The sequence below is a fragment of the Leptolyngbya sp. FACHB-8 genome, assembly GCF_014695575.1.
Lineage (GTDB): Bacteria > Cyanobacteriota > Cyanobacteriia > Elainellales > Elainellaceae > Vacuolonema.
In genome coordinates this window covers 57,672-115,175 of sequence record NZ_JACJOO010000071.1, presented here as the reverse complement: position 1 = coordinate 115,175, position 57,504 = coordinate 57,672, and the positions used below count along the sequence as shown (strand labels likewise).

Annotated in this window: 51 protein-coding genes, 1 tRNA gene and 3 pseudogenes (2 of these 55 running past the window's edge); 25 read left to right on the top strand and 30 right to left on the bottom strand. The window is 52.0% G+C overall.

Going from position 1 to position 57,504, the window contains the following annotated elements:
- On the top strand, window positions 1-185 hold the 3' portion of the coding sequence (locus H6F91_RS19545; RefSeq protein WP_190772608.1) for an ABC transporter substrate-binding protein. 1,099 nt of this gene lie to the left of the window's left edge; only the last 185 of its 1,284 coding nucleotides appear in the window; the start codon falls outside the window, past its left edge; it ends in the stop codon at window positions 183-185.
- A 122-nt stretch (window positions 186-307) separates the two neighbouring features.
- On the opposite strand, the gene H6F91_RS19540 is transcribed toward H6F91_RS19545, so the two are convergent.
- The 5 genes from H6F91_RS19540 to H6F91_RS19520 all read right to left on the bottom strand — a co-directional run bounded on the left by H6F91_RS19540 (window position 308) and on the right by H6F91_RS19520 (window position 5,576).
- Entirely contained in the window at window positions 308-1,336 is a 1,029-nt protein-coding gene (locus H6F91_RS19540; protein WP_190772609.1) for an ABC transporter permease, read from the bottom strand.
- Window positions 1,336-2,988: an ABC transporter substrate-binding protein gene (locus tag H6F91_RS19535; protein ID WP_199307929.1), complete on the bottom strand. Its 1,653-nt coding sequence runs from the start codon at window positions 2,986-2,988 to the stop codon at window positions 1,336-1,338. Before H6F91_RS19535 ends, H6F91_RS19540 begins: the two co-directional genes overlap by 1 nt.
- Before the next feature lie 543 nt (window positions 2,989-3,531).
- Window positions 3,532-3,906 carry an urease subunit beta gene (locus H6F91_RS19530; RefSeq protein ID WP_190772610.1) on the bottom strand — a complete coding sequence of 125 codons (375 nt, stop codon included), beginning with the start codon at window positions 3,904-3,906 and terminating at the stop codon, window positions 3,532-3,534.
- 45 nt (window positions 3,907-3,951) lie between these two features.
- Window positions 3,952-4,254 (bottom strand): urease subunit gamma, encoded by a 303-nt coding sequence (ureA, locus tag H6F91_RS19525; RefSeq protein ID WP_190772611.1) that lies wholly within the window; start codon window positions 4,252-4,254, stop codon window positions 3,952-3,954.
- Window positions 4,245-5,576, bottom strand: a complete 1,332-nt coding sequence (locus tag H6F91_RS19520) for a Na+/H+ antiporter NhaC family protein (protein ID WP_190772612.1) — start codon at window positions 5,574-5,576, stop codon at window positions 4,245-4,247. Before H6F91_RS19520 ends, ureA begins: the two co-directional genes overlap by 10 nt.
- Before the next feature lie 189 nt (window positions 5,577-5,765).
- Here H6F91_RS19520 and H6F91_RS19515 point away from each other — a divergent pair, with 189 nt between their 5' ends.
- A complete protein-coding gene (locus tag H6F91_RS19515; RefSeq protein ID WP_190772613.1) occupies window positions 5,766-6,701 on the top strand; it encodes a LysR family transcriptional regulator in 936 nt (311 codons plus the stop codon).
- Between the two features lie 208 nt (window positions 6,702-6,909).
- Here H6F91_RS19515 and H6F91_RS19510 read toward each other — a convergent pair whose 3' ends face one another.
- From H6F91_RS19510 to H6F91_RS19500, 3 genes are all read right to left on the bottom strand, one after another.
- Window positions 6,910-8,601, bottom strand: coding sequence for a GMC family oxidoreductase (locus tag H6F91_RS19510; protein WP_242035878.1), 1,692 nt, complete (start codon window positions 8,599-8,601; stop codon window positions 6,910-6,912).
- Between the two features lie 83 nt (window positions 8,602-8,684).
- Window positions 8,685-9,341, bottom strand: a complete 657-nt coding sequence (locus H6F91_RS19505; protein ID WP_190772614.1) for a glutathione S-transferase family protein — start codon at window positions 9,339-9,341, stop codon at window positions 8,685-8,687.
- Window positions 9,342-9,566: 225 nt separating this feature from the next.
- Window positions 9,567-10,139 (bottom strand): hypothetical protein, encoded by a 573-nt coding sequence (locus tag H6F91_RS19500; protein WP_190772615.1) that lies wholly within the window; start codon window positions 10,137-10,139, stop codon window positions 9,567-9,569.
- Between the two features lie 608 nt (window positions 10,140-10,747).
- On the opposite strand from H6F91_RS19500, the gene H6F91_RS19495 reads away from it, so the two are divergent.
- From H6F91_RS19495 to H6F91_RS19475, 5 genes are all read left to right on the top strand, one after another.
- Complete coding sequence (locus tag H6F91_RS19495) at window positions 10,748-12,574, top strand: ABC transporter substrate-binding protein (protein ID WP_242035877.1); 1,827 nt, start codon at window positions 10,748-10,750, stop codon at window positions 12,572-12,574.
- 198 nt (window positions 12,575-12,772) lie between these two features.
- Complete coding sequence (pyrF, locus tag H6F91_RS19490) at window positions 12,773-13,498, top strand: orotidine-5'-phosphate decarboxylase (RefSeq protein WP_190771513.1); 726 nt, start codon at window positions 12,773-12,775, stop codon at window positions 13,496-13,498.
- 40 nt (window positions 13,499-13,538) lie between these two features.
- On the top strand, window positions 13,539-14,105 hold the full coding sequence (locus H6F91_RS19485) for a hypothetical protein (RefSeq protein WP_190771514.1): 567 nt from the start codon (window positions 13,539-13,541) through the stop codon (window positions 14,103-14,105).
- A gap of 547 nt (window positions 14,106-14,652) precedes the next feature.
- Window positions 14,653-16,209, top strand: a complete 1,557-nt coding sequence (locus H6F91_RS19480) for a BamA/TamA family outer membrane protein (RefSeq protein ID WP_190771515.1) — start codon at window positions 14,653-14,655, stop codon at window positions 16,207-16,209.
- A 176-nt stretch (window positions 16,210-16,385) separates the two neighbouring features.
- Window positions 16,386-16,458, top strand: a tRNA-Met gene (locus H6F91_RS19475).
- A 328-nt stretch (window positions 16,459-16,786) separates the two neighbouring features.
- Here H6F91_RS19475 and H6F91_RS19470 read toward each other — a convergent pair.
- From H6F91_RS19470 to H6F91_RS19450, 5 genes are all read right to left on the bottom strand, one after another.
- Window positions 16,787-17,221: a hypothetical protein gene (locus H6F91_RS19470; RefSeq protein ID WP_190771516.1), complete on the bottom strand. Its 435-nt coding sequence runs from the start codon at window positions 17,219-17,221 to the stop codon at window positions 16,787-16,789.
- Window positions 17,222-17,329: 108 nt separating this feature from the next.
- Window positions 17,330-18,181 carry an ABC transporter permease gene (locus H6F91_RS19465; RefSeq protein ID WP_190771517.1) on the bottom strand — a complete coding sequence of 284 codons (852 nt, stop codon included), beginning with the start codon at window positions 18,179-18,181 and terminating at the stop codon, window positions 17,330-17,332.
- 231 nt (window positions 18,182-18,412) lie between these two features.
- Window positions 18,413-18,832 (bottom strand): hypothetical protein, encoded by a 420-nt coding sequence (locus tag H6F91_RS19460; RefSeq protein ID WP_190771518.1) that lies wholly within the window; start codon window positions 18,830-18,832, stop codon window positions 18,413-18,415.
- Window positions 18,833-18,853: 21 nt separating this feature from the next.
- The gene (locus tag H6F91_RS19455) at window positions 18,854-20,155 is read right to left on the bottom strand and encodes a hypothetical protein (protein ID WP_190771519.1); all 1,302 of its coding nucleotides are present in this window, start codon (window positions 20,153-20,155) and stop codon (window positions 18,854-18,856) included.
- 261 nt (window positions 20,156-20,416) lie between these two features.
- Window positions 20,417-20,866: an ABA4-like family protein gene (locus tag H6F91_RS19450; protein WP_190771520.1), complete on the bottom strand. Its 450-nt coding sequence runs from the start codon at window positions 20,864-20,866 to the stop codon at window positions 20,417-20,419.
- Window positions 20,867-21,267: 401 nt separating this feature from the next.
- On the opposite strand from H6F91_RS19450, the gene H6F91_RS19445 reads away from it, so the two are divergent.
- Window positions 21,268-22,332: a cysteine peptidase family C39 domain-containing protein gene (locus H6F91_RS19445; RefSeq protein ID WP_190771521.1), complete on the top strand. Its 1,065-nt coding sequence runs from the start codon at window positions 21,268-21,270 to the stop codon at window positions 22,330-22,332.
- Window positions 22,333-22,680: 348 nt separating this feature from the next.
- Here the strand turns inward: H6F91_RS19445 and H6F91_RS19440 are convergent, their stop codons facing one another.
- Complete coding sequence (locus H6F91_RS19440) at window positions 22,681-23,784, bottom strand: metallophosphoesterase (RefSeq protein WP_190771522.1); 1,104 nt, start codon at window positions 23,782-23,784, stop codon at window positions 22,681-22,683.
- Window positions 23,785-24,213: 429 nt separating this feature from the next.
- Here H6F91_RS19440 and H6F91_RS19435 point away from each other — a divergent pair, with 429 nt between their 5' ends.
- From H6F91_RS19435 to H6F91_RS19405, 7 genes and pseudogenes are all read left to right on the top strand, one after another.
- Window positions 24,214-24,804 carry a TetR/AcrR family transcriptional regulator gene (locus H6F91_RS19435; RefSeq protein WP_190771523.1) on the top strand — a complete coding sequence of 197 codons (591 nt, stop codon included), beginning with the start codon at window positions 24,214-24,216 and terminating at the stop codon, window positions 24,802-24,804.
- A 10-nt stretch (window positions 24,805-24,814) separates the two neighbouring features.
- On the top strand, window positions 24,815-25,987 hold the full coding sequence (locus tag H6F91_RS19430; RefSeq protein WP_190771524.1) for an ABC exporter membrane fusion protein: 1,173 nt from the start codon (window positions 24,815-24,817) through the stop codon (window positions 25,985-25,987).
- Window positions 25,988-26,097: 110 nt separating this feature from the next.
- Window positions 26,098-26,283, top strand: a pseudogene (locus H6F91_RS19425) (response regulator transcription factor); the annotation flags it as partial.
- A gap of 17 nt (window positions 26,284-26,300) precedes the next feature.
- Window positions 26,301-27,467, top strand: coding sequence for an ABC transporter permease DevC (gene devC / locus H6F91_RS19420; RefSeq protein ID WP_190771526.1), 1,167 nt, complete (start codon window positions 26,301-26,303; stop codon window positions 27,465-27,467).
- Between the two features lie 20 nt (window positions 27,468-27,487).
- A complete protein-coding gene (locus H6F91_RS19415; RefSeq protein WP_190771527.1) occupies window positions 27,488-28,231 on the top strand; it encodes a DevA family ABC transporter ATP-binding protein in 744 nt (247 codons plus the stop codon).
- Window positions 28,232-28,328: 97 nt separating this feature from the next.
- Window positions 28,329-29,798, top strand: a complete 1,470-nt coding sequence (gene glcD / locus H6F91_RS19410; protein WP_190771528.1) for a glycolate oxidase subunit GlcD — start codon at window positions 28,329-28,331, stop codon at window positions 29,796-29,798.
- 116 nt (window positions 29,799-29,914) lie between these two features.
- Window positions 29,915-30,103: pseudogene (locus H6F91_RS19405) on the top strand (hypothetical protein); the annotation flags it as partial.
- A gap of 239 nt (window positions 30,104-30,342) precedes the next feature.
- Here H6F91_RS19405 and H6F91_RS19400 read toward each other — a convergent pair.
- Entirely contained in the window at window positions 30,343-30,510 is a 168-nt protein-coding gene (locus H6F91_RS19400) for a hypothetical protein (protein WP_190771529.1), read from the bottom strand.
- A gap of 320 nt (window positions 30,511-30,830) precedes the next feature.
- On the opposite strand from H6F91_RS19400, the gene H6F91_RS19395 reads away from it, so the two are divergent.
- The gene (locus tag H6F91_RS19395) at window positions 30,831-31,802 is read left to right on the top strand and encodes a PrsW family intramembrane metalloprotease (protein ID WP_190771530.1); all 972 of its coding nucleotides are present in this window, start codon (window positions 30,831-30,833) and stop codon (window positions 31,800-31,802) included.
- A 157-nt stretch (window positions 31,803-31,959) separates the two neighbouring features.
- On the opposite strand, the gene H6F91_RS19390 is transcribed toward H6F91_RS19395, so the two are convergent.
- Window positions 31,960-32,526: a hypothetical protein gene (locus H6F91_RS19390; protein WP_190771531.1), complete on the bottom strand. Its 567-nt coding sequence runs from the start codon at window positions 32,524-32,526 to the stop codon at window positions 31,960-31,962.
- Between the two features lie 270 nt (window positions 32,527-32,796).
- Between H6F91_RS19390 and H6F91_RS19385 the strand changes: the two genes are divergently transcribed.
- On the top strand, window positions 32,797-33,519 hold the full coding sequence (locus H6F91_RS19385; protein WP_190771532.1) for an NAD(P)H-dependent oxidoreductase: 723 nt from the start codon (window positions 32,797-32,799) through the stop codon (window positions 33,517-33,519).
- A 114-nt stretch (window positions 33,520-33,633) separates the two neighbouring features.
- Here the strand turns inward: H6F91_RS19385 and H6F91_RS19380 are convergent, their stop codons facing one another.
- The gene (locus tag H6F91_RS19380; protein WP_190771533.1) at window positions 33,634-34,344 is read right to left on the bottom strand and encodes a C40 family peptidase; all 711 of its coding nucleotides are present in this window, start codon (window positions 34,342-34,344) and stop codon (window positions 33,634-33,636) included.
- Between the two features lie 23 nt (window positions 34,345-34,367).
- Between H6F91_RS19380 and H6F91_RS19375 the strand changes: the two genes are divergently transcribed.
- From H6F91_RS19375 to H6F91_RS19355, 5 genes and pseudogenes are all read left to right on the top strand, one after another.
- Window positions 34,368-35,309 carry a serine hydrolase gene (locus H6F91_RS19375; RefSeq protein WP_190771534.1) on the top strand — a complete coding sequence of 314 codons (942 nt, stop codon included), beginning with the start codon at window positions 34,368-34,370 and terminating at the stop codon, window positions 35,307-35,309.
- A 62-nt stretch (window positions 35,310-35,371) separates the two neighbouring features.
- The gene (locus H6F91_RS19370; RefSeq protein ID WP_242035876.1) at window positions 35,372-36,571 is read left to right on the top strand and encodes an MFS transporter; all 1,200 of its coding nucleotides are present in this window, start codon (window positions 35,372-35,374) and stop codon (window positions 36,569-36,571) included.
- A gap of 104 nt (window positions 36,572-36,675) precedes the next feature.
- The gene (locus H6F91_RS19365; protein WP_190771535.1) at window positions 36,676-37,131 is read left to right on the top strand and encodes a transcriptional repressor; all 456 of its coding nucleotides are present in this window, start codon (window positions 36,676-36,678) and stop codon (window positions 37,129-37,131) included.
- A gap of 684 nt (window positions 37,132-37,815) precedes the next feature.
- Entirely contained in the window at window positions 37,816-40,230 is a 2,415-nt protein-coding gene (locus H6F91_RS19360) for a heavy metal translocating P-type ATPase (RefSeq protein WP_190771573.1), read from the top strand.
- 149 nt (window positions 40,231-40,379) lie between these two features.
- A pseudogene (locus tag H6F91_RS19355) lies at window positions 40,380-40,796 on the top strand (FHA domain-containing protein); the annotation flags it as partial.
- 178 nt (window positions 40,797-40,974) lie between these two features.
- Here H6F91_RS19355 and yidD read toward each other — a convergent pair.
- The 4 genes from yidD to H6F91_RS19335 all read right to left on the bottom strand — a co-directional run bounded on the left by yidD (window position 40,975) and on the right by H6F91_RS19335 (window position 42,668).
- Window positions 40,975-41,247, bottom strand: a complete 273-nt coding sequence (gene yidD, locus H6F91_RS19350) for a membrane protein insertion efficiency factor YidD (RefSeq protein WP_190771537.1) — start codon at window positions 41,245-41,247, stop codon at window positions 40,975-40,977.
- Window positions 41,244-41,552 (bottom strand): hypothetical protein, encoded by a 309-nt coding sequence (locus H6F91_RS19345; protein WP_199307928.1) that lies wholly within the window; start codon window positions 41,550-41,552, stop codon window positions 41,244-41,246. The genes yidD and H6F91_RS19345 overlap by 4 nt, the downstream gene beginning before the upstream one ends.
- A gap of 128 nt (window positions 41,553-41,680) precedes the next feature.
- Window positions 41,681-42,133: a VOC family protein gene (locus tag H6F91_RS19340; protein WP_190771539.1), complete on the bottom strand. Its 453-nt coding sequence runs from the start codon at window positions 42,131-42,133 to the stop codon at window positions 41,681-41,683.
- A gap of 25 nt (window positions 42,134-42,158) precedes the next feature.
- Window positions 42,159-42,668 carry a TIGR02652 family protein gene (locus tag H6F91_RS19335; RefSeq protein WP_190771574.1) on the bottom strand — a complete coding sequence of 170 codons (510 nt, stop codon included), beginning with the start codon at window positions 42,666-42,668 and terminating at the stop codon, window positions 42,159-42,161.
- Between the two features lie 431 nt (window positions 42,669-43,099).
- Here H6F91_RS19335 and H6F91_RS19330 point away from each other — a divergent pair, with 431 nt between their 5' ends.
- Complete coding sequence (locus tag H6F91_RS19330; RefSeq protein WP_190771540.1) at window positions 43,100-43,609, top strand: gamma carbonic anhydrase family protein; 510 nt, start codon at window positions 43,100-43,102, stop codon at window positions 43,607-43,609.
- Window positions 43,610-43,751: 142 nt separating this feature from the next.
- On the top strand, window positions 43,752-43,868 hold the full coding sequence (locus H6F91_RS19325; RefSeq protein WP_190771541.1) for a photosystem II protein Y: 117 nt from the start codon (window positions 43,752-43,754) through the stop codon (window positions 43,866-43,868).
- A gap of 136 nt (window positions 43,869-44,004) precedes the next feature.
- Here H6F91_RS19325 and H6F91_RS19320 read toward each other — a convergent pair whose 3' ends face one another.
- The 5 genes from H6F91_RS19320 to H6F91_RS19300 all read right to left on the bottom strand — a co-directional run bounded on the left by H6F91_RS19320 (window position 44,005) and on the right by H6F91_RS19300 (window position 48,461).
- Entirely contained in the window at window positions 44,005-45,447 is a 1,443-nt protein-coding gene (locus H6F91_RS19320) for a trypsin-like peptidase domain-containing protein (protein WP_190771542.1), read from the bottom strand.
- Window positions 45,448-45,788: 341 nt separating this feature from the next.
- Entirely contained in the window at window positions 45,789-46,307 is a 519-nt protein-coding gene (locus H6F91_RS19315) for a PD40 domain-containing protein (RefSeq protein ID WP_190771543.1), read from the bottom strand.
- 142 nt (window positions 46,308-46,449) lie between these two features.
- Entirely contained in the window at window positions 46,450-46,983 is a 534-nt protein-coding gene (locus H6F91_RS19310) for a PD40 domain-containing protein (RefSeq protein WP_190771544.1), read from the bottom strand.
- Between the two features lie 11 nt (window positions 46,984-46,994).
- Window positions 46,995-47,894, bottom strand: coding sequence for a Ycf66 family protein (locus H6F91_RS19305; protein ID WP_190771545.1), 900 nt, complete (start codon window positions 47,892-47,894; stop codon window positions 46,995-46,997).
- A gap of 444 nt (window positions 47,895-48,338) precedes the next feature.
- Window positions 48,339-48,461 carry a photosystem II reaction center X protein gene (locus H6F91_RS19300; protein WP_190771546.1) on the bottom strand — a complete coding sequence of 41 codons (123 nt, stop codon included), beginning with the start codon at window positions 48,459-48,461 and terminating at the stop codon, window positions 48,339-48,341.
- Between the two features lie 250 nt (window positions 48,462-48,711).
- Here H6F91_RS19300 and H6F91_RS19295 point away from each other — a divergent pair, with 250 nt between their 5' ends.
- Window positions 48,712-49,002 carry a YggT family protein gene (locus tag H6F91_RS19295; protein ID WP_190771547.1) on the top strand — a complete coding sequence of 97 codons (291 nt, stop codon included), beginning with the start codon at window positions 48,712-48,714 and terminating at the stop codon, window positions 49,000-49,002.
- 142 nt (window positions 49,003-49,144) lie between these two features.
- Here H6F91_RS19295 and accC read toward each other — a convergent pair whose 3' ends face one another.
- From accC to nblS, 4 genes are all read right to left on the bottom strand, one after another.
- Window positions 49,145-50,497, bottom strand: coding sequence for an acetyl-CoA carboxylase biotin carboxylase subunit (gene accC, locus H6F91_RS19290; RefSeq protein ID WP_190771548.1), 1,353 nt, complete (start codon window positions 50,495-50,497; stop codon window positions 49,145-49,147).
- A 142-nt stretch (window positions 50,498-50,639) separates the two neighbouring features.
- Window positions 50,640-53,174: a glycogen/starch/alpha-glucan phosphorylase gene (locus H6F91_RS19285; protein ID WP_190771549.1), complete on the bottom strand. Its 2,535-nt coding sequence runs from the start codon at window positions 53,172-53,174 to the stop codon at window positions 50,640-50,642.
- Between the two features lie 1,128 nt (window positions 53,175-54,302).
- Entirely contained in the window at window positions 54,303-55,487 is a 1,185-nt protein-coding gene (locus H6F91_RS19280; protein ID WP_190771550.1) for a citrate synthase, read from the bottom strand.
- A gap of 441 nt (window positions 55,488-55,928) precedes the next feature.
- A protein-coding gene (nblS, locus tag H6F91_RS19275) for a two-component system sensor histidine kinase NblS (protein ID WP_190771551.1) crosses the window boundary here: on the bottom strand, window positions 55,929-57,504 show its 3' portion. 404 nt of this gene lie beyond the right edge of the window; the window shows 1,576 of its 1,980 coding nt (coding positions 405-1,980); the start codon falls outside the window, past its right edge; it ends in the stop codon at window positions 55,929-55,931.

The following is a 57,504-nucleotide window of genomic DNA, read 5'->3' as shown; positions in this document are numbered from 1 at the left end:
AAGCGGCTGTCGACGTGTTCTTGGAACAAGCGGAGTACGGGCGATCGCGCCCCATTTTCCCCGGATACAATCGCATCTCGGATAGTTTGGGACGGGCGATCGAAGCAGTCGTTCTGGGTAAGGCTACTCCAGAAGAAGCTTTAGAGGATTCCCAACGCCGTTTGGATTTGGCTTTAGGGCAATAGTAGACTTCCTGCGTGAATCATTGTGTGGCGAAACCGCACAACGCACGTCCTGAAAAATTGATTCATGCAGGAGGTCTAGTGGTGAGTCAGGTAATGGTGTGCTTACACACGATTCATCTGGATTAATAGCGAATGCGAGGATCAACCCAGGCGTTGAGGATGTCAATCAGAATGGAGGCGACCGCCACAATCACCCCAAAGAACACCATAATTCCCTGCACGACTGGATAGTCTCGCGTATCGATAGCCTGGTAAAGCCGATTGGCTAATCCTGGCCAGTTAAACGTAACTTCCGTGAGAATTGCACCGCCCAGAAGCGAGGCGATCGTCAAACCCAACACTGTAATCAGCGGAATTAGAGCATTTTTAAGGGCATGGGCAAAGACAATTCGTCGTTCGGGAATACCTCGCGCACGGGCTGCTTCTACATAATCCGAGCGTAAGGTTTGCTTCAGGTTAACCCGCACGATTCGCTCAAAGATACCGCTGAGCAGAATGCCCAGCGTGAGGCTGGGTAGAACCAGGTGATAGAGCGATGTGAAAAAGGCATCAGGGCGGCCTTGCAGTACGCTATCTAACAGATACAGTCCTGTTGGCCCTTGAGGCGGAGTCATGCTGATGGGAAACCGGGTGCCAATGGGAAACCAACGCAACTGCACCGCAAACAGAAGTTGCAGCAGCATCCCAAACCAGTACATCGGCACGGCGTAGGTAATGATGCCAAACAACCGTCCCCCCGCATCCAGGGGTGTATTAGGCCGCGAAGCCGCAAGCGAGCCAATCAGTACGCCGACAGTGACTGAAACCACCATGCTAATGAGCGTTAACTCCAAGGTGGCGGGGAAATAATTGCGAATGATATTCACTACAGATTGCCCCTGAGTAGTCAGGGACGTACCCAGATCTAAGTGGAGCAGTTTCCACAAATAGGTCAGGTATTGCGTCCACAGGGGAGCGTTCAGGCCCAGCCGCTCTCGCAGGGCTTCTTTCGCGGCATCGGGGGCGCGCGCACCCAGTAGTGAATCGACGGGATCCCCCGGTGTTGCCCGCAGCAGCATGAAGACGACCGTGGCGATAATCCACAGCATCAGCGGGGCCAGAAGCAACCGCGACAGAATGTAATAGCGCAGAGCGCTGGAACGAGAGGACATTACTTCTGAATCTGCCAGAGCAAGAACAGTTGAGTGGGTTCGATGGCTACGTTATTCACACCGGACTGAGCAAAGACGAAATCCTTGTCCTGCCACAGGGGAATGTAGGGAACATCCGCCACCACCAGGTCTTGAAGTTCCTCAAACATCTTATTCCGGGCTTGCGGGTCGCGCTCGGCACGCTGATCTTTCACCAGTTGGTTGGCTTGTTCACTGTAGTAGAAGGAGCCGTTCCCCTGGCTGGCCCCTTTTGTACAGAGTTTTTCGGGGGAGCCTTCATCGCAGGTGACGAAGGGCTGCATGAAGTTATCGGCGTCGTAAAAGTCGGGATACCAGTTGAGCAACACGGTTTGATAGAGGCCGCTATCCACTCCTTTGGAGAGGGTTGCCCGTTCCGCACTTTGAACGCTAACAGTGACCAATCCAGGGAGGGCCGCTTCGATGGATTCCTTCAAGGTGTTGGCAACGATGGAGCGGGTTGTGGAGGCTGAGGGATACCAGATTTCAAATGTGAAGGGTTTGGATTCGGAGTAGCCCGCTTCGGCCAGCAGTTGTTTTGCCAGGTCGAAGTTGCCATCACCATAGGCTTCTTTAAAGCCGGGTTTGTAGATGTCGAAGCTGGTGGGAATCAGGCTATAGAGCGGTGCGGCCTGATTTTGGAAGACGCGATTGTTGATCAGGTTGCGATCGATCATGGCGGCGATCGCCTTCCGTATCGTCAGATCATTGGTCGGCTCGATCTTCTGATTCAGGGTCATGTAGTTGACCACATTGCTACCCGCTTCAATTACCTGCCAGCCGCCCTGTTGAGATTCTCGCTGCAAGCTGGCAACCTGGTCGGGGTCGAGGGTTTGATAGGCGACATCAACGCCCTTGGTTTTGAAGGTGTTGTAGAGGTTCGCGGGGCTGGCAAAGATTTGGATGTCGATGCCCTGATTGGCGGGTTTATCACCCCAGTAGTTTTCGTTCACATCCAGCTTGATGAAGTCGGAACCCAGAGACGCTAGTTTGTAGGGGCCGCTACCGACGAAGGTTTCGGGTTGGAAACTACCTTCAGCAATTTTGTAGGACTTGGGAGAAACGGGGGTGACGCCCCAGAAGGAGAGGACTGAGGGGAACGCCGAAAAGGGGTATTTGAGTTTGAGGGTCAGTTCGTATTCGCCGCTGGCGGTTACAGAGTCAACCAGATCGCTCAGCAGGAAGGAGGGGCCGCCGCCGTTGGTCATGAAGCGATCGATGGAGAATTTCATCACTTCGGCGTTGAAGGGGGTGCCGTCGTGAAGGGTGACGCCTTGCCGCAGGGGAATTTTGTAGGTGAGGCCGTCATCGCTGACGGTGGGCATTTCGGTGGCGAGTTGGGGGGTTAGCTCGGTGGTGCCGGGTTTGTAGGTGTAGAGGCGATCGCCCATGTTGTACATGAGGATGCCGGTGAAGATGGTGTAAGCATCGGCGGGGTCGAGGGTTTCTACTTTTTGGGTTGTGCCCATTGTGATTCGCCCTCCGGTGGTTTGAGCGGCTGGGCTGTTACCCTGTGAGGCGGTGTCTTGGGAGGAGCCGCAGCCGACGATGAGTGCAATACACAATCCGCACAAGCCGACAAATTGGAAGAACCGGCGCCATTGGCGAAGCGAAAAGCCCAACATTTGCGTCATAAGGAGATTAAAGAATTCTAAATGGCGAACCCATTCAGAACTTTATAACGTTTTGGTTGCATGTTGGAAACCCTGCTTGAGGGCGCGTCGCCCCTCAAACTCCCCGACTGGAGGACGGGGTGCCGTCCCCCAGACCCCCTGGCACAAGGAGTTATTGGTGGGAGGTGAATGTGGCGCTTCGCATCGGTGGGTTTTAAATTAGGTTTATGCGCTTGTTTGAAGCGATCGCCCTGAGCCCATACCCCCGGTCCCTCTCCCAGAAGAGGGGAGATCAAGCCGGAAAACCTTTTTAACAACCATTGAGCTGTTTTTCTCCGATCCCCCCTCTCCCAGGAGAGGGGGTTAGGGGGTGTGGGTTAGCCGTTCTTAACCCAGCAACCCCTTCATATGGACATTGGAAAAATAGGGCTTCAGGATTTGGTGCAGGATCTAAGGAGATTTCTGCATAAGAATTTACCCGTGATATTGGTGCTTTGCCTGCTTCGCGGGCAAAGCACCAATATCACGGAGGTAATTTTATTGCTGGAAATCCCCTAAGACAGGCTACTTTTTCTTCTTCTTATCTTTCTTTTTGTCGCTTTTTTCAGTTTTCTCTTCAGCTTTGGGTTTGCCGTCGAGGAAGCCGTTTATCAGGCCGTTGAGGCCGTAAACTTCGCGGGTGCCGACGAGGGTGACGAGGGTGACTTCTTTTTCGTCGCCGGGTTCGAAGCGGACGGCGGTTCCGGCGGGGATGTCGAGGCGCATGCCGCGAGCCTGGTCGCGATCGAAGGAGAGGGCTTTGTTGACTTCGAAGAAGTGGAAGTGGGAACCGACCTGGATGGGGCGATCGCCCGTGTTTGCAACGGTCAACGTGACGGTTTCTCGCCCTGCGTTCAGTTCAATCTCGCCGGGCTCCACAAACAATTCGCCTGGAATCATCGCCTTACTCCTTACATCACATCATTAATGTGGCGGGAAAATTCATTAACGGATGGGGTCGTGTACAGTGACCAGTTTCGTTCCATCGGGGAAGGTGGCCTCGACCTGGACTTCGTGGATCATCTCGGGAATGCCTTCCATGACGTCGTCTCGGGTCAAGAGAGTCGTGCCATGGGTCATCAGTTCAGATACAGTGCGTCCCTCTCGTGCCCCTTCCAAAATGGCAGCGGAAATGTAAGCGACGGATTCAGGGTAGTTGAGTTTCAGTCCTTTTTCTTTGCGGCGTTCAGCTAGGAGCGCAGCAGTAAAAATTAGAAGTTTGTCTTTTTCCTGGGGAGTCAGTTGCATAGTTGTGGTTTCGACGGAGTCGCTAACTGACTATAGAGCCAGTTGGCCAGCGGAAGTAAATAGAGGTAGCACGCGTAGGGAATGAAGCCAGCATCTGTACTCAACACAGTGGCGGGCACCAGCCCCGCAATATTCCAGGGAATTAACGGCGAGATTACAACTACTGTATTTTCCAGGTCAAGGGCTAGAGCTGCATTCCCTGTTGGGCTTTCTTTATATTTCGAGCGCATGAGTTGTTCAGTAAGCAGGATCGCAATGGTCTGGGTGCAGCCAAATGCTGCTGTCCCAACGCCCACCAAGCCAGTCGTCAGGAAGCGGTTACGAGTTCCCGTACGCCGCATCAAAGGTTCCTGAATCGACTCCAGCATTCGGGTTCCGGCAAACAAGCCCACAAAAGCGGTGGAAATCATCACCACCAGGGAAACTTTTGCCATGGATAGCATCCCGCCTCCCAGCAGTAAAGCATCCAGCGAGGTGCCTGTTTCCAGATGAAAGCCCAGGCAGAGGAACTGTAATAGTTGTAGAGGGGAGTGATGTTGGTAGAAAAGGGCGATCGCGATCGCCACTCCCGTACTCAGCAACATCGATCGCTTCACCTCCACCTGGGCCACTGACAAGCCCAAAATCAGCAGCGCAGGCAATAGCAACAACGGCTGAATATGAAATACTCGGTCTAGATCCTGGGGGAGGGACGGGGTGGTTAGATGAATGGGGTGTTGTAGGGATAGTGCCAGGTAGATCAGTGACGATACCAGCAGAGATACTCCAGAGGTGCGCCACATGCGCTTCAGGTTGCCGTAAAGATTCGTGCGGGTAATGGTGGCGATGAGCAGGGCACTGGAGGACATGGGAGAGCAGCGATCGCCTACATAGGCTCCCGCAATTACTGCCCCTGCCAACAGATGCGGGTTTAAATCACTGCCCTGGGCCATCGTCATCAATGCCAGGCCGATGGTGCCGACTGTCCCGAAGGAGGTGCCGATCAACAAGGACACCCCACTGGTGAGCCAAAAAGCCATCAGCAGAAAGGTGTGGGGATGAATCCATTGCAAGCCGTAGTAAACCAACGCTGGCACCGTTCCTGCTGCCATCCAACTGGCGATCACCAGACCAATCAACAACAACACACTCAGCACCGGAAAGGCCCGCTGAATCCCCTCCACGCCAAATCGAAACAGTGTCTTTAGGGCAAAACCCCGATGCCAACAAAGCCCGACAAAAATTGCCAGAGCCACCCCCAACGGATAGGCAATAAAAACTCCCTTAAGGGAACTAAACAGCAGCAAAAGAAAGGAGAGAATCAGGGCAAGCAGCAGATCCATCGCAGCCTTCCAGGGATTCAGGATATAAATGTCAGCCTAGACTGCCTGCTCCGTTGAATCAAAATAATCGATAGATACGTCCCATCGAATTCCTCGATAGCCACAAACTGGGGGACGAGGTGTAGGGTATAGGAACCTCATCCACTCCTGCCCATCCACTCATCTGCCCCTTTTCTCTGTCTCCTGCCTATGAGTGCCGAAACTCGCATCAAAATCTCCCAACTCCGTGCCTTCATCACCGTGGCCCAACACGGTAACTTTAGTGAAGCCGCTCTGGATCTGGGCTTGTCGCAATCGACCGTGAGTTATGCGATCGCCGCCCTCGAAGAAGAACTGGGGGTCGTTCTGTTGAACCGGGGGCGTCACGGTGCAGCGCTGACTCCCTGCGGTCAGGAGATTTTGCCGGAAGCTCAGCAGATGATGAGGTTGGTGGAGACGATTCATCATAAGGCCAACCGCAATCGTGGCTTACAGGGAGGTGAAGTGCGCATCGCGACCCCTCGCAGTGTGGCGACTCATTTGCTGCCGAAGGTTATCGCGCAGTTTCGCGATCGCTTCCCTGAGGTCAGCATTTCCATTACCGAGTATCCCTACTACACCACCGTCACCGAGGCAGTACGAGAGGGCCAGGCCGACATCGGCTTTACGCTATTGCCCATTGAGGATGGTCTGGAAACTCAAACGGTTTTTCAGGATGAATTCGTCGTGCTCCTCCCTCCGGGCACCCTTAGAGGCGACGAAGAACTGACCTGGCAACGCTTGGGCCAAATGTCTCTGATTATGACCCCGGTGGCTCCTCCCCACCGCCATGCGCGCACGATTCTAGAGCACATTTCTCGCTTCGGGCAGAAACCGACGATTGCCTACGAAGTGCAGCAAGACTCTACAGTGATCAGCATGGTGCATCAAGGTTTAGGCGCTTCGGTTATGGCTCGCCTGGCGGCTGAACCTATACCATCTGATATTCAAGTGAGGAGTTTGCCAGAGCCGTTGTCGCGGGCGATCGCGATCGTCACGGCCGAAGGTGCCCTGCTATCCCAAGGAACGTTTGCATTTCTCGACCAGTTACGGGTAGCCCTGCCTACCTGGCAAGCATCGCCAATACAAACCCTTTCACCTTCCTAAAAAACAAGACTTACGCAGTTACAGCGCTTTACGCTTAAAATCTGGTTTTTTGTGAGAGCCGCGCACCGCACGGCTCTCACAAAAAACCAGATTTTAAGCGCTTGGAAAAACGCATTGATGTTGTGTGGTGTGCGTCGCACACCACACAACATCAATGCTGAACTCAAAACACCCGGTGTCTGTCATCTACAAAACCCTTTCCCTCCAATTACGCCTTGCTATTGCGCACGGCATACTCACAGGCACGCGCCGTAATCGCCATCTCTGTCAGCGTTGGATTCTGCCAACCTGCTGAAGGCCAGCAGGCCCCATCTACTACCAACAAATTGGAGGACTCCCAGCACTGGTTATAGGGATTTAGCACCGAGTTTTGAGGAGACGTTCCCATTCGCGCCCCACCCAACTCATGCACATAAAAGCCGGGAGGGGTACCCGTCATCGACTTATCCTCAATCCAGCGTAAGGGCGCACCCATCAGGGGGGCCCGGAACAACTCCGGCAATTCTAAGCACTGCCCGCCCGCCTTGTCCACCAGCGTCTCAATCTGTTCCAGCATGTGAACCCGCATCCGGTGTTCGTTATCGGTCCACGACACATCGATGTGAGGCACCGGAATCCCCCAGGCATCCACCATGCGACCATCCAGGCGCACCCGGTTGTCGTACTGCGGCAACACCTCCCCATGTCCCACCAGGAAGCCGATCGCCTGATTCCCCACTCGACTCACAAGGCCAGGAATGGCCACTCGCTGAATCCCGCCCCACAATCCATAGCCTCGCAAAAACGATTCCTGCTGAGAGCCGAGATTGCTGAAGCGCGGTACAAAGAAGCTGTCACAACCTGATAAATCGAACGCATGGGCAGGTTGCTGAAACTCGGGCAGGGTGAAGAAGCGCATGGTGGAAATGTGGTCGGTCACATAGCGCCCCAGCAGGCCGGATTCGTTGGCTAAACCCCCTGTTTGATACTGCTCGGTCGAGTGCAATAGAATCCGCACCGATTCCAACGTGGAAGCACACAGCACAACAAGACGAGCCTGCACCTCATGGGCCGTGTGAAGGGTGCGATGGATGTATCCCACTCCTCGCGCTTGCCGCGTATTCGGATCAAACACAACGTGGCTGACCACGGCATCGGGTTGTATCGTTACCTTTCCTGTTTGCAACGCGGCTTTCAAAGACGAGCCCAGGCTAGAGGAGCGGGGCCAAATATTTTCTGGGGTGGGGCGATGGAGGCCAAAACCGCGAGACACGATGAGGGCGCGATCGCCCCCCTGCTCCACGACATCCTTAAAATAAAGTTCTGCTGGCGTCAGTGAAGCAGGAGCCGCATAAGGGCCATCCGGCAACTGCGGCAGACTATCCCGTGCCCCTTTCACTTCAAAAAAACGCTCCAGACGCTCGTAGTAAGGAGCCAGTTCATCATGGGACAGCGGCCAGTCCTCGCCAAATCCATCCTGGCTGGCAGATTTGAATTCATAATCCGACAGACGAAGCGTGATGCCGCCCCAGGTCAGGCTGCGACCTCCCACCTGTCGCCCCCGAATCCAGGAGAAGGGGCGATCGCCCGGTGTTGTATAAGGGTTCTCTTTTTCGTTAACAAACAGGGTTGGATTTGCTTTCCAGTAGCCTGGATGCAATGCCTGGTAAGACTGCTGCCGAGTTGCCAGGTTTTGAGCCCGCAGTACGCTATCTCGGACAATATTGGGCACCGCCACATCAGGAGTGCGCTGTGGCCCCGCGTCTAATACGAGAACCGTTAAACCGCGTTCGCTCAATTCCTTGGCGGCTACCCCTCCGGTCGCCCCGGCACCCACCACAATGGCATCGTATTCAGGAGAGGACATAGGATTCATGGATAGTGGCGATCGCCTGCTGACTAACAATGTGAAATCTGCCATGGCTCAAAACCATCGCTCAATCACTAGTCAGCCATTATCCTATGGATGCGACATCCTGCAACGATTGGGCAGGCGGTTTGGGATTAACCCACCTCTTCACCAGGAATCGTTTCGACTTCAGCGTTAGCAGCCTGCACCCAGGCTTCGATGTCGCGATCGCCCTGTACAGTCTCTGCATAGGTCTGCTCGACCGTACCCAGGGAAACGCCATAGGTGACGAAGCGAAAGACGACGGGAGCATAAAAGGCATCGGCAATGGAAAAAGCGCCAAAGAGCCAGGGGCCTGTGCTGCCGTATTGCTCCCGACATTCGCGCCAGAGGGTGGTGACGCGGGTAATATCCTGTTCCAGAGCGGGAGTGCTGGAAACATGGCGATCGCGTGCCCGAATATTCATCGGTAGCGATTGCCGCAGGGTCGCGAAGCCGGAATGCATCTCAGCGGTGATAGAGCGGGCGATCGCTCGGGTCTGTGGGTTTTCGGGCCAGAGGGTATGGTTGGCGTGGGTTTCATTGAGGTACTCGGCGATCGCTAGAGAATCCCAAATCAATAGATCTCCATCTCGCAAAACCGGGACTCGACGGCTGGGCGAGTAGGTTTCGATATTAGCTTCAAACTCGGGAGTGTCCAGAGGAATGCGCTTCTCCTCAAAATCCAAACCTGCTTTTCGGGCGACCAACCAGGCTCGTAGCGACCAGGACGAGTAATTCTTGTTGCCAATGACCAACAGCGGTTTCACCATATCCTTATCCTTCGTCGCGTTCGTTAGGACAGGAGCGCTTGGGATCTAGTGCTCTCACTCGCTCCTGTCCTAATTGCTGAAAGGGTCATTTTTTCGTGCGCGAAGCGCACGAAAAAATGACTTTAAAACAGACACTAAAGCATGAAAAGGTTGTAATTTTCTGGCCGCTGGATACGGAAAGCAACCTTTTCAAAAAATCCCAGAACAAACCAATTCTGCAACTTCTTAACGGCTGCTAGGGAGTAGAGGTTTTACTAGCAAGAACCCTGCGCCGAAAGCTGTCGCAATAATGCCAATAACAATGAGCCAGAGCCAGAGCCCGTTGATGTCACGGGAACTGGAACCCTGGCTGGGAGTGAATGCGGGAATAGGCTGACTTGTCAGCAAAGGATTGGTGCTGTCGTCCGAATCAGGCAGATAGGACGAGGAGGATGCGGGTGATGTTGCTGCTCGATGGGGTCGAATTTGGGCTGCCAGAGCTTCAGCCTGAGTCCGGGCTGCATCAGAGGGAAAGCTTTGCAGAACATTACCCGCTGGAACCGTTCCGCCTGGCATGTATTGCTGCAACGTCAGCGCTGTCTGTACCAGCCGCTCCATGTCTTGCCGCATCTGTTGATTTTGCTGTGTTAGCTGCTGGTTTTGACCATGGAGGGAATCCAGCATCGCTTTGGTGGCTTGTAACTCCGCCGCCAACTCTCGATAGACCTTGAGAGGAACCGTTGCAGCACCCGAGGCATTCTGATTAGGGCCACCAATAGGATTGGTAGGCAGGGAGTTGGAACCCGAAGATGGTTTCATTCTGAGATGTTGAAGGTAAGTCTGCTTTGATGCCTACAAATATAGGTCTGAACGGCAAAAACGGGGATATCTTTTCAAAGCATTGTTATAAATTTTGTCTTCTAGTTCGGTGTTTTTCAGCACTTCCCATTTCGAGCTTTAGAGGCGAGAGTTCGTGCCCATCGGGCACTCTCTCGCCTCTAAAGCTCGAAAACCAATTGTTCCATGCAAGTCGTTTCTAGGCTTGATGCCAGCAATTCTCATTTTGAAATCAGGCCCGAGAACCGCGCGCCTTTGGCGCGCGGTTCTCGGGCATCAAAGCCAAGAGTTCACGCCCGTAGGGCGTGAACTCTTGGCTTTGATGCCCATACTGAGAATTGCTGGCTTGATGCCCAGAAGGATAATTTTCTGTGCAACATGACAGAAAATTATCCTTCTGGACTTTCGTTGGAGAGGGGAGAGGAGTCATGGACGGTTCCGTGCACCATAACCCAACAACACAGCTAGGATCTGCTTGAAAGGGATGTTTTTCGTGCAGGAAGTACACGAAAAACATCCCTTTCAGCCAGCTTTAAAACCCGGTTAGAAGACCGCCAGGTGGATTACAGTGAAGGCAGATTCGATTTGGGATGGTCAAGGCCGTTATGGGTAACGAGATGAACGAGATGGAGCAGGGCTGGTTGTGGAGATGGCGAGGCCGCCTATCTTCCCTTCTAGCCCTGCTTTTGGTGGTGCTGGTGGTTGCCTTACAAGGGTGCAGCTCTGCCCTACTTCAGAAGGAATCTGCCCACATTCCGCGTCTGGTTAGCAGCGACCTGAGCGATCCCAAAACCTTCAACAGCGTTATGAGCCAAGAAGCCAACGCAGCTCTGGGTCTGATGTATGAGGGGCTGGTCTTCCAGAATGGCATTACCGGAGAGCTGGAGCCGGGGATTGCAGAATCCTGGGAAGTTTCTGAGGATCAGCAGCGCATTGTCTTCACGCTGCGCCCGGATGTGCGCTGGTCGGATGGAGAGCCCTTGACCGTAGACGATGTCGTCTTCAGTTTTAACGATCTCTATTTCAACGAAAAAATTCCCAGTGGGGAGCGCGATATTCTACGGATTGGTGCCAAGGGTGTGTTTCCCCGGGTGACAAAGGTGGGCGATCGCCAGGTCGAGTTTTACGCCCCTGAACCTTTTGCCCCTCTACTCCGCTACGGCGGAGGCATCCCAATCCTGCCCAAGCACGCTCTGGAACAGTACGTCAAAACCACGGATGAGAAAGGTAATCCCAAATTCCTCTCTATCTGGGGCACCGAAACTCCTCCTGAGCAAATCGTTTCCAATGGGGTTTTTCGTTTGGCCCGCTATCAACCGGGGGAACGTACCATCCTGGAACGCAACCCCTATTACTGGCGAAAAGATGGTTCAGGTAACTCCCAACCCTATATTGAACGGTTTGTGTTGCAAATTGTCGAATCCCTTGATACCAGCCTGGTTCAGTTTCGATCTGGGGGTTTGGATGTCCTATCAGTTCCCGCCAATTACTTTGCTCTGGTGAAGCGAGAGGAAAAACGGGGTAACTTTACCGTCTATAACGGTGGGCCTGCCCTCACGACGACATTTCTAACCTTTAACCTCAATCGGGGCAGCCGCAACGGTAAACCTCTGGTGAATCCAATTAAATCGCGCTGGTTTAATACGCTGGAGTTTCGGCGGGCGATCGCCCACGCCATTGATCGTCCCAGCATGATCAACAGCATCTACCAGGGGCTTGGCGAACCTCAAGACTCGCCCATTTACAAGCAAAGCCCCTATTACTTATCCCCCGAACAGGGGTTGCCAGTGTACGACTATGATCCCGAGAAGGCGAAAGCTCTTTTACAGGAAGCCGGGTTTAAGTACACCCCGAAAGGGCAATTACAGGATGCAGAGGGTAACCCAGTGCGCTTCACCCTGATTACTAACGCGGGTAACAAGATCCGCGAAGCAATGGGAGCCCAGATTAAGCAGGATCTAGCCAAGATCGGTATTACAGTGGACTTTCAACCGATCGCGTTTAATACTCTGGTCGCCAAACTGTCAGATTCACTGGATTGGGAAGCCCACATTCTTGGCTTTGTCGGCGGAAGCGGTGTCGAACCCGATGGCGGGCGTAACGTTTGGGCCGTCAATGGTACCCTCCATGCCTTTAACCAGGATGCCACGGGCGGAGACCCGCTCGAAAACCGCGTGGTTGATGATTGGGAACAACAAATCAACGATCTGTACGTGCAGGGTAGCCAGCAGTTGGATGAAGCAAAGCGCCGGGAAATTTACGCCGAAACCCAACGTTTAGCTCAGGAATATTTGCCTTTTATCCATCTGGTTAACCCTCTCTCACTATCGGCTGTGCGCAATGACATCGAAGGCGTTAAGTTCTCAGCTCTGGGCGGTTCTCTATGGAACGTGTACGAGTTAAAGATTGATCGTTAACAACCTTATGTAGGGTGATTGAATGCACCGTACATAACGTCAATATGATCGTTAGAGAGACTGGATCTTGAATCTAGCCTCTCAAAACATATTCAGAGTATTGATAAACTGGCGATCGCCCCCAATACCCGCATAATAGAGTCTGACCAAATGGAAGGCTTAACAACTCCCTGACTCGTATCCACCGTTTTCTCAAAGATGACCCATACCCTTGCCTTACGCGATCGCATCATCGTTCCCCTCGATGTCCCCAGCGAAGCAGAGGCGATCGCCCTGCTCGATCGCCTTCCTGATGTCAGTTTCTGGAAAGTAGGCCTGGAACTCTTCGTCAGCACTGGCCCCACCCTTCTCACGGAACTTCAGAACCGGGGCAAGCGCATTTTCCTTGACCTCAAATTCCACGACATTCCCAACACCATGGCCGGAGCCTGTCGTGCCGCTGGACGCTATGGTGTAAATTTACTCACCGTCCATGCCACTGCCGGAAAAGCCGCCCTCACTGCTGCGGTAGCGGCCGCTGCTGAAGGAGCCGCCGAAGCCGGATGCAACCCTCCGGCCGTGATTGCCGTCACGGTTCTTACCAGTATCGATTCTCAGGCTCTTGCCTTCGAGTTAAAGGTGCCCCTCGAATTACCCGACTACGCCCTACAAATGGCTCTGTTAGCGCAAACCAGTGGTCTCAGCGGCATCGTCTGCTCACCCAAAGAGGCCAGCCAGATCCGCGATGTATGCGGCGGAGATTTTCTACGGGTATGTCCGGGAGTACGACCTGCATGGGCTGAAGCGGGAGATCAGCGGCGATCGCTCACGCCCTCTGCCGCTTTCCAGGCTGGAGCCAGCTATCTGGTCATCGGTCGTCCCATAACAGCAGCCCCTGACCCCGCCGCTGCCTTCGCCCGCATCTGTAATGAATTGGAAGCTTAAATTCCTACCCATACCCATGCCCCTTTTCCCATGGTTCTGGATGCCAAAGACAAAATTTGACCTCTTCATCCATGGGTTGAGGATGGGAATGGCTGTGGGGCTACTAAACGGGATGGCTGGGGTTGCGATCGCCGGCTCATCCCAGTGCTCCAATGACTTAGCAACCCTCATGCCCGCTCTGTTGGATGCCCTACCCAGCTATGCTAATCGGGTGATCCAGCGATCGCGGCTATCGGAGCGCCAGGATGATATTTCTGGCTACATTCTCTTAACCAGTGCCCCCGACTTTGATCCGTTGCCCTTAGAAGGAGAAGGCCCTGACTCGGCTGATTCCCTTGACGGTGATGTGCAGCAAGTCTTCTTTACCACTCTTGAGCGGCAGTACGGTATCAGCGGCTTTCGGCGCATCCAGGCCCATCACTGGCTGTTTATGGTGCCTACCCAGCAAGGCTGGCAGTTGGCCCTCATGCAAACCAGCATTGAAAATTATCCCAGCAGCTATCTTCCCCCCGAGCCCCCTCGAGACAGTAGCAATGGTGTCGTAGCCCAGGCCATTCGTCTCTGGTTACGAGACTGTCAGGCTGGAGCCCTGGTCGTTGATCGTTAATGCAGTAGTCATATCAAACCCGGTTGAAGCGTAATATGCAGTGGTGCGGCACCTTGCGCAGCATGTACTCAGTTTTTTGGGTGTGATGTGTTTCAAATACTGTACTTATAGCAATCAATACTCTGGACAGTTTTTCTGAAACCCTTGATTTTGCGTGCGCGAAGCGCACGCAAAATCAAGGGTTTCAGAAAAACTGTCCGAACTAATGAGCAATGTGTAAGTGCATTAAGTACGGTGGTATGGGGCACGGAGTGCCCCATACCACCGTACTTAATCAATGCGCACAGCACTATATAGCGCTGTGCGCCCTCCTCAAAAACGCCCTTAGTCCAAATTTGAAGCGATATTTAGACAGCAGATAGTGTGTAGTGCCTGGCCACACACTATCTGCTGCCATTAACAGCGCCTTAGATGAATAACTTCTGCATATTCAGTGACATAGGCCAATTCTTCGCATAGATTTGGAGAGATTTTATTCACCTGGGTTTCCGCGTCAGCAGATCAGGGAACCCTCAATTTCAAGTGCGTGAGAGCTAATTAGACGTTCATGAATCAGAAATTTTGTGCATCCCGCTCTAGCTTTTTTTGGCTGACATCCTTAAGTATGGTGGGTCTTGCAGGGATGATCGTGCCTGCCGGTGCCCAGGCTGACCCTCCCCCACAACCAGCAGACCCCATCCCATTACCGCTAACTCTGTCCCTGAATAAACCCACGTTCCCGAAAGCAACATCTCCCACCGACGAGAACTTACTCCCCTCTGCCACGTTCATCAGTTCCACCACCTCTGAAGCAGAATTACCTCATCTGGAGGCTTATCTAGAAACACAACCTTCTGATGCGGCAGGTGATTTGGCACCGGTAACACCGTCGTCAGATGAACTGGCCCAAAGTGGCAGTACCGAGGACTCCCAACCAACTCGCGTTGCTCAGACCTCCGACACCTTTGGTCAACCTGGGCTTCCTGGCGTTTTTCGTGAAGCGCGTGAGGATATTGATTCACCGACCTTCTCGCTGTTCAATTGGCTCGCCCCAACGAGCGCCCTCCGAGGGCCAGAAAGGCGTCGTGTCGTATCGACCTCCATCAAGACAACAGGGTTGGCCCTCGTAGGGAGTTTTGTCACACCCCTTGGTGCCAACACTCACGCAGGTCTTGTGGTAGAAGCCGGGACCAGTATCCTCGCTTTTGACCTGGGGTTTATCAGCGCTACCGAGCAACCTCGCTCTGGGTTTGGCGCAAATATCTTTGGGCAACGTTCCCACCTGGGCACCTACGTCAACGGCGACAACGAGATTGATTTGCCCAACGGAGATACTGCCTGGATCCATCGCTTAGGCGGTGGAGTGGAATATTACCGTCCCTTTGCTGACAACCTTGAAACCGCCATTGGCGTTTCCTACCAGCGCGTCTCTGTGCGAGATGATTTCTTCTCGGACAATATCTTTGCAGAAGACGACGAAGGCAATGCTCTGACCGTTGACTCCGATGGGATCGATGACCTGCTTACCCTCAACTTTGCAGCAACCTACGATACCCGCAACAACTCTGACCTAACGACCAGCGGTAGCCTTGCACGCTTTGGGATCAACCAGGGCTTCAACCTTGGCGAGGAAGACAACGCTTACACCCAAGTGATGGGGTATTACACCCAGTACATTCCCGTGAATTTCTTTGGGTTTGATGAAGGTCCACAGGTTCTCATCCTGAATGTGCAAGGGGGAATAGGCTTAGGGGATGTCCCCTCTTATGAAGGCTTTAATCTGGGCGGTCGTACCTCGGTCCGGGGCTACTCCGGCGGGGAAATTAGCACCGCGGCCAGCTTCTTCCAGGCCACAGCCGAGTATCGCTTCCCTGTAGCCCAATTCCGCTTCCGTGAAGATTCCGTTCGGATGCGTGGTCTTCTATTTGCCGACTATGCCACTGACTTTGGCACGGCTGATCAAGTCATCGGCCAGCCCGCGGAGGCCCGTGATAAACCTGGCGATGGCTTCGGCTTTGGTGTGGGCCTCCATACCACTGTGGGTAATTTCTACAACCGCTTTGAACTCGGCATTGCCGATAGCGGCGATGTCGATGTGATTTTTACCTTTGGCGATCGCTTCTAGTTCCCAGCCCGTACTACAGTTGATTTTTCGTGCCTCTCGGCACGAAAAATCAATCCATAACAAAATCGCAGATTTTTTTTGAAAAAGCGTACACAACGACGCACTCCGTATGGTAATTTAATAAAGCGGTGGCAAGGGCGCCTCAATAAAGAGTCGCTTGACTGCTCCGAAAAAACGGCTCAGTAGCTCAGTGGTTAGAGCAGGGGACTCATAAGCCCAAGGTCGCAGGTTCAAATCCCGCCTGAGCCATCAAGAAAAGTAAAGCCAGATGAGGGTTTCAGCCATTCATCTGGCTCTTTTAATGGGTGTAAAATATCCCAAAATAGACGGCTTTACACCCGAAATTTAGATCAAATTTAGTTCAGTGCTAGACGAGATTAACGTGAAGCGCATTTAAGAATGTGATCACAGACGCATGTAAGTTTGTGATCACATTTCTAAATGCGTATAACGGCTTTCTATTCAACTTGGAGTAGAAGCTCCAGCTTTGTAAAGGTTTCGGTCAAGCTTCTATGGACCGTTTCTGCCCAATATGTTTTTGGGTTGAAAAAGCCTGGTTAAACGTGAGCGATCGCCCTTACCTGTTTTCCCGCTGCAACTGTCCACCAATCCGCCATTCCTGAGCAATTAATCCAGACCACAGCAGAAATGCAACAAGAGTCAAGCCAGCAACGGCATCAAGCAAAATGGAACCATGCATCTTGACGGACATAGGCACGACCATTGGGTACAGGTAATGCACGGGACTTGAAAGGCTGGTGATGGAGTACACGCTGAGAATTAGGTAAGCCACTCCAAAGTTACTTCTGGTATAGAGCCAATAGCCCAACAAGCCTGCAGGAGTCATCGCTGCAACCGTGGCAAAAATCCCCGATGGTGTAATCCAATCTGGGCCTGGGTACTGCTCCAGAAACAAGGCATTATCGGTGTAGTGAAACCATGTTGAAGCAATATTCAGGGCCAGAATCGCCAGGAGAACCCGTTGAGAGGATTTCTGAGGAAGCATAATCATGTTCTAGAACAGCTTTCCTGAGATTCTAGCGAGCAGAACACTATATTGCCTTTGGCGCGCGGTTCTCGGGCCTGATTTCAAAATGAGAATTGCTGTTTTTATATCAATTCAAATAACATCAACAAACGTACGTTCAACTTGGCGGAAATAAACAATACCGGTAATGAGTAAAGTGACAACCAGCAGTAGTGACAGACAAAACCCTGGTAAGTAAAGCGATGCTTCGCCACCGAGAATAGCCCAACGAAACCCATCAATCACGCCTACCATCGGGTTGAGCGAATAAATTAGACGCCACTGAGCAGGGACAATACTGCTGCTAAAACCTACTGGAGAAATATACAAGCCGAATTGCACGATGAACGGAACGATGTAGCGAAAGTCTCGGTATTTTACATTTAATGCAGCAAGCCACAAACCAGTTCCCATCGCGGCAGCAAAGGCGATCGCCACAAACAAAGGTAACGTTACAATTCGCCAACTTGGGACAAAGTTGTACCAGGCCATCAACCCGAGCAGGATCATGCCTGACACTAAAAAATCAACAAAACTAACGATGACCGCACTAGTCGGGATAATCAAGCGAGGAAAATAAACTTTTGAAAGAAGGTTCGCATTACCAATTAAGCTATTGCTGCATTCCGACAACGCACTGGAAAAAAATTGCCAGGGCAACATCGCAGCAAATACCAAAATTGGATAAGGGGCTCCTCCGGACGGCAGCTTCGCCAATTTCCCAAACACAACGGTAAACACAATCATTGTCAAGAAAGGCCGGATCAAGGCCCAGGCCATGCCGATCGCTGTCTGCTTGTAACGCACCAGAATATCGCGCCAGGCCAGAAAGTAGAACAGTTCCCGGTAACGCCACAAATCTTGCCAATACTGATACTCAGTCCGTCCCGCCGTAATGATCAGCTCATTAGAAGCGGATGAGGCTGGATGGCGTTGCGATCGCATAGACAAATACCAGTATTACGGTGGGACAAACCATCAATCTGAAATGCCGAAGCATTGGATGTAGGCAGAGAACAGGCAGCCTCATTGCCCGCGAATGTTAGGGGCAAGTTGTCGTCCCTATATCGATTGCAGGGGCACCGCTACCGGGCAGGCTTTTTCCATGCAAGTTAATCAAGCAGATTGGATTGATTGCTCAGCCTACCCAGCACATTCCACTGAATCCTTCAAGCCTTACCAGACTCGTCGGACGCGGGCCTGTTCAAAGTTCTCTTCCCATTGCTGATTAGCAGAATCCAAAACCCCATCGGCTTGATCTATCAGTTCTTCTAGATGGTCACAAGGGTTATATCCTGCCAGATGGGCTTCGGGCTCGTCGGTCTGGTATAGAGCCAGGCAGGCTTCGTAGGTATCGCCAATTTCATCAGCCAGTCCGCCTGCAGCCTGAATTGTATCGGCCCCAGTGGGTATCCCGGAGTAATCGACCGGAAATGGATAGATGACATCAGGGCTAGCCCCGGTGACATCGGATTGGTTTGTCACCTGGGCAATCGCTCCAGGAGCACCCATTGCCCCCAGGATCAGGATGGCGATCGCCCCCATCATCGGTTGCAGATAATGAGAGTGAGACATAGAGATATGGGTTGGTTTCATGGTTCTTCCCGAGAAATGCAGTTAGAAGCGGAACGAAACGCCTGCACCCAGCACCAGACGAGGATTGTCACCCGCCCCGGCTACATCCCGCAATGCAGGAGTAATCACCAGAGGAAAGTCACGGAACGGCGTAATGGACAGCCCCAGCGCCAAATCTTGCCCCGTCCATTCCACAATTGCACTCACCGGCTGCGCTATCCGGACAGCGGCACTCCCAAATACACCGATGGTATCGTTGTCATCCTCAATATCCTCAACGGTACGGAAGCGTCCACTACCTACCCCTGCCGTTAGAGCAACCCGACTGAACGGATCATTAATGTCAGGTGTGGTTCGAGCCACATAGGTCACCGCACCATAGAGGCTGTCCTCAAAATCCACCGGGTCATCCCCCGTGATCAAAAAACCTTCCCAACCAGCGGCAATACTCCAGTTATCCCCTAACCGGCGGTGAATCTTCGCGTTGAAGCCCCCCGCACCAAAATCTCGATTGGCCCCAAAACTGGCCAGGGTATAGGACAGTTGAACGCCAACTGCCTCATCGGCATCTCCGAGGCCAATCCCAATATTTGCAGAGGCATCTGCTTCGTCATTGTCGCGCACGCTGGTTTGGAAGCCAAATCCGAAAAAGCCGATTCCATCATCCGCCCCATAACCCGAAGGCACCGCAATGGTGATCGCCGGAGAGCCTTCATAGACATCACCAAATTCGGGGGGCGGTTCGTTAATATTCCGGAGGCGATCTTGCAGGTCTTCAATGTCCTCCTGGGATGGAACCTCCTGCTTATTATCAGCCGTGACCGTAATAGGAGTTCCATCATCTAGTAAGGTATCGGCATCCTGTTGCGTGTTTTGGGCCATTACCTCTACCAACGTTTGAGGCACCGTCTCAGGGGGAGCGATCGCCGTAGCCGTTGAACTCACGCTCACAGGAGAGGCTACGGCTTCCGGCACCGTTTGGAGATCGGGGGGGGCAGGTTGTGCCAGTGATGTTTGAAGGGGCTCAATCTCAGTATCAGAGGCTTCCTGTTCACCATCCTGTGGGGAAACGGTGGAGGCGACCGAAGGTGCTTCCGGAGAGCTCGTTGCTGCCAGTAATGATAATTTCTTGGAGGACTCCCCTACAACCAAAGATTCAGGCTCTGTTATTGCGACAGAGGGAAGTGCCGAAATTGCGACCAGATCGTCAGCATCCTCAGTAGTTATGCTGACGTCAACAGGCGCCGAATTTGGTGTTTCAGCGGGACTGGCGATCGCCGTAGAGGATAACTCCTCTGCGGACAGCAGAGCCAGGGTACAAAGAGCCACTGTCGAAGCGCGCATAGCCTTACCGTCCAAAGATGGGAAAACACAAGCTATCTGTTGTTACATCGAAAACCTTAATGGTCAGGATAGAACGATAATTAGGTTGTATTTTTTTAGAAAAGCGCGGCAAAAAAAACTCCGAATTGGCGTTTTTTGGGCGATCGCTCTTTTTCTATAAAGACCAGTTAAAGAAGAGGCTTCTGCAAGCGATGTGTTATATGTGACACATCGCTTGCAGAAGCCTCCGCATACCGTCATTCAAATTCTTGTAGTACTGGGTCAGGCCGCTCCTGGCGTGGCATCTTTGCCTGCCGTCAATCGCTGGCTGATCCAACTTGTCACGATGTGGGATAGCAATCCCATTGGCCCAGCAAATAAACACAGCACCAGCGAGTGCAGTGTCCATACGCCAGTACGCTGGCCTTCCAGATAAATCCAGCGGCCCACAAACAAATCCATGACGAGAAAATGCACCCACCCTGTTGCAGCAATATGCTCATTGGAAAACAAACGCGCAATATCAGCCAGTTGAGTACTGGTAAACGCCTGAGCTGTTTCAGGATCCAGTGCCGTAATGAACAGGTAGAGGTACAACCCGGCTAGTGCCACAAACGGCAGAAAAGACGCCATTACCTGGCGAGTTACCCCCCAATTGGGCAGGAAAATCATCAACGCCCAAAACGGTAGAACAAACAGATTGGCAGCATTAAACAGAAAATCCAGGTTCATAGGGCAACTAGAAAGACATCAGACCGACAAGCGGTCATTTTTCCTTCAAGTGTATAGCAATGTGCAAGTGCGTTAAGTACAGCAACGGTGGTGTGGGCGCGAAGTGCCCCACACCACCGTACTTAATCAACGTGCACAGCGCTATATAGCAGTTGCCAAACATCTAGACCCGCTGGGTTCTGGTTCAACATGGGTATGGGGCTGGATGAAATGAGCTACCTATGCCTATTCCACCCAGCCGGAAAGTTATAGCAGTTATTTTTTGTACGCGATCGCGTACAAAAAATAACTGCTATAACAGGCTCCATCAACCCATGAACCGGGCGATCGCCCCCCATAACAGAACGGGAAACCTAATATAGAACATAATCCCTAACCCTGAAAATCTACTTCCAAGCTTCATGGTACTTAGCCTGGTCAGCACAATCTTATTAGGAGGCCTTGCATTCTGGTGGGGCACTCGGACGGGGCATTGGCTACTGCGGCGTGGGGCAACGGCCCGCGACTTATTTCAGGGGCGGAATTGGCTCTCCGTCGTTTTTTTGGGGTTGTACATTGGCATGATGTTGCTGGTGCTGTACGCCCCCCAATGGAATTGGTTGCCGCTGGAATGGCGCGTGTATGGCATGCGTGTGACCTGGACTGCCATGCGGGTGATTCTGCTGGGTGTCTGTGGGGTTGGCTTTATCGTGACCTGGTACACCCTTCGCAAGCAGGTGTTGGCGATCGCCCTCATTGGGGTGTTGGGGCTGGCTAGCTTTACCACCGCTGAAAACTATCTACTTGAACCGATCTACAGCACCTTGCAGGACAACTTATTGCCCAACGGAGTGTATCAGCAAACCTCTACCAGCAGTTGTGCCGCCGCCGCAATGGCGACTGTCATGCGACGTTGGGGCATTGATGCCCCTGAGTCACGGGTTGCCAAATTGGCGGAAACCAGCCGGATGGGCACGACCATGCCACAGCTCATTGTGGCTGCTCGTGAATTGGGGCTGGATGGGGTAGAAGTGAACAACACCACCTGGAAGCAAATGCAGCGCATCAATCGCCCAGGAGTGCTGGCAAGTTGGTTGATTAGCAACAATGGGCGACGCAAATCCCCTCATGCGATCGGCCTTCTGGAAATTAGTGATACCAATGCTGTGATTGCAGATCCCGCCTGGGGTCGAGTCTACTTCCTGGCCCCCGATGAACTCGCTCATATTTGGCGCAAGGAATACGTTCCCTTCTTCCGCCCCGAAGCCATCAACCTCAGTCCTCAACAGGTGCAAGATTATCTACAGCGCTCAGGTTATCTGACCCCTGGGTCAGGAGATGTGACCGCAGCACTCAAGCAATTCCAATCCGACTTTGCGGTGCGTCAGACCGGCGAGGTCGATTCCATCACAGCATTGCTGCTCAGCGGTCCCTTTATAGAAAATGCCCCTCGTTTGGACCGAACTGAGTCAGTTCAACCTAAATAAGGAGATTTCTGAGAAACAATATCCCCATTATTTGGAAAAAAGGCGCGGCTTCGCCGCGCCTTTTTTCCAAATAATGGGGAAGTTCTTATCTGGAAATCTCCTAACCTCAGTTCGGGATAAGCTGAAGTGCTCATTTTGGCGTGCACATAGTGCACGCCAAAATGAGCGTTTTCGAGTGCCGCGCAACGCGCGGCACTCGAAAACGCCCTTAACCCGAACTCAGGGTAAATAGGAAAAACGCACTGAGAATCGCGCATTGAATAACCTGCCATTCTTTTTATGGGAGTGGTGGCTTAGCCGCCACTCCCATAAAAAGAATGGTGAAGGTATTAGTTTTATTTGTGATCCTTACCATTCCAGGCGGGCATGATTATCGATGAGTAGAGTATTGCCCTCTGCATCCACTGCCGAGAAACGCCGTAGATGCTTGCGAATTGTTTCTGGTAGATGGTCGAAATCAAACTGGGCATCTCCCTCCGAAATGTCAGCCCAGAAATAGCGCAATTCTCCAACCCACTCCTCAGCTTCGGCGGGAGACAAACTCAAGGGTGGTTCTGTGAGAAAACGAGTCATGAAGTGATGGGAGCGATCGCCCATCCATTCCCGTGACTGGTGGGGTAGATTTTCCCAACCGGGGAGCGATCGCACCCGACCCGACTCCACCTGCACGTATCGCTCCTGTTTGTCCTGATGAAATTGCAAAACTCGATAGGGATGGGGATAACTCACCAGCGATCCCGTCGTAATCTCATACATTCCGGGAGCCTGGGCAATATCCTGCACATGTAAATGCCCTGTAAAAATGAGTGGCACATCGGCCGGATGTAATCGGTTCAATAACTCCTTCGCATTGGAGAGCATATACCGTTGTCCCATTCCGTGGCGCGACTGCCCCGGTAAATGCTCCAACACATTGTGGTGCAACATCAGGAGAATGGGCACGTCTCCCAACTGCGTCAGCGTTTCCGAGAGCCAATCCAATTGCTCAGTATCCAAAAATCCACTGTGTAGTTGGTTGCCCTCGTCGTCAAAGGCAATGGAATTGAGCCCAATTAACCAAACACCGGGCACAATCTCCTGACAATAGTAGGGGTGCTCGGAATCTCCATAGCCAAATTTACGGTAGAGCTCAATAAATTGAGCCATAGTGACCTGGCGATCGCTCCCCTGGGCCGTAATTACATCGTGATTTCCTGGCACCACATAAGCAGGATAGGGAAGTTGCGACAGTCGCTCCACCAACCAGCGATGATTTTGAAATTCCCCATGCTGGGTCAGATCTCCCGGCAGCAGCAGAAAATCCAGCTCCAACGACGCTAATTCTTCAAGAATCGATTCAAAGGCAGGAATACTCACTTCCACTAAATGAAATCGGTGGGCATTATTCCAAATCGTCTCCGGGAGAGCGATGTGGGGATCGCTGATAATCGCAAACCGAAAATTTAGGGGCATAGCAATCGGGCTGGGGAATGTTTGCAATGGGCAGAAGAAGCCCATTGAAACCAATTTATCGCTAATGCGAGTAGTACCGGGAGAACTGTGGCTTCTGAGGCCCCATAAGTAACTTGAATCCCGGATAAGTCGAAGTACCCAATTTTTGCATGGGAACGCGCATGCAAAAATTGGGTACTTCGAACTGAAGATCAGAATCTCAGAGGCTAAAAAACTTTGCTCATAGACTTTACAAGCAAGCGTTACCCCGCTTAATATATAACAAACGTTCGATATAAAACAGTCCGGCCTGGGAAGATCTGCTGGATTGAGATTTATTCCCTGTACGCTCTACCCTTTGAGTCGTCGTATGGTTTCTCAGTTGGCCTGTCGCAACTTGCTCCTTCAAGCGGCTTATGGTTCCCTGAGATCGTTGCTTGCTTTCGTCCCATGCCCAAAATCATTGACCATGACCAGTATCGCAAGGAGTTGTTGAGCCAATGCTTTGACCTGTTTGCCGAGAAAGGTTATGCCGCCATCACCATGCGGCAAATTGCTCAGGGATTGAAGGTTTCCACTGGCACGCTCTATCACTACTTCCCCAGTAAGGAGGTGTTGTTTGAGCAGATGGTGCGGGAAATGGCCCTGCAAGACATCCAGAATGCAATCGTCGAAATTCAAGCAAAGGAAACAACCCTTGAGCGTATTGAAGCCATTTTTTACTTCATCGCTAAACACGAAGACTATTTCATTAAGCAAAACCTGATTTGGTTTGAGTTTTACCAACAGCAAAAACGAAGTGGAGGCGATCGCCTCTCTCTGTTCTGCCAGGTTTGGAAAGAGTACGAACAGGAGATCAGCGATCTGGTTGCTATTAAAGATAAGAATCTCCTGAAACTCCTGGGATGTTTTATCGACGGCATGTTACTGCATCGCATGTTTGATCCAGAAGAATTTTCCTTGGAACAGCAAATACAACTACTGATGAATATGCTGAAACTTTATTTCGATCAACATCCCGAACAGGGTCAAACACGTTAGGAGGAAACCAATGCAACATACAATGCGGCCTCCTAAAAATCATTTAATTGGCCTGTTGTTGACGGCAGCAGCCATTACCGGAGGTTTAACTCTGTACGGCATCACGTCTGTCAACGATGCCAAAGAAAGCGTAGCTCAACCCGTTGAAACTACACCCGAAAACCGCACAATTACAGCATTAGGGCGTTTAGAGCCGGCGACCGAAGTGGTTCAACTTGCAGCACCTATGATCCTGGATGGCGATCGCCTTCTAGAACTGCGGGTGAAGGAAGGCGATCGTGTCGAAGCTGGTCAGATTATTGCTGTGTTGGGGTCACGCGATCGCCTTCAGGATGCCGTCCGTCAGGCTCAAGAGCGGGTACGATCGGCTCAGGCGCGTCTGGCTCAAGTACAGGCCGGAGCCAAGTCAGGGGAAGTACAGGCGCAGCAAGCCGCCATTGTTCGCCTTCAGGCTGAACTGGATGGAGCACGAGGGATACAGGCTGCGACCCTGGCTCGGTTGGAGGCGGAATATCAAAACGCCCAGGTGGAATATAACCGATACCAGCAGTTGTATCAGGAAGGGGCCGTTTCCCAGTCAGCATTAGACAGCCGTCGACTGACTGCCACTACTGCCCAGGCTCAATTACAGGAAGCTCAGCAAAACCAGAACCGCACCCTCGAAACGCTACAGGCCCAACTCCAAGAAGCCACTGCCACACTGGATCGAATTGCGGAAGTGCGTCCGGTCGATGTGCAGGTGGTTCAAACGGAAGTGGATGGAGCGATCGCTGCCCTCTCCCAGGCGCAAACTGACTTAGAACAAGCCTATATTCGTGCCCCCTTTGTGGGCCAAATTCTCAAAATTCACACCCGGCCTGGAGAGAAACTGAGCGAGAACGGCATTGCCGATTTAGGCCAAACCGACCAGATGACAGTTGTTGCCGAAGTTTATCAATCCGACATTGGTAACATTCAAACCGGACAGATGGCTACCATCACAGGCCAGGGGTTTGATGGAGAGTTGCAGGGCACCGTTTCCCAGGTAGGTTTACAGGTCAGCCGCCAGAACACCTTCAGCAACCAACCCGGAGAAAATCTCGATCGCCGTGTCGTAGAAGTGCGCATCACCCTCACCCCCGAAGCCAGTCGTCACGTATCCCAACTCACCAATCTGCAAGTACAGGTCGCCATCCAACCCTAATTTTTGTGCGCCCTAAATGATAACGAATGTTCGATATAGAACCTATCTGAAGCCCTCTCCCAAAACCTATGCAACCCACCCGTGCTGCAGCCCAATCCCCCCTAATTCCCCTCTCAAGCCGTGAGCAAGAAGTTTTGAAGTTGATTATGGAAGGAGCAACGAACACAGAGATTGCTCGTCGCTTGTATGTCAGCCCCAACACCATCAAGACCCACGTTCGCAACATCCTCAACAAACTTGGGGTAGAGCATCGCCTACAGGCCGCTGTAGTCGCCTTAAGACATGGCTTGGTCTAACCCAGGAGCTTTAACCCATGTTGCAAACCCTTACCAAAAAAACGCCCCTGGCGTGGCTTCTGCTAACGAAGCAAAAAGCACGGCTGGCGGTGGCGATCGCCGGAATCGCCTTTGCAGACATCCTCATGTTCGTTCAAATGGGCTTCCAGGGTGCCCTATTTGATGCAGCGACCAAGCCTTACCGGGAACTGGATGCCGATCTGGTCATTGCTAATCCTCAGTTTCAAACCCTGTTTGCCGTTCGCAGCACCCCTCGGGAGCGGTTGTACCAGGCCGCAGGTGTAGAGGGGGTTGAATCCGTTAGCCCGCTCTACATTGCTTCGGCACAGTGGCGCAATCCGGAAACGTTGCAGAGCCGCACCATTCTGGTATGGGGCTTTGATCCAGGCAGCCCGGTGTTTCAATCCACAGAAATTAATCAAAACCTGGATCAAATTAAACCCCTCAATCAAGTGTTGTTTGATCGAGCGGGGCGACCGGAGTATGGGGCGATCGCCCAAACTTTCACCGAAAACGGGCCTTTCGATGCCCAACTCAGCAACAAACAGGTGCAGGTCAGTGGCGTGTTCACCATGGGCTCATCCTTTGCTGCCGATGGTAACGTCGTCGTTAGCGACTCCACCTTTCTCAACCTCTTTCCCGAACGCACTCCCGACCAAATTGAAGTCGGTCTCATCCGCCTCGTCCCCGGAGCCGATGTGGAAACCGTACGCCAACAAATTGATGCCATCCTCCCCGAGGATGTGATGGTCCTCACCCCCGAAGGTTTTGCCGACATTGAGCAAGGCTACTGGGCCAACGGCACTGGCATCGGCTTCATCTTCGGCCTGGGTACGATCATCGGCTTCATTGTCGGCATCGTCATCGTCTACCAGATCCTTTACTCTGACGTTTCCGATCACCTACCTGAATTTGCCACGTTGAAGGCAATGGGCTATAGCGATCGCTATCTCCTCATGGTGTTGATGCAAGAATCCCTCATCCTCGCTCTGGTCGGCTTTGTCCCCAGCCTTCTCCTCGCCACTGGCCTCTATCAAGTTGTCTACGCGGCAACCCTCCTACCCATTGGAATGAAAGCAGATCGGGCGATCGCCGTCCTCCTCCTCACCGTCATCATGTGCGTCGCCTCTGGAGCCGTCGCCATGCGCAAACTTCGCAGTGCAGATCCGGCAGATATTTTTTAACGCATCCAACGCATCCATTTATGCAAACCCTCACCACCCAGTCCCACCCCCTCGAAAACGCGATCGCCCCCGTCATTTCTGCCCGCAATCTCAATCACTACTTTGGGCAAGGCGATCTCCGCAAGCAAGCTCTATTCGACATCAACCTCGACATTCATGCTGGGGAAATTATCATCATGACTGGGCCATCCGGTTCGGGTAAAACGACATTGCTGACCCTGATGGGAGGGTTGCGATCGGCTCAGGAAGGCAGTCTGACGATTCTGGGTCAGGAAATTTGTGGAGCTACAAAGCAACAGCTTTTGCAATTGCGCAAACAAATCGGTTACATCTTCCAGGCACACAATTTAATGACCTTTTTGACCGCAAAGCAGAATGTGCGGATGTCATTGGAATTACACGAGAAATATCTCGATCAGGATATCGATGCGATCGCCACAGATATTCTCAAAGCCGTTGGCTTAGAACAACGGATTGATTACTATGCGGAAAGCCTATCGGGGGGACAGAAGCAACGGGTGGCGATCGCCCGTGCCCTGGTCAGTCAGCCCCGCATCATCCTGGCTGACGAACCCACTGCCGCCCTCGACAAGAAATCAGGCCGCGAAGTGGTCAGCCTCATGCAAAAGCTGGCAAAAGAGCAGCAATGCACCATCCTGCTCGTCACCCATGACAACCGCATTCTAGATATTGCCGATCGCATCATCTACATGGAGGATGGTCGCCTGGCCGATCATCCGGACCCGGCAGCGCTTGTGCACTGACGAACCCACGCCACCTCGGCTTTTGGAAACTCGCAATCTTCGAAGGAATATCCCTATACTTTAAAGCGATAGACAGATTTTGTTGCAGGGCCTAAGCATGGTAGCCGTACAGACTGGGCGGAGTTGGCAACCCATTATTCAAGAATTGGAGGCAGTCATTGCTCCCCAAAACGTCATTCGCCGCAAGGAAGAATTACTGGTCTACGAGTGCGACGGGCTCACCAGTTATAAGCAGCGTCCGGCTATTGTGGTCTTGCCTCGCACGACAGAGGAAGTAGCGTGGGCGGTGAAGGTGTGCGATCGCCATAATATCCCCTTCGTCGCTCGCGGTTCTGGAACAGGGCTCTCTGGCGGTGCATTGCCTCTAAAAAACTCGGTACTCATCGTCACCTCTATGATGAGCCAGATTTTGGAGGTGGATCTGGAAAATCAACGGGTCGTCGTACAACCTGGTGTGATTAATAACTGGGTAACCCAGGCTGTCAGCGGAGCCGGGTTCTTCTATGCCCCCGATCCTTCCAGCCAAATCATCTGTTCCGTAGGGGGCAACGTTGCCGAGAACTCCGGTGGGGTTCATTGTTTGAAATATGGCGTCACGACGAACCACATTTTGGGGCTAAAACTGGTCACCCCTGACGGCTCTATTGTAGAAGTTGGCGGCAGAGTCCCTGAAATGCCTGGATATGACCTGACAGGGGTTTTCGTCGGCTCCGAAGGAACCCTTGGCATTGCTACCGAAATCACCCTGCGAATTGTCAAAGTTCCCGATGTAATCAAAGTGCTTCTGGCCGACTTTACTAGCGTTGAAGCCGCAGGGCAAACTGTCTCCGACATCATCAGCGCAGGTATCATTCCCGGTGGCATGGAGATCATGGACAACTTCAGCATCAATGCTGTGGAAGATGTGGTTGCCACTAACTGCTACCCCCGAGATGCTACCGCTATCTTGCTGGTGGAATTGGATGGCCTGGAGGTCGAAGTTGAAGCAAATACACAAAAAGTGGAAGAAATCTGCTGCAGGAACGGGGCCCGCAGCATTCAAACTGCCACGGACCCCGCCGAGCGGCTTAATCTCTGGAAAGGCCGTAAAGCTGCCTTTGCAGCCGTTGGTAAAATTAGCCCCGACTACTACGTGCAAGATGGCGTAGTACCCCGTACCAAGCTGCCGGAGATGTTGCAGGAGATTGAAAATCTGAGCCAGAAACACGGTTATCGGGTTGCCAACGTATTCCACGCAGGTGACGGTAACTTGCACCCGTTAATTCTCTACAACAACGCCATTCCCGGTGAGTTGGAAAAGGTAGAAGAGTTAGGCGGTGAAATCCTCAAGCTTTGCGTCAAAATGGGCGGTACCATCTCTGGCGAGCACGGCATTGGTGCAGACAAACGCTGCTATATGCCTGAGCTATTTAGCGAAACGGATATGGAAACCATGTTGTGGGTACGCGATGTGTTTGACCCCAAACGCATTGCAAACCCAGACAAAATTTTCCCCACTCCTCGCACCTGTGGTGAAGCAGGCCGCGCCGAAGCCCAAAAATCATTTCCTAGCCTAGAGCGGTTCTAACGTATAACCCTTGCCGCTCTGATGAGATACGAGAGATGGATGTGGAACAACGTCCCACATCCATCTCTCGTATCTCACTAGTTGATGCTCAACCGAACGGGCAAAAACGGCGATCCAGCGAGTCACCGAAATTGTTGCTGGCTCATCGGCAGGGTAAGACGACGATTTTGATTAGTCATCGTCCGAGGGTCATCAGCCGAGCAGATTGGATTGTGCTGTTGGAGCAGGGCCAGTTGAGATTACAAGGATCTCGGGAAAGCTTGCATGCTAAATCAGGGCCACATTTAGGCTTCTTGACACCCTGAAGATTAACCCGAATCACGAAACTTCTCAAGTCTATACAGCGCTTTTCAAACGCTTAAAATCCGGTTGTTTTTGTGGGAGCCACGCGGAGCGCGGCTCCCACAAAAACAACCGTGGCTGATTCAAGCGCAAAGCGCTGTATGCACGTTGCGGTTGAGTTTTTTCGTGCGCTAAGCGCACGAAAAACTAACCTTTCCAACGATTAAAATACATCCTGGGCCTGGTCACCGGTTTCTAGCGTTCAGCCCATGGGTTCATAGCAGTCGAGGGTTGCTTCCATTTCCCTGGCACTTACGGCACCTGCTTCGTAAGCTTTGAGAGTGCGATAAACCTTCAGCAGGCGTTCCCGGTGTAGCACACCCATACACAGCAAATTTAAGGCACGTTGAGAGAAGTATTCCAGGGTCATCGTCTAAAGCATCTCCTTGAACGGTATACAAGCACTCATGCAAAGAGTGGCGGTCATCGGGGCCGCTACACTCAGTAGACGTATATTCCTTCGTCAAAGTGCCATAAGCCATCAGAGACATGAAACGCCTGAAGTCCCCTTTCTGTTGCCGTGAAGCAACAACAGAAAGGGGACTTCGCATCCAAAAATGGCCTTTGAAACAGACCCTGGTAGTATCCCCATCAGGTCGTATTAAAAAGTACAACGATCTGCTCACCATCCTTTCTAAGAGCGTACTTTTAGGGATACCTATAAGAACAAGCTCTTGTTTAACTTCCCCGATGGACGTATTCATCACCTCTACCATTGTTCTAGCCATCCCTGCATATTTCTACACCCGGCTAATTCGCAGTATTGATCGCTTCGAAAAAGAACCAATGCCCTATCTTCTGGGGGCGTTTTTCTGGGGAGCTGTCCCTGCTGTGATTGTCGCGATTATTCTGCAAGTTATTCTGGGGCTACCTGTCGAGGCCCTGCTAGGAGCCGATTCCTTAGAAAGCGAGTTGATTTCTGGGGCGATCGCTGCCCCCGTCACAGAAGAAATCTTGAAAGGAATGGCCGTTGCCATTATCTACTTTCTGTTTCGCAAAGAGTTTGACGGGTGGGTTGATGGGATTGTCTACGGCGGTATGGCAGGATTTGGCTTTGCCTACATTGAAAATATTTTGTATCTAAGCTCCACAGAAAGCTGGGAAGAGTGGTTTACTCTCCTGATTCTCAGAACTGTTGTATTTGGAGGATTACATGGTTTTTGGACAGCCTTAACAGGGATTGGCTTTGGCTTAGCCCGCTATTCTCGAAACCCCTTCTACAAGATCTTTGTAATCACAAGTGGATTACTCGCGGCCATGTTTGGCCATCTGGTACACAATGGCTCTTTAACGTTCGTGGAGGCGGATGGCTCTATATTTTTAATCACGCTATTGAACTATGGAATGCTGGCTTTCTTCATGCTCATTCTCTGGTTTATCGCAGGTTATAACGATCGCCGTCGCCTTACGGTTTACCTGCAAGATGAAGTACCTGGAACGTTCTCAGATATCTGCTACGAGGGCTTATGCAAGCACCGTTCAAAGCACCTTGCAAAATTGGGCATCAAGAGAAAACAACGTCGTCAACTTTTTCAGCTAGCCGCTGAATTAGCGCAAAAAAAATTACAGTTGAAAAAGATGGGCGACGAAAAAGGAAATAGCGAAGAAATCACGAAACTGCGAGAACAGATCAAAGCTTTAACAACACAATTCTCCTCGTAGCTAATCTGATGAAACAGGACTGACGCAAGTCTTCCGTGTCGTATGAGTGAGAGGAGGGCGATCGCCCTCCTCTCACTCATAAACCCGAATAAACATAGTGCGCAGTACTTTGTACTGCGCACTATGTTTATTCGGGTTTACAGATTATGCAGACCGGTTAGAGCTGTTGCAGAATTTGGAGAATGAGGGGTAAAGCACTATCGCTGTCGTTATCGTCTCCCAGGCGATACTCATAGTTGCGATCGTCCGACCGATTATTGTTGTAATAATCGTCTCGATCTTCATAACGACAAATACCATTTCGGCAGACACGAATTCGTGAATCCCGATCGTCATCATCGTAGCGATCCCGATCGCGATCGTATCGATCATCATTATCACGCCGATAGCGATCATCTAAATCATTGCCGTAATCGTCATAAACATCATCGCGATCGCGGTCTTGGCGATCATCGACTCCATTGTAGAAGTCATCATCGTCGTAACGATCGCGGTCACGGTCACGGTCACGATCGCGATTGCTATTCTGGTCACGCCGATCAACCCAATCGTCATCAAAGCCTTCGTCCCAATCATCCCACTCGTCCTTGCTGAGGTCAGAGCTGACAGCAGCGGGGCCATCTGAAGTGATGGTGGGAGCTTTAGGCGAAACCTCCGCTGCTGCGACAGGCGCCGCCAATGAAAGACAAAGTACGCACAGACCAAACAAGCGATGAGATTTCATAACATTTCTCCAGGGACACAGATGAGGGATTGGCCCAGTGTAATGATAGTTAAAAGGACGAATCGGAGGTGAAGGAGTTCCCGCAGGAAATCAAATTCGAAATCATTTGGGGGAGGGCGATCGCCCCTGAATTCGACACATTCTTTCCCTGATTAAACCTGGGATTTCAGGTATCAACGTGCCTATAGAAGCCTACGTTCAAGAAACGAATGCTTTGACTAAAAGGTATCATCAAGGTCATTGTTTCCGAATCACCCGAGAGTGCTATCTATGAAGGTGTTTATCGTCCATGCTCATCACGAACCGCGCAGCTTCAACTCAGCCCTTACGCGCATTGCTCAGGATGTTTTAACGGAGGCGGGCCATACAGTTCAAGTATCCGACCTGTATGCGATGAAATTTGATCCGGTATCCGATCGGCGAAACTTCACCTCTGTGAAAAATCCCGACTATTTGAAGCAACAGGTCGAAGAGCAGTACGCCCACGAAACAGGCACCTTCGCAGCCGACATTACAGCTGAGTTAGAGAAGTTGGAGTGGTGCGATGTGCTCATCTTTCAATTTCCTCTCTGGTGGTTCTCCATGCCTGCCATTCTGAAGGGCTGGGTGGATCGGGTGTTTGCTATGGGAGCCGTGTACGGAGGAGGTCGATGGTATGATAACGGCCACTTTCAGGGCAAACGGGCTATGGTTTCTGTCACGACGGGAGGTGGGCCGAGCATTTATAGCCCTACCGGCTTGCACGGGGATATTCATCAAGTTCTTTACCCCATTAACCACGGCATTCTTCACTTCGTTGGGTTCGACGTACTGCCCCCCTTCATCGCTTACGGGGTAAGCCGCGCCGATGATACAGACCGTAGTAATTACCTGAAGGAATACCAGCAACGCCTCCTGAACCTCGACACAACTCCACCCATTGCTTACGCCTCCCTGACGGATTACGACCCCGAGACCTGGCAGTATCGAAAACGTCGCGATCGCACCGACTAATTCATCTCAACGTCCGTAACGCTACCCCCGCAAGAAGGACCGAGCATAAAAGGTGCATGACTTGCAGCGCATAGCGCTACAGATCATGCACCTTCAACAACTGAAGTCATCAGATCAAGCGCATCCATAACAGGCGACAACACGCCCGGCTCCACGGTATTGGCGGAAATAGGCTTGACTAACGGTATCCCCTGACTCCGATAGCACATCTACACCAATGCCATTGCGCCCCTGATCCTTGCCCGAGCTATGAATATAGCGGCCATCGCCAAGGTAGAGCCCGACGTGGGTACAGCGATCCGGGCGACCGAAGAAGACCAGATCGCCGGGTTGCAGATCTTCAAAGGCGATCGCCTGCAAGAATGCCTCTTGCTGATAGGCATCGCGCGGTAACCAGATGCCCACTGAGGCAAAGGCTGTTTGCATTAAACCTGAACAGTCATAATTTGGGCCAACGGTGCCACCCCACAGATAATGGTTGGGTTGGGTCATGGCCACCTGGGTGAAGGCAATCACCTGGGGCAATCGTCGCTGAATTTCTTCAAAGGGGAGGGCGATCGCCTGATAGGACGCCTCCGCTGCCTCTAGCAAATCCAGATCCTCTACCGCGATCCAACCGGGATAATCGTCTTCGCACAGTTCTACCGTCAAAACAGGATTTCCGTCCTCCGGTTGCGCTACGATCCGCAATTGGCGACCTGCTACCGCCTGGGTTGCCAGCCGCTCTAAAGTCGGCCCATCGTAAAGATTGAGATTTTCGAGACAGCGGTATTGTGCAGGGGTTGAGCTACTGAGTTGGGCTTGAACCTGGGCGAGGGAAAGCATAGGGGAATTGTTTGGGAGACGTTATGCCATTTTTTCATCGTGATGACACATTGACACAGGTAGGCGATCGCATTCTCGAAACAACCTGGGCTCAGTTTCCCAAACTTGCCCGCAATCAGATTGCCCTCACCTGGCTGGTGTATGACCCACCCTACCCCGTTAATACTGGCGGAGCCCTCACTCCTGAAGAGTTCTGGAAGTACCCGGTGCGTGGCTATAGCTACCGGGGAGTGGAGCGTATTTATCCGGCTAGCGTCGTCAAATTGTTCTATCTGGTCGCCGTTCACGAGTGGCTAGAAAATAATATGATTTCCCCTTCTGCTGAGCTGGATCGAGCCGTACGCGACATGATTGTAGACTCCAGCAACGACGCCACCAGCCTGGTTCTCGATACCCTCACTGGCACTACCAGCGGCCCCGAGCTCAGCCCCGGCCCCTTCGAAACCTGGCAGACCCAACGCAATATCGTCAATCGCTACTACCAATCCCTCGGTTGGCCCGAATTTGAAACCATTAATGTAAACCAGAAAACCTGGAGCGAAGGCCCCTATGGGCGAGAGCGAGCCTTTTATGGGCCAGAAATGGAGAATCGCAATTGGTTAACCACTGAGGCAACCGCCCGATTGTTACATGCTGTCGTGGGTGGAGTCGCGGTATCGTCGGGGCGATCGCAGGCCATGATGCAACACCTTCACCGCAGCCTGGACCCAGCCGCTCTAGCTGCCGATCCTGAAAATCAGGTGGTCGGTTTTCTGGGCGGTGGCTTACCCCCGAATGCTCGCCTCTGGTCAAAAGCCGGATGGATGAGCCGCGTTCGCCACGATGCCGCTTATATCGAACTTCCTGAAGGGCACCCCTACCTGCTGGTGGTCTTCACGGAAGGTCGCGAGCATAGTGCTAACGACACGTTACTTCCCTTTATTTCGCAACAAGTGGCGGCTGCAATTCAAACACAACAAGTGTAAAGGAATCAAGACTGCCCCAAAACAGCTCAGTATACTGGTGGTCTGTTTCGCTTCAGGCCGCCATGACCCAGACGCACTCTTCTGCCCCTGCCATTCTCTGGTCTCCAGTCTGGGCCTTGGCCGCTATGCAGGGGGCCATCACTTTAATGTGGGTGACTTATAACCTCTACTTACCCAAATTTTTAGAACAATTTGGGTTTCCCGTGGCGGCAGCGACAGCGCTAATCATTGCCGAAAACATATTATCCGCAGGGGTTGAGCCCTTAATGGGCAGTTTTTCCGATCGCACTCAACGCTGGCTCGGCACCCGATTTCCGTTCATCGCGACTGGGGTGATTGTGGCGTCAGTTCTATTCATGGCGATTCCGGCGATCGCCCTGTTTGGCGCACAGGTTGGCACTGTCATGCGATCGATTCTAATCATCGCGCTCATCGCCTGGGCGTTGTCCATGACCATCTTCCGTAGCCCCGCATTATCGTTGCTAGGACGCTACGCCATCAACAGCCAGATGCCACTGGCAGCCAGCATTCTGACTTTGGTAGGGGCTGTTACTGGAGCGATTGGCCCTGTCGCCAACCAGGCTCTATTAAAACTGGGAGCCCCTCTCACTTTTACCATTGGTAGCCTGGTACTCCTCGGAGCCGCAACCCTACTTCGCTCTGTAGCTCCCCCCGCTCCCAACTCCGACACTGTAGCCGAAACCCATGAACCGTTAGATTGGAGCCGTCTGGGATTGATCTTTGGTGCAGGTATGGGCATTGCTATCGGCTTTCGGCTGATGCTCACCATGGTGCCTTTAAGATTGGCAGAAAGCGCTGGCTCTGGGGCACCTTCCTGGATACTGCTCGTGTTATTCGTGGCGATCGCCCTCAGTGCTCTACCTACAGGCACTCTGGCTGTACGATTAGGCAATAGCCGCGCCATGTTGATAGGCCTGGGAGCGTTGGCGATCGCCCTTAGCCTTTGCCTGATCAACCTCAGCTCAGCAGGGGTTGCCGCACTCACTGCCATTCTAGGTGTCGCCTTTAGTCTGGTATCTAATGGCACCCTGCCCTTTGCTTTATCTCTTGTTCCACCTGTTCGAGCGGGGCTGGCTACCGGGCTATTTTTTGGAGGCGGGGCACTGGGGGTATCGTTATTCTTCAGTTTGTTTCAGAAGCTGAACACGAGCCAGGGATTGGTGGGCGGGGCGATCGCCTTCCTTTTTGCAGCAGGCTGCATCGCGCTCTGTCAGAAGCGAGTGAATAGCTTAATGTATTAGTAAGTCCTAACATAATGATAATGATTCTCAATAAGATAACACTCTTGCAAATCAACAAGCAGTTCGTTATCATTCTCAATAGCTGAGCTTTATTGATAAGAATTATGACCGCCTACTCCGCTACTGCCCTGAAGGCTGAATTAAATGAGCGCGGTTGGAGGCTTACACCTCAGCGTGAAACCATCCTGCAAATTTTCCAAGATTTGCCTAAAGGTAACCACCTGAGTGCGGAAGACTTATACCACCTGCTGAAGCAGGAGGGGCATCCCATCAGCCTCTCCACCATCTACCGAACTCTCAAGTTGATGGCCCGCATGGGCATTTTGCGGGAACTGGAATTGGCTGAGGGCCACAAGCACTACGAAATTAATCAACCCTCGCCTCATCACCATCACCACCTCATCTGCGTTAAGTGCAACCGCACCATCGAGTTTAAGAATGACAGCATTCTTAAAACGGGTATGAAAACTGCTCAGAAGGAGGGGTATCATCTGTTAGATTGCCAACTGGTAATTCATGCGATATGCCCGACCTGCCAGCGATCGCTGATTCCTGTTTAAAGCATCCAAACAAGAAAACGCTTGGTGTAAAACACGTTGTATTAACTGACGAAATCGTCAGTTAATAAAGTTTGCCGTCAAGACATCGAATACTCCGTTGTTACTCATAAGTGCTTAGTTTCAAGAAATCGTAAATATGCTTGAGAATCCAGAGAAAAGGGGCGGAAAGCGCCCCTTTTCTCTGGATTCTCAAGCATACCGGGAGGGTTTTCCACAAATCAGGTGCATCCAGAAATTGACAGCTCCAGCTAAGTCTTTTTCCGTGGAACAGATAACTCGTGGAACAGATAACTTCGGTAAAGCAACGGCAACGTTTGAGAAGATAATTAACAGCGACCTGGAGCATAGCAAATAAGGAGATTTCCAGTAATGAAATTACCCCCAGAATGTTGGTGCTTTGCCCGCGAAGCGGGCAAAGCACCAACATTCTGGGTAAATTCTTATGCAGAAACCTCCTAAGTTGAATGACCTGCTGAAATTCATTGAAAAATAGAGAGAAACGGGACTTTTGGCAAGATATAAAGCTCAAATGGCAGAATAGAGCTGGGATTTATCTTCCGGTATAGTCCACAGGTTGAGCCTCTACCTATGCGGGTTCAAGCCAACGGTGTGAATTTACCGTAGATTGCATTACAAGCCCTTTTTCAATCGCCCCATTACTCAACGCCCTTATATATGCCACGGATGCCTGAAACTCCAGAGCTTGCGATCGCCCCACCTCCCACTCCAGAGTCCGCTACTATGACCCTGGATGTCAGCGGCATGAAGTGTGCTGGCTGTGTACGTGCCGTTGAGCGATCGCTCCTCCAACAGCCGGGAGTCGTCTCGGCCACCGTGAATCTTGTTACCGAAGCAGCGCTGGTCGAGTACCAGACAGACACGGTAGACCCTGATGCTCTTGCCCACAGCCTGACTGAAACTGGCTTTCCTTCCCAGGTACGTTGGCGCCCTGGGCAAGAAGCTGACAACACGGCCGCCCGCCAGGAACGGCTAGAGAGGCACCGGAGAGAAGCGCGCGATCGCGATCAACAGTTGGCGATCGCCCTCGGTCTCCTTAGCCTATCCATCATCGGCCACCTCCAAAGCTTTGGGCTGGTACTGCCCTTACTGAGTAACATTTGGTTCCATGCTGGGTTGGCCACTGTAGCCCTGGCTTTCCCTGGCCGGGGATTGCTGCTGGATGGCGCTCGAGGACTACTGCGTGGTACGCCCAACATGAATACTCTGGTTGGACTGGGCACCCTGACTGCCTATGTCACTAGCATGGTCGCCCTCCTGTTTCCGAATCTAGGCTGGGAGTGCTTCTTTGATGAACCCGTTATGTTGGTTGGGGTGATTCTGCTAGGGCGAACCCTGGAGCAACGAGCTAGAACTAAAGCCGCTGCCTCACTACAATCCTTAATCGAACTTCAGCCTACCCTGGCCCGATTGATTGGTACCCCCAAGGCCGATCAGAGCGGTGTCGAAATTCCTGCCGAACGAGTTCGGGTTGGGGAATGGCTGCGGGTTCTGCCCGGAGAAAAGATTCCTGTTGATGGCGAGGTGGTAGACGGGCAAACCACGACCGATGAGTCGATGCTGACAGGGGAATCAACCCCGGTGTTGAAGCAAGCAGGAGATGCCGTTGCTGCGGGCACCCTGAATCTGACAGGCGCGATCGCCCTTAAAACCACCCGCACGGGCCAGGACACAACCCTGGCTCAAATCATTCAACTGGTCGAAACTGCCCAGACGCGCAAGGCTCCTATTCAACGGTTGGCAGATGGGATCGCCGGGTACTTTACTTACGGCGTGCTGACCTTATCCACCCTGACCTTCTTGTTCTGGTACTTTATCGGCACTTCCCTCTGGCATGAGCAACTGCACATGCTGGGGGCAGGGCTGCAAGTGTGGGGGCACCACGAAGGTCACATGATGGCCCATCCCACCGAATTTTCACCGTTGTTACTGAGCTTGAAATTGGCGATCGCTACCCTGGTTATTGCCTGCCCTTGTGCTCTAGGATTGGCAACCCCTACCGCGATTCTCGTCGGCTCAGGCTTGGGAGCGGAGCGAGGGCTCCTCATTCGCGGCGGCGATGTATTAGAACAAGCCCATCATTTACAGACCCTCGTCTTTGATAAAACCGGGACCCTCACCAGTGGCCACCCTTCTGTTACAGATTGTGTGCCATTAACCGATGATCTTTCTGCCGATGAGTTGCTGCAGCGGGCCGCCACCGTAGAAGGGGGAACCCAGCATCCTCTGGCGATCGCCATCCGTCAGGAAGCCGACCGCCGAGAGTTATCGATGCTTGCGGCCAGCGATTTCCATACGGAAGCAGGATATGGGGTTGCGGCACGCATTGAGGGACAGACCGTACGGTTAGGAACAGAGCTATGGATGCAGCAGAATGGCGTCGAAATTCCCACCGACATTCAAGCAAAGGCTGAAGCTCTGGCTGCCGCTGGAAAAACCGTGGTATACGTTGCCCAAGACAAACAACTCGCGGGATTACTGGCCGTTATGGATACCCTGCGCCCGGATGCCATCGCGACTGTCCAGGAGTTGCAGCGGTTGGGGCTGAGCGTGAAGATTTTGACAGGCGATCGCCCTACGACGGCCCTCGCCATTGCTCAGGCCTTGCACCTCTCTAAAGAAGCCGTTCAAGCAGGTGTTTCTCCCGCCCAAAAAGCCACCGCCATTCAGCAATGGCAGGCTCAGGGGAAACGCGTTGGCATGGTTGGAGATGGTATCAATGATGCGCCAGCGTTGGCCCAGGCTGATGTTAGTATTGCTTTGCACTCAGGCACTGATGCCGCTATTGAAACGGCAGATATGGTGTTGATGCGCGATCGCCTGAGCGACTTAATTGCGGCTATCCGCCTCAGTCGAGCAACCTTTCAAAAAATTCGCCAAAATCTGTTTTGGGCTTTGGCTTACAATGTTTTAGCTGTACCCATCGCAGCCGGGGTTTTGTTGCCCAGCACCGGCATTCTCCTCAGCCCTTCCATGGCAGGAGGCTTGATGGCTCTGAGTTCGATTAGTGTCGTAACAAATTCTTTGCTACTGCGCAGAATGCGCCCAGAAGTGGGCATATTCCAAGAGGGAAGAACCTGAATCTCTGTCCATAGATGGTTTCAGAAAAGCACTGAATCCAGTCGATACGGATAGCGTAATCTTCCGCGAAACGACTAAACTAGACGATCAGAAGAAAATCCACCTGGGCTTTGCGTCCTCTACTCAAGTGTTCTGTCACTTTTTGCCGCATGACAGCTCCGCGTCACAACCACCTCCTCATCGTTGAAGATAACAAAGGCCGACGAGAATACACTCTCGACAGTTCTGTGTATTCCATTGGCCGGGATCCAAAGTGCGACATCCGTCTGGTTTCGCAATTTGTCTCCCGCCGTCATGCCACCCTGGTCCAACTTCCTAACGAAGATGGTAGCTACTACTACCGCATCGTTGATGGCAACCTGAAAGGGCGGCCCAGTGCAAACGGTTTGCTAATCAATGGTCGTAAGCTTCAAGCCCACGACCTGCAAGATGAAGACAAGATTGTTTTTGGGCCTCAAGTCTACGCCGTTTACTATCTCCTCAAGCGGGATGCCATCTCCACGGTTCCCCCTGACGAGTTTGACATCACCCTCATCAGCCCCAATATGGTTGGCGACCCCGAAGACATCGAGGACGAGGATGATGATGACGATGAGGATGAGATTACTCAACTTCGGAACGGCAATACCTCCCGCATCCACCGTGTCGAGGACGACCTCATGGAGACTGGAGGAAACTAGATCCCTTTTATAAGAAATAGGATGGGTGCTAAGCACCCATCCTATTTCTTATAAAAGAATGTGTTCAATCCGCTACCTTATGAGAATCGCAGTGGCAGGATTTCACATCATTACTTAGCGGAGTTAAAGGAGGCACCGGATCATAACCACCCGGGTGCAAGGGATGGCATCGGCCAATGCGCCGTACAGCTAACCAGCTGCCTTTCAAAGGGCCAAAGCGGGCGATCGCCTCTATGGCGTATTGTGAGCAAGTTGGCTGAAATCGACACACCGGTGGAAACAGCGGTGAGATCAAAGCTCGGTAAAGACGGATTAAGCCAATCAGAACTGTTTTCATCGACTACTGACGACATGGGTCGCGCTCATCACCCCGGCATAGGGTTGCCCCGCTTCATAATCCAGGCAACCAATCGCCTCTTCTGACAAGGCACGCCCCGGGTGAACCGTACACTTTAAATGATAGTCCCCGGTGAAGTAACGGCAATTCGCACAGGGAACCCGATGCATTTGCCTCGCCTGGCCCACACTATCGCGGAGAAAAGCCCACGTATTCCAGCACATGAGCAGCACGACGCTCCAGGCCGTAATAAAACAAACGGGAACTAAAAACGGCTGTAGAGATTTTAAGATTGGATATAGCACGGCACTCACCACTCCGATGGATAAACGGGGGTGCTAGGTGTCAGGAGAACCTGTCTCTCCAATTACACCAGGGAATCGGCGCGGCGCACCCATCCTTCGTATTTGTTTACGAACCACCCAAATTCATCCTAACCAGACGCACGAGGGCTGCCCTTCATCTGACGAATGAATTCTAAAGGTAGACCATCGGGGTCGGCGATAAACGTGACTTCATAGACGCGATCGCCAATCATCTGCTGTTGTGGCTCCAGTAACACCGTCAGTGGCGCTACTTGGGACGAGTCACGACTGGCCCTCTGGAACTTTGCCTGCAAATCTGCTAACCATCGAGGTAGGTCGTTGGTCTGATGACTTAGGTCAAAGGATAGATGGTAATAGCCTGTGTAATGTTCATCGCTAAAGGCATCAGCAGCAGGGCGAGGTTGAGGTACTTGTAGCAACTCAATCCGTCCGCCCAGCCCTTCCATCCAACAGGCTAGAGTCACTCCAGCGGTGAACCGCTCGTGCACCTCAAACCCCAATAATTCGTAGAAGGCGATTGCCCGGAAGATATCTGCCGTGCGAATGGAAGCATGATGCATGTGCCGCTCCCAACAAAATTAGACGCTATTCAAATAGCCGGAAGTAGGGATACCGCACCGGTGCCCCTGGCTCCTTCTCCAGATCGAAGTTGATCACATCCCAGCAGGGTTCCTCCGTTGGGTCAGGACTGAACTCGACCGGTAGGCCATACAGCCGGGGCCGGGATGGATCTGCCTGCCCCCGCCAGGGGGTACTGCGCTCTAAATACGTGCTGATTAAATCTCGATAGCGACGGGCAATGATCACGCGGGTTGCTCGATAGCCCTGGGTATAAAGGCGATCGAGGGCCTCGTGGATCTCAAAGCGGATGCCATCGGGATGAGTGTGCTGGCGATACCATTCGTTGTTCCACTGGCGCCAGTGGCGACCAGATTGGAGGTGAACCAGTTCGCCTGTTTTTGGGTTAGCCTCAAATGCACCGTGCCGCTGACAAAGGTAAGTATCCGTCAGGGTCAAAGCCGGAATGGTTTGTCGGCAGTGAGGGCATTGAATCTCTGGCCCAAATATTGGATATTGCAAGGCTGGATTCGTCATGCGATCGCTACCGGGAGGGTCTGCATGTGCCATAAATAGTGGCTTTATTATACTCCGTACGCCCAGTTGGGCAGGCTAATTCGCTGTATTTACTTCATTTTCCTCATCTAATCACACCACAGCCGGGTAATTTTTGCATCGACCCCAGGAACCTTTCCAAAAAAGGGTTTCTTATCCATTGCCAAAGACCGATTACCCATTCCTCTTCTCTCTTACAGTAATATGACAAACCATGATGTGGTGTGGCCCGCTGTAAAGCCCCGAACTTCTTGACATCACGCCGATGCAGCTCTTGCTAACGTCATTTTCGTTAGGACATTAGAAGCGAGTAGGGCAGTACTGCCACTCGTTTCTGATGTCCGAACGAACGTAACAGAGGCTGTAAATTGATACAAAGCTTTACCTTTTCAAGCTGACTCAGGAGCACATGAATGAATTACTGGAATACCCCTGATCTATCCGCCGCTGCTTTTGTCGCCTCCAATGCCACCGTAATTGGCAAGGTCACCCTCGCAGAAGGGGCTAGCATCTGGTACGGAGCCGTAGCTCGGGGAGACCTGGAACATATTCATATCGGACGAGGAACCAATGTTCAGGATGGGGCCGTTCTTCATGGCGATCCCGGCAAGCCAACGATATTGGAAGATTATGTGACCATTGGGCACCGAGCCGTCGTTCACAGCGCGCACATTGAGCGAGGCAGCTTGATTGGAATTGGGGCGATTGTATTAGACGGTGTACGGGTTGGAGCCGGGAGTATTGTTGGGGCGGGTTCGGTGGTCACCAAGGATGTACCGGCGCGATCGCTTGCTGTCGGTACACCAGCCAAAGTTGTCCGAGAAGTTTCTGAAGAAGAAGCCGCTGATTTGATCGAACACGCCCACCGCTACGAAAAGTTAGCCCGGGTTCATGCAGGGACAGGCACAGATGTCGGATTTTAGCATTTGAAGGAGTTGAGGTGCGATCGTACCTAACTCCTTCAAATGCACCTTTTCCTGTTGCCTTCTTGTCAACGGCTCCAGTTAATTGCAAAATAAAAACAAAGATGAGAATAGTATAAAAATCTTAAGGGGAGGATTCATCATGGATTGGCGCGTTCTCATTGTGCTGTTACCCGTGATTTTGGCCGGAAGCTGGGCGCTCTACAACATTGGGCAACTGGCCCTCAAGCAAGCCCAGGCCTTCATCAACCGCTCTTAGGGTATTGCCTACTGCATTCAAAAGCCGGGTTCTCATTTATGAGAACCCGGCTTTTTTAAGAGTGGTATATATGCTTAACAATAAGAAGTTCGTGGGAAATGTACCACGAACTTCTTATTGTATAAGGCTGCTCTCCCTAACGAACTGTGAGTTGGAAACGGCCCCGCCCTGAGCGATCCAGCGCGTTTGCTACCACTCGATAGGTTCCTGTATAAGGAAGAGTCAACACCAGGGTTGAATTGGTGTTCTGGGGGGAGACATCATTGTTCTGGTCGATGATCTGGTAGCGCTCATCAAAGAGCATCAGGTAGGTGTCAAACTCTCCGCTTTCCATCGTGATTGTCACCTGCTGCCCCTGGTTGCCCTGGAAGGTGTATTCCTGATAGAGGCTGCCATCTTCCTGCCAAACCGGAGAATTAGGCCCCAGCGCACCCTGCTCCTGCAGGATTAGAGAGCTGCTGGTCGTTCCGGCAGAAGGCGTTCGTCCCTGAGTTGACACTCCCAGTTGGTAGCTACCCACTTCACCCGCCAGACGGGTGTTCGCTAACACCGTGTAGATCCCACTGCGGGGTAGAGTTGTCACCAGACGGGCATTATTATTGCCACCACTGTCGTCATCCTGGCCTAGATTATCGCCATTCGGCTCCAGCAAAATGACGTAGGCATTCATGTCACTGCTCGCCATCTCAATCACAATCTGTTGTCCCTGTTGCCCCTCGAAGGTGTAGGCATCAAAATAGCTGCCATCGGAGGGCAGAACGCTGCTAGAGGTATCGAGACGCCCCTGCACAGCGGGAGCCCCGAGGGTGATGCGCTGTGCCTCACGACCGCCACCCAGGAGGGGCGATTGTTGGGCCGTACGGGGAGCGGTTCCATCGCGGACAGCTGTCAAGAAGGACTGCACACGGTCAACGGCGATCGCAAACCCAATTCCTGTATTGCCTCCCGGCCCGGTCGGAGCAAAGATGGCAGAGGTTACCCCAATCATTTCCCCATGGCTATCTAGCAGAGGACCCCCTGAGTTACCTGGGTTGATGGAAGCGTCGGTTTGTAGAAGCCCCCGGTTGGGGTCAACGCGGCTAATAATACCGATGGTTAGCGTATTTTGGAACTGACCAAAGGGGTTTCCAATAGCAAAGGCGCGCTGCCCCACCTGAACGGAGCTGTGCTCCGCCAGTTCTACGGTTGGAAGGTTGCGCTGCCCTTGCAGTTGAATAGCGGCCAGATCTAAGCCACCTTCTCCAAACGCCACAACCTCTCCAGGAACCCGACGGCCGTCGGCTAGCACGACGGTCACTTGCTGAGCCTGACTAACCACATGGGCATTGGTCAGAACCAGGCCATCTGGTGTAATAATGCTGCCGCTCCCGGTGCTATTTCCAGCCTCAATGGACACAACCGCCGGGCTGGCCTCAGCGTAAACTCGAACATTAACTTCCTCCTCGGTTTGGGCCTGGGCAGTTTGGGTCAGAAGGCGTCCTTGGGAAGTCAAGAGGCCCGGTAGATCCAGTAGGAGAGAGGCGCATAGGCCCGTAGCGAGTAAACCCGAGGAAACGTGACGGATGAGAGAATTCTTCATGCTGCGATCGCTAGCCAATTAAATACGCAATGGAAGCAGGTTCAAAAGTTAGCTTTTTTCTTATTGTGACAATGGGATTTCAGATCGTCATCCATTCCTACTGAAAAATGATCCGGATTTTTTTCCGGATCGTTATATAGCCATACGTAACCTGGATGACTTGAGTTTGAGCCAAGAGTTTTTTTGAGGGGCGCGATTAGCGCGCCCCTCGAAAAAACTCTTGACTATCCCAGATTGAGGTTGCTTAAGACAGTTTATTTCTGATAAGCCGCATGAAGCCGAGCTTTTCAGAAATAAACGTCCTCGGTTTGAGCGCCCAGCGCCATACAAATGGGTTTAAATTACTCACTCGAAAGAGCAAGAGGTTTACCCATACGATCGCACACCACAATATCCCATTGTCCCCGCCCGTTAGACTCAAAGGCAATGCGCTCTCCGTCGCCACTAATGGTTGGATAACGAACATCTGCCTCTAGAGTTGCTGTGAGGTTTTTCAGCGTCTGCACCTCTCGGTCATACAGGTAGATATCAGACTCCCCCTGGCGACTGCTAGCAAAGACAATGTAGCGGCCATTGGAGGAAATTCCCGGATGGGAGGCAACGCTATCGGCTGTATTCAGATTGGGGAGATCGATTAACTGACGAGCTTTCAGGTCGTAGAGAAAAACATCCTGGCTACCATTGCGATCGGAGATAAAGACGAGGTATTGGCCATTGACAAACTGCGGTTCCGTCTCGGCGTAGGGGCTATTGAGACTCTCCCCTGCCGTATCGAGGGGCAAACCAAGGAGCTGGCCCGAGCTACAACCACTGAGAAAACTGACCAGGGCGATCGCCAGCACACACACAAGCCATTTCACAGGTGAAGCACTACCAGACACATCGAGCCAATCGGTTACAACCCTCTATTGTGAGGCCAAGCAGGAAAAAACTCTCGCTTATTCGCCTTCAAGAGAACATTGATCTCGCGGGCTTAAAACGCCCACGAAACCCATCCAAATGTTACAGACGACCATCCAATACATCTAATTCGATATTAGAGCCACGATCCAATATCTGAACGTCCCATTGACCGCGAATACTCGACTCAAAGGTGATGTAGCGGCCATCCGGGCTAATACTGGGGTGACGGACCCAACCACGATATCCAGCTGTCAGCACCTGAGCTGATTGCGTGATGCGATCGTACAGCTCGACTTCGGGCCGACCGCTGCCGCTAGCAACGTACACAATGTAGCGAGCATTATTGCTCAGGCTGGGGGTTTCGGCGATCGCATCCTGTCGATTTAAGCGGGGCAACGAGATAAAGCCTTGCTCCTCCAGGTCATAGAGCAACAAGCGGCGATGGCCATCCCGATTTGAAACCAACGCTAAATAGCGGCCACTCCCACTGAGGGAAGGCTGCTCATCGGTATAAAGACTGTTTAGAACCCCAGGTTCTACAGGTTGGGGTTGATTAGAACAAGCTGACAGGGTCAGCAATAACCCTATCAGCCCCAATAAAATTCCTATACGACGCAGGACGTTATCCCGCATGGATACCCTGCTTAGTCGAAATTATTGGAATTGTCGATCTCAGAATCGCCGTAGTCCACCGGCTGATAGTCTACATAATCCGAGGAGCGATCATCGATGGGAGGGCGACGGGACGACGGCATATCGTCATCGATGGGAGGACGAGGGCGACGGGGACGGGAGGATGGCCCACGGCTACTCGAACTACGGTAGGAAGTGGAGGAGCGATCGCTGCCAAAATCATCGTCATTATCCCAGAAGCTGCGATCCTGACGAGCCGAGGGCGCAGGTGGTTCATCACCCCAATCATCAGCACGGCTAGAACGGGAAGGACGACTACTGCTGGAGGGACGACTGGAGGCAGAACGACGACGGGCCGAGCGATCGCTTCGAGATTCAATCGAACCTCGCACCGAAGGACGACGATCCTCAGAACCATAGTCTTCGGCATCAGAAGAGCGATAGTCGCGGCTGGCCCGAATGCGACGAGTCGTAGGACGCTCATCAACGGGGCTCAGTTCATCCAGCTCAGCACGATAAACGCGGCTTACCGGGCGCTCATCATCTACGAGGGGAGTATAGCGCTTGGCTTGCTCGGCAGTCGCTCCCCGCAGGCGCAGAGTCTCAAAGGCAAAAAAGCCTGCAGCTCCAGCTAGCAGAAAGTAACCAAAGGTGAGGATGGGGTCTAAACGCCATCCCTGGAAAAACAGGATGAACCCACAGAGGAGGGCAACCGCCGCCAGGGCAATGTCGTAATCCCGGGCTAATTGGGGACGAATTGAGCGCAAAAAGTACAAACCGGCTCCGCTAACAGCAAGCACAACGCCCAAAAACACCGCAGGATTAGCCCCTAGGTTTACCTGGGCCAACACCGGCTGCGTTAGCAAGCCCGATGCCACAAAATTACTCCAGTTCAGTCCGACCTCTACCATCGCCGTTCTCCGAAAACCTGTTTTAATCCTAGCGATTTATGCTCTGACTCTCCACCATATATTATGGCTAACGGAGATGAATCTGCCTTCTAGCGGCTTCATCGAGTCAGCTAACCCTGAGAGCCTACCTGTTAAAACCTGGGAAGAGTTAGCTTTTCGTGCACTATAACGACGAAAAATCAACTTTTCACCCTCCTTTTTAAGGACTCAATTATTGAGGAGGCTAGAAAATTTCACGAAAACCGCTTGACCATCTATACCAGAGTCCAGCTTGAACGTAAAGACATGTATCGTTCAAGCCCGTTTTAAGCCTGGAGATTCACGTTTTCGTACGTTGAAGGAGACCGATTGTTTTGAAAGGGTACTGATTGTCCCTTTAAAGGAATATGAAAAACAGGGAACTCCCAATATGGAAGCCCCCTGCTTACACGTTAATAAACAACCTCAGCTACCGCGCTGGATTTTGTCTTTTTGGCTGATGAAGATCAGGCCAACCGTTGCGGGAACCACAACGATGAGCACACCAGCCAGAAGGCTGTAGAAAAAGTTCATCAAAGATGGGGTCATGGGATTTGTCCTAACGTGGTCATCTCAAGTGTGTACTTATTTTATCAGGGACTTACGCTTTACTCAGTTATGTTTCAAAGCTGTCTTGAAATGTCGTGAAAGTACCGCTACGCAACCTTTTCACCATAAGCGCCCCCTGGATTGTGAATGTACTTTGCCCCTTCGTGATGAGGGGGGGGCGAAGACTATTGAGTAGGCGATCGCGATAAAATAAAGATTGAGAAACGTAACGTTCCAGGTTTACGAGTTTATGACTACCACTGCGATCGCCTCCCTGGGGTTAAGTCTGCTATTTGGGCTCATGATTTTGCTCTTTATTTTCCGCATCGTGCTGACCTGGTATCCCCAAGCAGACTTGACCAAATTGCCCTTTTCCCTAGTGGCGATTCCCACAGAACCGTTTTTGGCTCCCTCCCGCAAACTAATTCAGCCTTTAGGGGGTGTCGATATTACACCGATCGTTTGGGTGGGAATTTTTAGCCTGCTTCGAGAATTAATCGTCGGCCAGCAGGGTTTGCTGACAATGATGAATCGCTTCTAAAAATCCTAAAGCCTGACCTTGCCCGGAAGGTTGCATGCGATCTTCCGAGCAAGGTCAGGCTTTTCAACGAAAAGAGAGAGGGTGAAATCCCTCTCTCTTTTCGTTAGGCGTTACACGCAAGAGTGCGTAAACCCTGTTTGTCCTAGGATTTGCGCTGCATCATTTGCTCAACAAAGTTGGTGTAAACCTTGCCTTCGTTGAATTCCGAAGTTTCTAAAATCTTTTGGTGGAAGCCGATGGTCGTGGAAAGACCTGTAATAGCGCACTCTTGTAAAGCGCGTTTCATCCGGCGGATCGCTGCTGGGCGATCGTGCCCCCAGACAATCAGTTTGCCAATCAGCGAGTCGTAATAGGGCGGAATTTCGTAGTCTGTGTAGACGTGTGAATCCATCCGTACTCCGGGGCCACCGGGAGGAAGATAGGCACTGATACGACCAGGATTAGGCCGGAAGTTCATATCAGGATCTTCGGCGTTGATGCGGCACTCAATGGTGTGTCCGGTCAGCTTTACTTGCTCCTGAGTCAGCTGTAATTTTTCACCCTGAGCCACACGGATTTGCTCTTCAATCAGATCAATTCCGGTCACCATTTCGGTTACGGGATGTTCCACCTGAATTCGGGTATTCATCTCCATGAAATAGAAGCGCCCGCTTTGATCCAGCAGAAACTCGATGGTGCCAGCCCCGACATAGCCGATAGCCTTAGCGACCTTCACTGCGGCATCACCCATCTGCTGACGTAATTCTGGCGTCATGGCAGGGCTGGGTGACTCTTCCAATAGCTTTTGGTGGCGGCGCTGAATAGAACAGTCCCGTTCGCCCAGGTGAATTACATTGCCATAGCTATCCGCCAGAATTTGAAACTCGATGTGGCGGGGACGCTCAATGAATTTTTCTAGATACAAACCAGGGTTGCCAAAGGCTGCGTCTGCTTCACCTTGAGCTGCCAGGAAGGATTTGATCAGCTCATCTTCTGCTCGCACCAGGCGCATTCCACGACCACCGCCGCCAGCGGTGGCCTTAATCATAACGGGGTAGCCGATGGTTTGGGCGATCGCCAACGCCTCTTTCTCATCTGTTAGCAGGCCATCACTACCTGGCACCGTAGGCACACCCAAGCGATACATCGTGTCACGGGCGGTGGACTTATCGCCCATCGCTCGCATCGCATCAGGAGTCGGGCCAATGAAGGTAATCTGGTGATCGGCACAAATCTCTGCGAACCGAGCATTCTCTGCCAGGAAGCCATAACCAGGGTGGATGGCACTAACATTACGGGTCAGAGCTGCGGCAATGATATTCGGAATGTTGAGATAGCTTTTGCTGCTGGGGGGCTCACCGATGCAGACAGTTTCGTCGGCCAACTGAACGTGGAGAGCATTGCGGTCAATGGTGGAGTGTACCGCAACGGTGGCGATCCCCATCTCTTCACAGGTGCGCAGAATACGAAGGGCAATTTCTCCCCGGTTGGCAATCAGAATCTTTTCGAAACGCATCGAGAGAGCGGGTTATAGAGAATACAGTCAAGGCTTCATCCTACCATGCGGTGGAAACCGAAGCGTACATGACGCCTGTCGCGAGTGTTGTACAAAAAAAAGAACGCGGGAGCAAAGCCCCCGCGTTCTTTTCTAAAAGCGTTTACTGCAACGTAGGAATGGTGTCAGGGCTATATTCTTCCAACTCAATGGAAACTGGCGAGATTTGCCAGAAGTCCTGACAATAGTCGCGGATGGAGCGATCGCTGGAGAACTTACCCATGCGAGCGACATTCAGAATTGCCATACGTGTCCACCGCTCGGTATCCCGGAAGGCTTCGCTAATCCGATCCTGACATTCCACGTAGGATTGATAGTCAGCCATGAGCATATACTCATCGCGGTTTAGCATGCCATCAATCAGGGGTTTGAACAGGTCGCGATCGCCATGGGAAAAGAAGCCCGAGGAGATCCGATCCATCGCCAACCGCAGTTCGGCATTGTTTTCGTAGTACTCCCGTGGGTTGTAGCCCTTGGACTTCATCGCATACACTTCGGCTGCCGTCAGGCCAAACAGGAAGAAGTTATCCGCTCCGACTTCCTCACGGATTTCGATGTTTGCGCCATCTAATGTCCCCACGGTCAGTGCCCCGTTCATGGCAAACTTCATGTTGCCGGTACCCGACGCTTCTTTACCCGCAGTAGAAATTTGTTCTGATAAGTCAGCAGCGGGATAAATCCGCTGAGCAAATTTAACGCTGTAGTCCTTCAGGAAGAGGACTTTGAGGCGATCGCGCACATCGGGATCACGGTTCACCACATCCCCAATGGAGTTGATCAGCTTAATGACCAGCTTGGCAATGTAATAGCCGGGTGCAGCCTTGCCCCCAAACAGGAAGGTGCGGGGGGTGATATCGAGATCAGGGTTATTTTTCAGTCGGTTGTAGAGGGTCACGACATACAGCGCATTCAAGTGTTGGCGCTTATATTCGTGAATCCGCTTGGCCTGAATGTCGAACATGGAGTCGGGATTCAGCGTCACCCCATAATTTTCCTGAACATAGTTGGACAGATCTTGCTTGATGGCGCGCTTGATCTGACGGAACTCATGGCGGAACTCTGGCTCATCCACATAGGCTTCCAATTTCCGCAGATCGTCCAGGTTCTTGATCCAACCATCACCAATCTTGCTGGTAATCAGGTTAGTTAGGCGAGGATTGCTCGCCACCATGAAACGGCGAGGGGTGACACCGTTAGTCTTGTTGTTAAACTTCTCCGGATACATTTCAAAGAAGTCGTGCAACACATCCTGCTTCAAAAGCTCAGTGTGAAGTGCCGCTACTCCATTAATTGCCAGGCTTCCAACGCAGGCCAAATGAGCCATACGAACATAGCGTTCGCCCCCTTCCTCAATAATGGACATGCGGGTCAGCATCTCCGGGTTCTCGGGGAACTTGATCCGCACATCATCCAGGAAGTGACGATTGATTTCGTAGATAATCTCCAAGTGCCGGGGAAGCATGGTTTCAAACAGCTTCAGGGGCCAGCGCTCCAGTGCTTCAGGAAGCAAGGTGTGGTTGGTATACGCGAACGTATGGGTGGTAATGTGCCAGGCTTTGTTCCAGTCAAACCCGTGCTCGTCAATCAACAGGCGCATGAGTTCAGCGATGGAGATAGCCGGGTGCGTATCATTCAACTGCACCACAAACTTCTCGTGGAACTGCTCCAAGGGCAGCTTCTGCTGCTCCATGATGCGGATCATGTCTTGCAGAGAGCAGGACACAAAGAAAATTTGTTGGGCCAGACGCAGTTGCTTGCCCTGGGAAATGTTGTCATTGGGATAGAGTACCTTCGACAGGTTCTCCGACACCATTTTTTCCTGTACAGCCCCAACATAATCTCCAGAGTTAAAGGCTTCAAAGTCAAAGGATTCTGGTGCTTCGGCACGCCACAGGCGCAGGGTATTCGCCGTGTTTACCCGATAGCCCAAAAGCGGCGTATCGTGGGGAACTCCCAGAACCACCTGATAGGGAATCCAGCGTACACGGTAGCGTCCGTTGTCGTCGGTGTAATGCTCAGTGTGACCGCCCAACTTAACAGGAACCGCCCATTCAGGACGGGCAATTTCCCAGGGGTTTCCATACTTTAGCCATTTGTCAGTACGTTCCACCTGCCAGCCGTCGCGGATATCCTGCTCAAAGATCCCGTACTCGTAGCGAATGCCATAACCGATGGAAGGGATCTCCAGAGATGCCATGGAATCCAGGTAGCAAGCGGCCAGACGGCCCAAACCACCATTTCCCAGCCCTGGCTCCTCTTCCTGTTCCATCAGTACATCCAGGTCCAGGCCCAATTCTTCCATGGCCTGCTTGATGTCATCGTAGATGTCGAGGTTAATCAGGTTGTTGCCCAGGTGTGGTCCCATCAAAAATTCTGCGGAAAGGTAGCAGACGGTACGGGAGCCTCGTTGGGCGTAAGTGTGAGCTGTTTTGAGCCAGCGTTTGAGGAGGCGATCGCGCACCGTATAGGCCAACGCCATGTAGTAGTCGTTCTGTGTCGCGATGTCAGGAAACTTGCCCTGGATATAGAAAAGGTTGTCGAGAAAGGCCCGCTTCAAGGTTTCCACATTGAGCCCAGTGCGGTCGTCCTCAACGCGCACAGGAGGGCAAACCAGTGGAGAATCGGGTAACGTTTGCATAGCTTACTTTCCTTAGGGATCAGTCTGAAAAATCTAAACGATTGTCAACGAGCGATGGAGCTTCAAATGTGTAGGGAGATCGGGACGTTTTCAACCGAAGTCAACCTAACTGGAGTCAAGCCAATGGGATGTTTCCCATAGTACAAAATGCAACGGAAACCCAGTGAGTGAAGCAACCTGTACAACTGGAATTCCCGTCAAGGTTCAGCTCTACCTAAATAATTACAATGGAAACAGCTTCTGTCTGAATCAAAGTACCGGAAGACATACCTCTGGCATTGCTGCCTGTATTGTGCCCGACTATTTTGAATTGTCTAGAGATCCCCAAAAAATTTAAGACTTTGATCACAAGACTTCTAAACTGATCCCACTCACAAACCTTAAACCGACCAGATCATTACTCCGTTCTAGGGGTTGCAGGCTACACACGGTGTACTCAAGTAAGGGAGAAATATTAAACCATCTTTAAAATTCAGGCTTTTCGTTGCGCTAACTTCACTAGCACGATGAAAAGTCTAAATTTTAGAAATTCTGTCCTGTACTGAGCTCGTGAGCCCTAGTTCGATCCCCAAAAAATCGTGATCAAATCGAGCAATGTGCGGATTGTGCCAAACAGTCTGTGTATATATCAGTAGAGCCAAATCTTTGCAGGCTTACCCTACAGCGTTTTGAGAAGAGCCGCTTAAGGTAATAAAAAACCCCAGGTGATATAAGTCACCTGAGGCTCGGAGTTCCTGAAAATCGTCACTTGAGTTAATAATTACAGTCCCTCTCAGAAATAACAAGAGGGGCATGACCCATCATTTAGGAAACAGAGAAAATAGGCCCGATGCATCGAGCGTCCTTCTCGTAGCTCTACGTCTCCAAAATTTTGTAGCAAGTATTACTAAAAGGACTTGCGCAACATCAGTAGACCTCCTGCATGAATCCGTTTTTGAGGACGTGAATCGTTGCGTAGCGATGGCTACGCAACGATTCACGTAGGAAGTCTACAGAGTCAGCTCAAGTGCCTTTTTATTGGTTACCGCGTGCTTCACTCCGCACCCAATGCAACTTGGTAAGTCCTGAAAACGACAAAAGCGTTGATTTTTAGCAAAAATCAACGCTTTTATCTTCATATTGGCTGACTTATTGCATCATCAGCTCAGCCACCAATTTATCCTCCTGACTTGATCCCCGCTTTTGAATGGGAATATAAGGGATATCGTGGAGCCCGGTATAAATTTGAGTGGGTCGAAAAATGCGGTTTTCTTCCAATTGCTCTTTCCAGTGGGCCAGCCAACCAGCGACTCGGGCGATCGCAAACACGGGAGTATACAGATCCGTTGGGATCCCCAGCTTCCGGTACACCAGCCCTGAGTAGAAGTCTACGTTGGGGTAAATACCCTTGTGGCCCAGCTTTTCAGCAACCACCCGTTCCAATTCGACCGCGATGTCGTAGTACTCATCGTGGCCAAACTTTTCAAACATCTGCTCTGCCAGCTCTTGCAGAATGGTCGCACGGGGGTCTTTGACTTTATAAACCCGGTGGCCGAAGCCCATAATCCGTGCTTTTTGCTCTAGGCACTTGTCCACAAAGGGCTGCACATTCTCGACAGAACCAATCTCTTCTAACATCAGGATCACTTCCTCGCTGGCTCCCCCGTGAAGTGGGCCAGCCAGCGTGCCTACCGCTGAAGCGACCACAGCGTAAGGGTCAGTCAAAGTGGAGGCCGTCACCATCGCCGAGAAAGTAGAGGCGTTAATGGTGTGCTCGGCGTGGAGAATGAGGCAGGTTTCAAAGATGTGGGCTTCGAGGGGATCAGGCTCTTGCTCCGTCAACATATAGAGGAAGTTGGCGGAGTAATCGAGATCATCGCGCGGTTGAATGGGGTCATTCCCCTTGCGCATCAGTTGGAATGCCGCCACCATTGTGGGGATTTTGGCCAGCAACCGTACAACCGCAGCCCGAATATAGGCAGGATCATCCAAAGCCCGCCGTGAGTAAAACAAGCCCAACGCAGCCGCACATGCCTGCAGGGCATCCATCGGGTGGCCACTTTCGGGGAAGCACTTCATCATGTCACGGATGCGGTACTTCAAGCGGCGATGGTAGCGAATCTCGTGCTCAAACTCTTCTAGTTCCTGTTGGGTGGGCAAAGTACCCCAAATCAGGAGGTAGGCCGTTTCCAGAAAGTTACTATGCTTGGCCAAATTTTCAATTCGAATGCCCTGGTACTCGAGAATACCCCGTTGTCCATCCACATAGCTAATGCAGGATTGGGTTGCGGGGACTCCTTCCAAACCCGGTCTATATTCGCAAGCAACCGTCATAGTTTCACCGTATACCCGGACTAAAGGTTAGCCAAAACCCGCGATCGCCATCCCCTTAGAAAGGCTTGACAGGCAACCCTGTGAGTCAAACGAGCGGGCTCCCGAGAGACCTTACATCCCATGGGGGCACTCCAAGCGGAACGGCCGAACACAGGATAACTCGGTCAAATTATTCTAAGGCCGACAACCCCTTTGGATGTGTTTTGTCAGCACTTTTGCTGTATTCCGCTTAAGGGATTGGACGATCGCCAAGTTACGATCTTAGCAGCTTCGGCTTGGGAAGCATGAACCTGTCATGGTTCGCAGCAATTGCTAGAAACTCAATAGCTTGCCTGCATGAGTTCGCTTTAAAGACGCGAACCCTTGCCTGGGAAAGCCATGCAAGGGGTCACATAGTGTATTGAAACGTTCCGAGGAAGCATGTTAGCAAAGCACACACGCCTACAGCGAAATTGCCTGAGTTGAGCTTGTAGCCCCTGGAGCCGTGTGGCTTTCGAGCATCGGAAGCCCCGCTTGATAGATGGGCAGGTCGAACCAGAAGGTAGTGCCCACTCCGACTTCACTAACCAGATGAACGTGACTCTGGTGCTTCTCGATGATGTTGCGAACAATGGATAGGCCCAAACCTGTTCCTTCCAGGGTGTGGACGCGATTTTCAACACGGTAGAAGCGATCGAAGATAGCGTGCTGATCTTCTGGATCAATGCCAATGCCGGTATCGGATATCTCGACTCGAACGTGGGTCGGTGTTGTCGTCCACGGTTCTTCCAAAACGTAGGCTCGAATAACTACACAGCCACCACTCCGGGTAAATTTCAGGGCGTTACCCAGAAGGTTGTTGAAGACCTGTAGCAGCAAGTCATAATTGCCCAGCACTGTGGGCAGATCGGGGGCTAACTCCTGCTGAAGTTCAATCCCCTTATCGCGAGCGTTAAGTTGATGGGTACGGAGGGTTTGATCGATGGTTTGTGCCAGATCTACCGCATCAAAGTGATAGCGCTTACCCGACTCCAGGCGGGATAGATCCAACACATCATTGACCAGGCGAGTCAGGCGATCGGTTTCACGATTCGCTGTTTCCAGAAACTCCCGTCGCTCCGATTGGTTCAAATCCTCGCCGTACTCATGCAGAGTTTCGATGAAGGATTTGATGTTGAATAGCGGAGTTCGCAATTCATGGGAAACGTTGCTGATGAACTGGCTCTTAGCCTCGTTCAGCTCGGTTTCACGGGTAATGTCTTGAACAGTGATGGCAATCCCTCGCAGGTTTTCCCGGGATTGATCGAGAACCGTTGTGAGCCAGATACGAATGGTGCGGTTAGTAGAACCAGGAATGGTGACGCACAGTTCCCAGGGTTCGCGATCGCGCGATATGTCGCACTCCTGCTTGCCTTCCGCCAATTCTGTCAGCAATTCTGACAACTTGGGTCGAAGGGGTTCGGGCAACCGCTCCAGCACCGAATGCCCCAGCACCTCCTCTCCAGCATCCCAGCCGAACAACCTGCGGGCCGTTGGGTTAACCAGCACGATGTGGAGATTGCGATCGAGCAATACTGCACCATCCGCGATGGTGGAAACCAGCGTTTCTAGCTTGGCCTTCTCAGCCGTCAGCTCTTCAATATTTTGTTCCTCGTAAGTTTCCAGGCGTTCTGCCATGTCGTTGAAACTGAGGATGAGTTCCCCCAGTTCACCGCCCAAGGGCAAATCAATCCGCTGTTTGAAGTTTCCAGCAGCAATATTTTTAACACCCACCAGCAGTTCCTTGATGGGTTTGGTAATGGTGAGGGCATTGAATACGGCCCCCAAAATCACCATGACCCAGATGGAAACGAACACTGCGATCGTGACATCTCGCGTCAGGTGCGAGGAGGTGACGACCGTGGGGTTTGGGTTGGTGCCGATCGCCAATACCCCCATGTATTTGCCGTTATAGGTAATCGGTACAAAAACATCGGTCACTTCACCATCGGGGGTCAGGTGTTGGCGCACCAGTGGGAAGGGCAGATCCGGCGAAAAG

Bases quoted from the DNA above. Each gene is read 5' to 3' on its own strand.
- H6F91_RS19540 (WP_190772609.1), bottom strand. From the start codon at position 1,336: ATGTCCTCTCGTTCCAGCGCTCTGCGCTATTACATTCTGTCGCGGTTG.
- H6F91_RS19535 (WP_199307929.1), bottom strand. From the start codon at position 2,988: ATGACGCAAATGTTGGGCTTTTCGCTTCGCCAATGGCGCCGGTTCTTC.
- H6F91_RS19530 (WP_190772610.1), bottom strand. From the start codon at position 3,906: ATGATTCCAGGCGAATTGTTTGTGGAGCCCGGCGAGATTGAACTGAAC.
- ureA (WP_190772611.1), bottom strand. From the start codon at position 4,254: ATGCAACTGACTCCCCAGGAAAAAGACAAACTTCTAATTTTTACTGCT.
- H6F91_RS19520 (WP_190772612.1), bottom strand. From the start codon at position 5,576: ATGGATCTGCTGCTTGCCCTGATTCTCTCCTTTCTTTTGCTGCTGTTT.
- H6F91_RS19515 (WP_190772613.1), top strand. From the start codon at position 5,766: ATGAGTGCCGAAACTCGCATCAAAATCTCCCAACTCCGTGCCTTCATC.
- H6F91_RS19510 (WP_242035878.1), bottom strand. From the start codon at position 8,601: ATGGCAGATTTCACATTGTTAGTCAGCAGGCGATCGCCACTATCCATG.
- H6F91_RS19505 (WP_190772614.1), bottom strand. From the start codon at position 9,341: ATGGTGAAACCGCTGTTGGTCATTGGCAACAAGAATTACTCGTCCTGG.
- H6F91_RS19500 (WP_190772615.1), bottom strand. From the start codon at position 10,139: ATGAAACCATCTTCGGGTTCCAACTCCCTGCCTACCAATCCTATTGGT.
- H6F91_RS19495 (WP_242035877.1), top strand. From the start codon at position 10,748: ATGGTCAAGGCCGTTATGGGTAACGAGATGAACGAGATGGAGCAGGGC.
- pyrF (WP_190771513.1), top strand. From the start codon at position 12,773: ATGACCCATACCCTTGCCTTACGCGATCGCATCATCGTTCCCCTCGAT.
- H6F91_RS19485 (WP_190771514.1), top strand. From the start codon at position 13,539: ATGCCAAAGACAAAATTTGACCTCTTCATCCATGGGTTGAGGATGGGA.
- H6F91_RS19480 (WP_190771515.1), top strand. From the start codon at position 14,653: ATGAATCAGAAATTTTGTGCATCCCGCTCTAGCTTTTTTTGGCTGACA.
- H6F91_RS19470 (WP_190771516.1), bottom strand. From the start codon at position 17,221: ATGATTATGCTTCCTCAGAAATCCTCTCAACGGGTTCTCCTGGCGATT.
- H6F91_RS19465 (WP_190771517.1), bottom strand. From the start codon at position 18,181: ATGCGATCGCAACGCCATCCAGCCTCATCCGCTTCTAATGAGCTGATC.
- H6F91_RS19460 (WP_190771518.1), bottom strand. From the start codon at position 18,832: ATGAAACCAACCCATATCTCTATGTCTCACTCTCATTATCTGCAACCG.
- H6F91_RS19455 (WP_190771519.1), bottom strand. From the start codon at position 20,155: ATGCGCGCTTCGACAGTGGCTCTTTGTACCCTGGCTCTGCTGTCCGCA.
- H6F91_RS19450 (WP_190771520.1), bottom strand. From the start codon at position 20,866: ATGAACCTGGATTTTCTGTTTAATGCTGCCAATCTGTTTGTTCTACCG.
- H6F91_RS19445 (WP_190771521.1), top strand. From the start codon at position 21,268: ATGGTACTTAGCCTGGTCAGCACAATCTTATTAGGAGGCCTTGCATTC.
- H6F91_RS19440 (WP_190771522.1), bottom strand. From the start codon at position 23,784: ATGCCCCTAAATTTTCGGTTTGCGATTATCAGCGATCCCCACATCGCT.
- H6F91_RS19435 (WP_190771523.1), top strand. From the start codon at position 24,214: ATGCCCAAAATCATTGACCATGACCAGTATCGCAAGGAGTTGTTGAGC.
- H6F91_RS19430 (WP_190771524.1), top strand. From the start codon at position 24,815: ATGCAACATACAATGCGGCCTCCTAAAAATCATTTAATTGGCCTGTTG.
- devC (WP_190771526.1), top strand. From the start codon at position 26,301: ATGTTGCAAACCCTTACCAAAAAAACGCCCCTGGCGTGGCTTCTGCTA.
- H6F91_RS19415 (WP_190771527.1), top strand. From the start codon at position 27,488: ATGCAAACCCTCACCACCCAGTCCCACCCCCTCGAAAACGCGATCGCC.
- glcD (WP_190771528.1), top strand. From the start codon at position 28,329: ATGGTAGCCGTACAGACTGGGCGGAGTTGGCAACCCATTATTCAAGAA.
- H6F91_RS19400 (WP_190771529.1), bottom strand. From the start codon at position 30,510: ATGACCCTGGAATACTTCTCTCAACGTGCCTTAAATTTGCTGTGTATG.
- H6F91_RS19395 (WP_190771530.1), top strand. From the start codon at position 30,831: ATGGACGTATTCATCACCTCTACCATTGTTCTAGCCATCCCTGCATAT.
- H6F91_RS19390 (WP_190771531.1), bottom strand. From the start codon at position 32,526: ATGAAATCTCATCGCTTGTTTGGTCTGTGCGTACTTTGTCTTTCATTG.
- H6F91_RS19385 (WP_190771532.1), top strand. From the start codon at position 32,797: ATGAAGGTGTTTATCGTCCATGCTCATCACGAACCGCGCAGCTTCAAC.
- H6F91_RS19380 (WP_190771533.1), bottom strand. From the start codon at position 34,344: ATGCTTTCCCTCGCCCAGGTTCAAGCCCAACTCAGTAGCTCAACCCCT.
- H6F91_RS19375 (WP_190771534.1), top strand. From the start codon at position 34,368: ATGCCATTTTTTCATCGTGATGACACATTGACACAGGTAGGCGATCGC.
- H6F91_RS19370 (WP_242035876.1), top strand. From the start codon at position 35,372: ATGACCCAGACGCACTCTTCTGCCCCTGCCATTCTCTGGTCTCCAGTC.
- H6F91_RS19365 (WP_190771535.1), top strand. From the start codon at position 36,676: ATGACCGCCTACTCCGCTACTGCCCTGAAGGCTGAATTAAATGAGCGC.
- H6F91_RS19360 (WP_190771573.1), top strand. From the start codon at position 37,816: ATGCCTGAAACTCCAGAGCTTGCGATCGCCCCACCTCCCACTCCAGAG.
- yidD (WP_190771537.1), bottom strand. From the start codon at position 41,247: ATGAAAACAGTTCTGATTGGCTTAATCCGTCTTTACCGAGCTTTGATC.
- H6F91_RS19340 (WP_190771539.1), bottom strand. From the start codon at position 42,133: ATGCATCATGCTTCCATTCGCACGGCAGATATCTTCCGGGCAATCGCC.
- H6F91_RS19335 (WP_190771574.1), bottom strand. From the start codon at position 42,668: ATGACGAATCCAGCCTTGCAATATCCAATATTTGGGCCAGAGATTCAA.
- H6F91_RS19330 (WP_190771540.1), top strand. From the start codon at position 43,100: ATGAATTACTGGAATACCCCTGATCTATCCGCCGCTGCTTTTGTCGCC.
- H6F91_RS19325 (WP_190771541.1), top strand. From the start codon at position 43,752: ATGGATTGGCGCGTTCTCATTGTGCTGTTACCCGTGATTTTGGCCGGA.
- H6F91_RS19320 (WP_190771542.1), bottom strand. From the start codon at position 45,447: ATGAAGAATTCTCTCATCCGTCACGTTTCCTCGGGTTTACTCGCTACG.
- H6F91_RS19310 (WP_190771544.1), bottom strand. From the start codon at position 46,983: ATGCGGGATAACGTCCTGCGTCGTATAGGAATTTTATTGGGGCTGATA.
- H6F91_RS19305 (WP_190771545.1), bottom strand. From the start codon at position 47,894: ATGGTAGAGGTCGGACTGAACTGGAGTAATTTTGTGGCATCGGGCTTG.
- H6F91_RS19300 (WP_190771546.1), bottom strand. From the start codon at position 48,461: ATGACCCCATCTTTGATGAACTTTTTCTACAGCCTTCTGGCTGGTGTG.
- H6F91_RS19295 (WP_190771547.1), top strand. From the start codon at position 48,712: ATGACTACCACTGCGATCGCCTCCCTGGGGTTAAGTCTGCTATTTGGG.
- accC (WP_190771548.1), bottom strand. From the start codon at position 50,497: ATGCGTTTCGAAAAGATTCTGATTGCCAACCGGGGAGAAATTGCCCTT.
- H6F91_RS19285 (WP_190771549.1), bottom strand. From the start codon at position 53,174: ATGCAAACGTTACCCGATTCTCCACTGGTTTGCCCTCCTGTGCGCGTT.
- H6F91_RS19280 (WP_190771550.1), bottom strand. From the start codon at position 55,487: ATGACGGTTGCTTGCGAATATAGACCGGGTTTGGAAGGAGTCCCCGCA.